The 57,671-nt window shown below is 70.9% G+C and carries 49 protein-coding genes and 1 tRNA gene (1 of these 50 running past the window's edge); 45 read left to right on the forward strand and 5 right to left on the reverse strand.

Annotated features, from left to right (window positions below; genetic code table 11):
• Both HP445_RS11150 and HP445_RS11155 read left to right on the forward strand, forming a co-directional pair.
• The coding region (locus tag HP445_RS11150) for a methionine adenosyltransferase domain-containing protein (RefSeq protein ID WP_175330812.1) at positions 1–205 on the forward strand (205 nt) is incomplete at its 5' end.
• Positions 206–213: 8 nt separating this feature from the next.
• The gene (locus HP445_RS11155) at positions 214–2,196 is read left to right on the forward strand and encodes a primosomal protein N' family DNA-binding protein (RefSeq protein WP_128779974.1); all 1,983 of its coding nucleotides are present in this window, start codon (positions 214–216) and stop codon (positions 2,194–2,196) included.
• A gap of 123 nt (positions 2,197–2,319) precedes the next feature.
• Here the strand turns inward: HP445_RS11155 and HP445_RS11160 are convergent, their stop codons facing one another.
• A complete protein-coding gene (locus HP445_RS11160; protein ID WP_110864568.1) occupies positions 2,320–2,775 on the reverse strand; it encodes a DUF4383 domain-containing protein in 456 nt (151 codons plus the stop codon).
• A gap of 134 nt (positions 2,776–2,909) precedes the next feature.
• Here HP445_RS11160 and fmt point away from each other — a divergent pair, with 134 nt between their 5' ends.
• Both fmt and HP445_RS11170 read left to right on the forward strand, forming a co-directional pair.
• Positions 2,910–3,845 (forward strand): methionyl-tRNA formyltransferase, encoded by a 936-nt coding sequence (gene fmt / locus HP445_RS11165; RefSeq protein ID WP_128779973.1) that lies wholly within the window; start codon positions 2,910–2,912, stop codon positions 3,843–3,845.
• Entirely contained in the window at positions 3,842–5,410 is a 1,569-nt protein-coding gene (locus tag HP445_RS11170) for an RsmB/NOP family class I SAM-dependent RNA methyltransferase (protein WP_232750155.1), read from the forward strand. Before fmt ends, HP445_RS11170 begins: the two co-directional genes overlap by 4 nt.
• Before the next feature lie 24 nt (positions 5,411–5,434).
• Here the strand turns inward: HP445_RS11170 and HP445_RS11175 are convergent, their stop codons facing one another.
• Positions 5,435–6,088, reverse strand: coding sequence for an NAD(P)-dependent oxidoreductase (locus HP445_RS11175; RefSeq protein WP_128779972.1), 654 nt, complete (start codon positions 6,086–6,088; stop codon positions 5,435–5,437).
• A 62-nt stretch (positions 6,089–6,150) separates the two neighbouring features.
• Between HP445_RS11175 and HP445_RS11180 the strand changes: the two genes are divergently transcribed.
• The 17 genes from HP445_RS11180 (at position 6,151) to HP445_RS11260 (ending at position 25,589) form a co-directional block, all read left to right on the forward strand.
• Positions 6,151–6,750: a TetR/AcrR family transcriptional regulator gene (locus HP445_RS11180; protein WP_128779971.1), complete on the forward strand. Its 600-nt coding sequence runs from the start codon at positions 6,151–6,153 to the stop codon at positions 6,748–6,750.
• A 72-nt stretch (positions 6,751–6,822) separates the two neighbouring features.
• Complete coding sequence (gene rpe / locus HP445_RS11185; protein ID WP_110864565.1) at positions 6,823–7,482, forward strand: ribulose-phosphate 3-epimerase; 660 nt, start codon at positions 6,823–6,825, stop codon at positions 7,480–7,482.
• A gap of 101 nt (positions 7,483–7,583) precedes the next feature.
• Positions 7,584–7,847: a phosphoribosyl-ATP diphosphatase gene (locus HP445_RS11190; protein WP_128780142.1), complete on the forward strand. Its 264-nt coding sequence runs from the start codon at positions 7,584–7,586 to the stop codon at positions 7,845–7,847.
• Between the two features lie 58 nt (positions 7,848–7,905).
• Positions 7,906–8,745 carry an ATP phosphoribosyltransferase gene (gene hisG / locus HP445_RS11195; protein WP_027465727.1) on the forward strand — a complete coding sequence of 280 codons (840 nt, stop codon included), beginning with the start codon at positions 7,906–7,908 and terminating at the stop codon, positions 8,743–8,745.
• A gap of 11 nt (positions 8,746–8,756) precedes the next feature.
• Positions 8,757–9,512 carry an imidazole glycerol phosphate synthase subunit HisF gene (gene hisF, locus HP445_RS11200; protein WP_232536485.1) on the forward strand — a complete coding sequence of 252 codons (756 nt, stop codon included), beginning with the start codon at positions 8,757–8,759 and terminating at the stop codon, positions 9,510–9,512.
• Between the two features lie 25 nt (positions 9,513–9,537).
• Positions 9,538–9,936 (forward strand): phosphoribosyl-AMP cyclohydrolase, encoded by a 399-nt coding sequence (hisI, locus tag HP445_RS11205; RefSeq protein WP_110864563.1) that lies wholly within the window; start codon positions 9,538–9,540, stop codon positions 9,934–9,936.
• Complete coding sequence (locus HP445_RS11210) at positions 9,933–11,477, forward strand: anthranilate synthase component I (protein WP_128779970.1); 1,545 nt, start codon at positions 9,933–9,935, stop codon at positions 11,475–11,477. Before hisI ends, HP445_RS11210 begins: the two co-directional genes overlap by 4 nt.
• The gene (locus tag HP445_RS11215; RefSeq protein WP_110858960.1) at positions 11,474–12,172 is read left to right on the forward strand and encodes a Trp biosynthesis-associated membrane protein; all 699 of its coding nucleotides are present in this window, start codon (positions 11,474–11,476) and stop codon (positions 12,170–12,172) included. Before HP445_RS11210 ends, HP445_RS11215 begins: the two co-directional genes overlap by 4 nt.
• Positions 12,169–12,408, forward strand: a complete 240-nt coding sequence (locus tag HP445_RS11220) for an HGxxPAAW family protein (protein WP_017887200.1) — start codon at positions 12,169–12,171, stop codon at positions 12,406–12,408. Before HP445_RS11215 ends, HP445_RS11220 begins: the two co-directional genes overlap by 4 nt.
• 19 nt (positions 12,409–12,427) lie before the next feature.
• Positions 12,428–13,213 carry an indole-3-glycerol phosphate synthase TrpC gene (gene trpC, locus HP445_RS11225; protein WP_111103099.1) on the forward strand — a complete coding sequence of 262 codons (786 nt, stop codon included), beginning with the start codon at positions 12,428–12,430 and terminating at the stop codon, positions 13,211–13,213.
• A gap of 100 nt (positions 13,214–13,313) precedes the next feature.
• Positions 13,314–14,528: a tryptophan synthase subunit beta gene (trpB, locus tag HP445_RS11230; RefSeq protein ID WP_071244754.1), complete on the forward strand. Its 1,215-nt coding sequence runs from the start codon at positions 13,314–13,316 to the stop codon at positions 14,526–14,528.
• Positions 14,525–15,319 (forward strand): tryptophan synthase subunit alpha, encoded by a 795-nt coding sequence (trpA, locus tag HP445_RS11235; protein WP_071403730.1) that lies wholly within the window; start codon positions 14,525–14,527, stop codon positions 15,317–15,319. Before trpB ends, trpA begins: the two co-directional genes overlap by 4 nt.
• Before the next feature lie 96 nt (positions 15,320–15,415).
• Positions 15,416–16,402, forward strand: a complete 987-nt coding sequence (gene lgt / locus HP445_RS11240) for a prolipoprotein diacylglyceryl transferase (protein WP_071244753.1) — start codon at positions 15,416–15,418, stop codon at positions 16,400–16,402.
• Between the two features lie 221 nt (positions 16,403–16,623).
• Positions 16,624–21,228 carry a glutamate synthase large subunit gene (gene gltB / locus HP445_RS11245; RefSeq protein ID WP_372496364.1) on the forward strand — a complete coding sequence of 1,535 codons (4,605 nt, stop codon included), beginning with the start codon at positions 16,624–16,626 and terminating at the stop codon, positions 21,226–21,228.
• A 53-nt stretch (positions 21,229–21,281) separates the two neighbouring features.
• Complete coding sequence (locus HP445_RS11250; RefSeq protein ID WP_111023053.1) at positions 21,282–22,739, forward strand: glutamate synthase subunit beta; 1,458 nt, start codon at positions 21,282–21,284, stop codon at positions 22,737–22,739.
• Positions 22,740–22,918: 179 nt separating this feature from the next.
• Entirely contained in the window at positions 22,919–24,364 is a 1,446-nt protein-coding gene (gene pyk, locus HP445_RS11255) for a pyruvate kinase (RefSeq protein WP_017887208.1), read from the forward strand.
• A 130-nt stretch (positions 24,365–24,494) separates the two neighbouring features.
• Positions 24,495–25,589 (forward strand): VIT1/CCC1 transporter family protein, encoded by a 1,095-nt coding sequence (locus HP445_RS11260; protein WP_111031612.1) that lies wholly within the window; start codon positions 24,495–24,497, stop codon positions 25,587–25,589.
• A gap of 34 nt (positions 25,590–25,623) precedes the next feature.
• On the opposite strand, the gene HP445_RS11265 is transcribed toward HP445_RS11260, so the two are convergent.
• Complete coding sequence (locus tag HP445_RS11265; RefSeq protein ID WP_164941115.1) at positions 25,624–26,163, reverse strand: HdeD family acid-resistance protein; 540 nt, start codon at positions 26,161–26,163, stop codon at positions 25,624–25,626.
• 151 nt (positions 26,164–26,314) lie between these two features.
• Here HP445_RS11265 and exaC point away from each other — a divergent pair, with 151 nt between their 5' ends.
• From exaC to HP445_RS11295, 6 genes are all read left to right on the forward strand, one after another.
• Positions 26,315–27,856, forward strand: a complete 1,542-nt coding sequence (exaC, locus tag HP445_RS11270; protein WP_071403735.1) for an acetaldehyde dehydrogenase ExaC — start codon at positions 26,315–26,317, stop codon at positions 27,854–27,856.
• The gene (locus HP445_RS11275) at positions 27,856–28,254 is read left to right on the forward strand and encodes a DUF779 domain-containing protein (protein ID WP_111029267.1); all 399 of its coding nucleotides are present in this window, start codon (positions 27,856–27,858) and stop codon (positions 28,252–28,254) included. The genes exaC and HP445_RS11275 overlap by 1 nt, the downstream gene beginning before the upstream one ends.
• 52 nt (positions 28,255–28,306) lie before the next feature.
• The gene (locus tag HP445_RS11280) at positions 28,307–29,476 is read left to right on the forward strand and encodes a helix-turn-helix domain-containing protein (protein WP_128779968.1); all 1,170 of its coding nucleotides are present in this window, start codon (positions 28,307–28,309) and stop codon (positions 29,474–29,476) included.
• 55 nt (positions 29,477–29,531) lie between these two features.
• Positions 29,532–29,616 (forward strand) — tRNA-Leu (locus HP445_RS11285).
• Between the two features lie 73 nt (positions 29,617–29,689).
• On the forward strand, positions 29,690–30,295 hold the full coding sequence (locus HP445_RS11290; RefSeq protein WP_017887240.1) for an ANTAR domain-containing response regulator: 606 nt from the start codon (positions 29,690–29,692) through the stop codon (positions 30,293–30,295).
• A 120-nt stretch (positions 30,296–30,415) separates the two neighbouring features.
• Positions 30,416–30,874: a GNAT family N-acetyltransferase gene (locus HP445_RS11295; RefSeq protein ID WP_128779967.1), complete on the forward strand. Its 459-nt coding sequence runs from the start codon at positions 30,416–30,418 to the stop codon at positions 30,872–30,874.
• Positions 30,875–30,890: 16 nt separating this feature from the next.
• Here HP445_RS11295 and HP445_RS11300 read toward each other — a convergent pair whose 3' ends face one another.
• Positions 30,891–31,259: a PaaI family thioesterase gene (locus HP445_RS11300; RefSeq protein ID WP_051596794.1), complete on the reverse strand. Its 369-nt coding sequence runs from the start codon at positions 31,257–31,259 to the stop codon at positions 30,891–30,893.
• A 128-nt stretch (positions 31,260–31,387) separates the two neighbouring features.
• Between HP445_RS11300 and polA the strand changes: the two genes are divergently transcribed.
• From polA to HP445_RS11335, 7 genes are all read left to right on the forward strand, one after another.
• Positions 31,388–34,030, forward strand: coding sequence for a DNA polymerase I (polA, locus tag HP445_RS11305; RefSeq protein WP_217499898.1), 2,643 nt, complete (start codon positions 31,388–31,390; stop codon positions 34,028–34,030).
• 50 nt (positions 34,031–34,080) lie between these two features.
• Positions 34,081–35,760, forward strand: a complete 1,680-nt coding sequence (locus tag HP445_RS11310) for a DUF885 domain-containing protein (protein WP_110864554.1) — start codon at positions 34,081–34,083, stop codon at positions 35,758–35,760.
• Between the two features lie 158 nt (positions 35,761–35,918).
• Positions 35,919–37,394 carry a 30S ribosomal protein S1 gene (gene rpsA, locus HP445_RS11315; protein WP_071403741.1) on the forward strand — a complete coding sequence of 492 codons (1,476 nt, stop codon included), beginning with the start codon at positions 35,919–35,921 and terminating at the stop codon, positions 37,392–37,394.
• Positions 37,395–37,486: 92 nt separating this feature from the next.
• Complete coding sequence (gene coaE, locus HP445_RS11320; protein ID WP_128779965.1) at positions 37,487–38,089, forward strand: dephospho-CoA kinase; 603 nt, start codon at positions 37,487–37,489, stop codon at positions 38,087–38,089.
• The gene (locus HP445_RS11325) at positions 38,086–39,129 is read left to right on the forward strand and encodes a BPSS1187 family protein (protein WP_128779964.1); all 1,044 of its coding nucleotides are present in this window, start codon (positions 38,086–38,088) and stop codon (positions 39,127–39,129) included. The genes coaE and HP445_RS11325 overlap by 4 nt, the downstream gene beginning before the upstream one ends.
• Positions 39,130–39,151: 22 nt before the next feature.
• Positions 39,152–40,648: an AMP-binding protein gene (locus HP445_RS11330; protein WP_128779963.1), complete on the forward strand. Its 1,497-nt coding sequence runs from the start codon at positions 39,152–39,154 to the stop codon at positions 40,646–40,648.
• A 47-nt stretch (positions 40,649–40,695) separates the two neighbouring features.
• Complete coding sequence (locus HP445_RS11335) at positions 40,696–41,940, forward strand: acyltransferase (protein ID WP_164941113.1); 1,245 nt, start codon at positions 40,696–40,698, stop codon at positions 41,938–41,940.
• Positions 41,941–42,156: 216 nt separating this feature from the next.
• On the opposite strand, the gene HP445_RS11340 is transcribed toward HP445_RS11335, so the two are convergent.
• A complete protein-coding gene (locus tag HP445_RS11340; protein WP_164941112.1) occupies positions 42,157–43,485 on the reverse strand; it encodes an MFS transporter in 1,329 nt (442 codons plus the stop codon).
• A 170-nt stretch (positions 43,486–43,655) separates the two neighbouring features.
• Here HP445_RS11340 and uvrB point away from each other — a divergent pair, with 170 nt between their 5' ends.
• The 11 genes from uvrB to HP445_RS11395 all read left to right on the forward strand — a co-directional run.
• Positions 43,656–45,728, forward strand: coding sequence for an excinuclease ABC subunit UvrB (uvrB, locus tag HP445_RS11345; RefSeq protein WP_042540944.1), 2,073 nt, complete (start codon positions 43,656–43,658; stop codon positions 45,726–45,728).
• The gene (locus HP445_RS11350) at positions 45,718–46,635 is read left to right on the forward strand and encodes an SDR family NAD(P)-dependent oxidoreductase (protein WP_128779960.1); all 918 of its coding nucleotides are present in this window, start codon (positions 45,718–45,720) and stop codon (positions 46,633–46,635) included. The genes uvrB and HP445_RS11350 overlap by 11 nt, the downstream gene beginning before the upstream one ends.
• Before the next feature lie 48 nt (positions 46,636–46,683).
• The gene (gene uvrA, locus HP445_RS11355) at positions 46,684–49,740 is read left to right on the forward strand and encodes an excinuclease ABC subunit UvrA (RefSeq protein ID WP_217499899.1); all 3,057 of its coding nucleotides are present in this window, start codon (positions 46,684–46,686) and stop codon (positions 49,738–49,740) included.
• Complete coding sequence (uvrC, locus tag HP445_RS11360) at positions 49,741–51,810, forward strand: excinuclease ABC subunit UvrC (RefSeq protein WP_128779959.1); 2,070 nt, start codon at positions 49,741–49,743, stop codon at positions 51,808–51,810.
• 103 nt (positions 51,811–51,913) lie between these two features.
• Entirely contained in the window at positions 51,914–52,813 is a 900-nt protein-coding gene (gene rapZ / locus HP445_RS11365) for an RNase adapter RapZ (RefSeq protein ID WP_027465691.1), read from the forward strand.
• Positions 52,814–52,888: 75 nt separating this feature from the next.
• Complete coding sequence (gene whiA, locus HP445_RS11370) at positions 52,889–53,869, forward strand: DNA-binding protein WhiA (protein ID WP_027465690.1); 981 nt, start codon at positions 52,889–52,891, stop codon at positions 53,867–53,869.
• Positions 53,870–54,138: 269 nt separating this feature from the next.
• Positions 54,139–55,143, forward strand: coding sequence for a type I glyceraldehyde-3-phosphate dehydrogenase (gap, locus tag HP445_RS11375; protein ID WP_111103024.1), 1,005 nt, complete (start codon positions 54,139–54,141; stop codon positions 55,141–55,143).
• Between the two features lie 3 nt (positions 55,144–55,146).
• Entirely contained in the window at positions 55,147–56,364 is a 1,218-nt protein-coding gene (locus HP445_RS11380; RefSeq protein WP_111039100.1) for a phosphoglycerate kinase, read from the forward strand.
• Positions 56,361–57,140 (forward strand): triose-phosphate isomerase, encoded by a 780-nt coding sequence (gene tpiA / locus HP445_RS11385; RefSeq protein WP_111031855.1) that lies wholly within the window; start codon positions 56,361–56,363, stop codon positions 57,138–57,140. The genes HP445_RS11380 and tpiA overlap by 4 nt, the downstream gene beginning before the upstream one ends.
• Positions 57,141–57,248: 108 nt before the next feature.
• Positions 57,249–57,500, forward strand: a complete 252-nt coding sequence (gene secG, locus HP445_RS11390) for a preprotein translocase subunit SecG (protein WP_017887256.1) — start codon at positions 57,249–57,251, stop codon at positions 57,498–57,500.
• Between the two features lie 3 nt (positions 57,501–57,503).
• On the forward strand, positions 57,504–57,671 hold the start of the coding sequence (locus HP445_RS11395; protein ID WP_110862753.1) for an RNA polymerase-binding protein RbpA. It continues 201 nt past the right edge of the window; 168 of the gene's 369 nt are visible here — the first part of the coding sequence; it begins with the start codon at positions 57,504–57,506; the stop codon falls past the right edge of the window.

Consider the following 57,671-nt stretch of genomic DNA (forward strand, 5'->3'; position numbering starts at 1 on the left):
CGCCACGATCGAGGCCGCCATCCGCCAGGTCTTCGACCTGCGTCCGGCCGCGATCATCCGCGACCTCGACCTGCTCCGACCGATCTACGCGCAGACCGCGACCTACGGCCACTTCGGCCGCGAGCTCCCCGGGTTCACGTGGGAGCAGCTCGACCGTGTCGAGGAACTCCGCGCCGCCGCAGGACTCGTCGCCGCGACCGTCTGAAGCACCGCGTGACCACCGTCGCGCGCGTCGTCCTCGACTCGCCGCTCCCGCAGTTGGACCGTTTGTTCGACTACCGGGTGCCGGCCGAGCTCGAGGACGACTGCGTCGCGGGGGTCCGCGTCAAGGTGCCGCTGCGCACCGGGGCACGGATGTCCGACGGGTACGTGATCGAGATCGTCACCGAGGGTGAGTACCCCGGTGAGCTCAGCCAGATCGAGGCCGTCCTGTCCCCGGTGCCCGTCCTGGCGCCGGAGATCTGGACCCTCGCGCGCGCCGTCGCCGACCGTGCCGCGGGTGTCGCCTCGGACGTCCTGCGCCTGGCCGTGCCGCCGCGGCAGGTGCGCGCCGAGAAGGCCTGGCTCGCCCGGGACACCGCGTGGTCGCCGCCGCCGGTGACCGCCCCGCCCGTCACCGGCTACGCCGACGGCGTCCTGGAGGCCGTGGTGACGGAGCACGGGCGCGCCGCGGTCGCCGCCGTGCCCCAGCCCGTGGCGGTGGGTGACGCGGACGCACCGGTCTGGGTGCCGGGGTGGGCCGCGACGCTCGCCCAGGCCGCCGCACACACGGTGGCGGCCGAGCAGTCCGCGGTGATCGCCGTGCCGGACTTCCGCGACGTCATCGACCTCGAGCGCGCCCTGCTCGCCGTGCTGCCGCCGGAACGGGTGGTGCGGTTCGACGCCAAGCAGACGAACGGGCAGCGCGCGAAGGCCCTGCTGCAGGCGCGCACGCACCCGGTGGTCGCGATCGGCAACCGTACGGCGATGTACGCGCCGGCGACCGACCTCGGGCTGATCGCGATGTGGGACGACGGCGACGCCTCGTTCATCGAGCAGCGGGCCCCCTACGTGCACACGCGTGACGTGGCCCTGGTGCGGGCCGCCCAGTCCGGGGCCGCGCTGCTGTTCGTTTCGCACGCGCGTAGCACCGACGTGCAACGGCTGGTGGAGCTGCACTGGCTGCAGGACGTCGTGCCCTACCGCGTGAAGACCCCGAAGGTCATCCCCACCGTGCAGCAGACCGGGGCCGAGGGGTTCGCCGCACAGGCGCGCATCCCGAGCTCCGCCTGGCGTGCCGCGCGCGGGGCCAGCCAGCACGGTGCCGTCCTGGTGCAGGTTGCGAGCCCGGGCTTCGGCACGGGGCTCGTCTGCGCCGAGTGCGGCGAACGCGCGCACTGCCGCGTCTGCGGCGGGCCGCTCGGCAGCCCGCACCGCGGCGCCACGCCCCAGTGCCGGTTCTGCGGCGCCCTGGCCGTCGGCTTCCGCTGCCCGACGTGCGGCAACGGCACCGTGAAGCCGGTCGGCCAGGGCGCACAGCGCACCGCGGAGGAGCTCGGGCGGGCGTTCCCCGGCACCCGGATCATCGTCGCGGACGGCTCGCGTCCGCTCGACGAGGTTCCCGCCAAGCCATCGGTCGTCGTCGCCACCCGTGGGGCCGAGCCGTCGGTGCCGGGGGGCTACGCCTGCGTGCTGCTGCTCGACGGCGAGAAGATGCTCGCCCGCGAAGGGCTGCGCGTGCAGGAGGACGTGCTGCGCTTCTGGACGAACGCCGCCGCGAAGTCGGCCCCCGGTGCCGAGGTGTACCTGGTCGGGATCGGCGGGCGGCTGGCGTCGGCGATGGCCCTGTGGCGGCTCGACGGTCCCGCACACGACGAGCTCACCGACCGCCGCGAACTGCACTTCCCCCCGGCGGTGCGGGTGGCGACGATGACCGGTACCGACGAGGCCGTCACCGCTGCGGTCGAGGCCCTCGGCGACGCTGTCGTCGGTCCGGTGCTCGGCCCGGTCCCGGTCGAGGACGACACGTTGCCGGGCACGGTCCGGGCCATCGTGCGGTTCCCGTACGCGCACGGGGCCGAGGTCGCCGCGACGCTCAAGGCCGAGGTGATCCGGCGCTCGTCGACCCGGCGGGTGCTCAAGGGTGGCAACCGACGACGGGCCGCTCCGACGCTGCGGGTGCGATTGGACGACGCGGAGCCGTTCTCCGAGGTCTGACCGCGCCCGGGTCCGTGTGGGCCCGGGCGCTGCACGACGCAGAACGACACCGCCGACGTCGTGCGACGTCGGCGGTGTCGTTCGGGGTCTGCCGCCGGGTGGCGACCGGCTGGTGCGGGTCGGTCAGGCGTTGGCGGGCCGACGACGCTCGCGCGGCAGCACGACGCCGAGGGCGACCATGCCGATGGCGAGCACGAGGTGCAGCCAGTTGTCGGCGTTGTTCAGCGGGACGAAGTTCGCACCCGAGCTGTGGCCGGCGGTGAACAGGCCGTAGATCCACAGCACGAAGTAGACGATCCCGCCGATCACCAGGTACATCCGCGAGCCGGAAGCGCGGTTGGCGGCGAGCAGTCCGACGACGCCGAACAGCAGGTGCACGATGTTGTGCAGCACGGACACCTGGAAGATGCCGAGCAGCATGCCCATCGACTCGTGTCCGGCCCCGGCCAGGTCGCCGGTCGTGATGCCGGGGACGAACCCGGCGATCCCGACGAGCAGGAACACGATGCCGACCACGAGGGTGGCCTTCTGGACGGACGATCCGGCGTAGCGGTTGGTGGCGGTGGTGACGTCGCTCATGGTGGTTCCTCTCCTGATGTGGTTCAGACCGTACGCAGCCGATGCTCTGCTGTCCCCAAGGTGAGCCGGAACGCGCACCGTGGCGCTGTCGACCGGGCACGGCGCAGTGGCTCGCCCGTGGGAGGATCGAACCCATGCGTCTCGTCGTCGCCGGCAGCCCCGCTGCGGCCGTCCCCACCCTCCGCCGTCTGGCGGCGTCCGACCACGAGATCGTCGCGGTGCTCACGCGGCCGGCCACCCCGCAGGGCCGCAAGCGCGTCCTCACGCCGACCCCGGTGGCCGTCGTCGCCGCGGAGCTCGGCCTGCCAGTCATCGAGGCCTCGCGTGTCGACGACGCCGTCACCGCCCGGATCGCGGACCTCGACGTCGACCTCGGCGTGATCGTCGCCTACGGCGCACTGCTCCGCCGCCCGGCGCTCGACGCCCCGCGGCACGGGTGGATCAACCTGCACTTCTCCGACCTGCCGGCGTACCGCGGTGCGGCTCCCGTGCAGCGTGCGGTGATGGCCGGCGACACCCGGACCGCCGCCACGGTCTTCCAGCTGGTCGAGGCGCTCGACGCCGGCCCGGTCTACGCCGCCCTGCCCTTCGAGATCGACCCCGAGGCGACTTCGGGTGAGGTCCTCGCCGCGATGGCCGAGGTCGGCGCCGACGTGGTGGCGGACGTCGTGGACGCCATCGCCGCCGGCACCGCCGTCGCGACCGAGCAGTCCGGCGAGCCCACGCTCGCCCCGAAGCTCACGATCGACGACGGCCGCATCGACTTCGCCGCGCCCGCCGCCGCCGTGCACGCGCGGCTGCGCGGGGTCACGCCCGAGCCCGGCGCGTACGCCCACCTGGGCGAGACCCGCGTGAAGCTGCTCCGCAGCACGCTCCGGCCAGGAGGCACGCAGGACCCCGCCCCGTCGCTCGCGCCGGGTGCGCTCGCACTCCACGGCGGTCGGCTGCTGGTCGGGACCGCCGACACCCCGCTGGTGCTGCTCGAGGTGCAGCCGGCGGGCAAGAAGGTGATGGACGCCGCCGCCTGGGCCCGTGGCCTCGGCGAACTGGACGGGAAGGTCCTCGCATGAGCCCCCAGACGAAGCCCCAGGGTGCCCGCCGCGGCCCGCGTCCGGCCAGTGCCCGCCGCGTGGCGTTCGACGTGCTCCGCGCCGTGCAGGTCGACGACGCCTACGCGAACCTGCTGCTGCCGACGCGCATCCGCCGCGCCGGGCTCACCGCCCGCGACGCCGGGTTCGCGACCGAGCTCACCTACGGGTCGATCCGGATGCTCGGCCGCTACGACGTGATCATCGCGCTGGCATCCGGTCGCCGGGCCGAGAACATCGAGGCGGACGTCCTCGACGTGATGCGTCTCGGTGCGCACCAGCTGCTCGCCATGCGCACGCCGACGCACGCCGCCGTCGACGCCACGGTCGAGCTCGCCCGCGAGGTCGGTGCCCGCCGCGCCACCGGGTTCGTGAACGCCGTGATGCGCAAGATCGCCGCCCGCACCGACCAGGAGTGGGACGCCCTGATCACCGAGGGCCGTGCCGGGGACGCCCTGCTCGCCACCCGCTGGTCGCACCCGGTCTGGGTCGTCTCGGCGCTCCGCGACGCCCTGGCCGCCGAACGCTCCCGCGACGAGCTCGCCGCCCTGCTCGCCGCCGACAACGCCGCACCCCGGGTGCAGCTCGCGGCCCTGCCCGGCCTCGCCACCGACGAGGACATCGCCACCGCGACCGCCCGCACCGCCCCGGACGACGACACCGACGCCGCGTTCGCCGACGCGACCGGTGCGGACGACGTGCCCGCGGCCCTGGTGCCCGCCGACGACGAACCGGAGGCCGACGGTGCGACCGGCACCGTGCCTCCCGTCCGGGCCGACGAGCCCGTCGTGCAGGCGGACGCCGCGCCGGTGTCGCCCGTCGGCATCCGCGGCATCAGCGGCGACCCGGCGCGCGTGCCGGGCGTCGCCGCCGGACGCCTGCGCGTGCAGGACGAGGGGTCGCAGCTCGCCGCGCTGGCGCTGAGCCGCTCGTCGGACGTGCGTGCGGGGGAGCGGTGGCTCGACATGTGCGCCGGGCCCGGCGGCAAGGCCGCGCTGCTCGCCGCCGAGGCGCAGCAGGGCGGGGCGACCCTCGTCGCCAACGAACTCGTGCCCGCCCGCGCCGGACTCGTGCGGAACGCCCTCGGCGTGTTCGGCGACCACGTGCGGGTCGTCGAGGGCGACGCCCGTCGGTACGGCCGCGACGGCACCGGGATGACCTTCGACCGCATCCTGCTCGACGCCCCGTGCACCGGGCTCGGCGCGCTGCGTCGCCGACCGGAGGCACGTTGGCGGAAGCTCCCCGAGGACGTCGAGGAGCTCGCTGCCCTGCAGACCGAACTGCTCGACGCCGCCGTCCGGGTGCTCGCACCGGGCGGGACCCTGGCGTACGTGACGTGCTCGCCGCACCTGGCGGAGACCCGCGGGCAGGTCGACGCGCTGATGGGGCGGCACGGCGACCGGCTCGAGCAGCTCGACACTGCCACGATCGTCCGGGGTGTCGCCGCACGTGACCCCGAGATCGCCGACGGTGCCACGGCGCAGCTGTGGCCGCACCGCATCGGGACGGACGCGATGTTCATCGCGCTGTTCCGTCGAGTCGACTGACCACCCCGCCGACCGGGATCGGGCTCAGCGCGACCGTCGGTAGGCACTGCCGTCGCACGTGTGCACGGCCGTGTCGTCGAACAAGGTGCGCAGGTTGTACGCGGCGCAGTCCCGGAAGGTACCGATGCTGATCCACCGCGCCGAGCGGCGCAGCTCGCCCTTGGATGGGCCGTCCGAACCGATGCCGGCGCGGTGGACCGTCCAGGCGATGTCCTGCGCCTCGGCGTCGAGGTAGCGCATCACCGACTCGTTGTCCGCGTGCTGTCCGATGTACTCCCGCGCGAGCGTCGACCGGACGAGGCGGAGCACGGGCGCGAGCCGCTTGCCGGGAGGCGCACTCAGCCCACCGGCCTGGTAGAGCAGCCGCCGGGTGCCGCTCCGGCGCATGGCCAGCACGAGCGTGCGGACGAACGCGGTGTTGACCGGTCGCTCGCGCTGCGCGGCGACGTCCCCGAGCATCACGACCACGCCCGTCACGCCCTCGAGCAGCGCGTCGAGGTCGAGGCCGTCGGTGACCGAGCCCTGCACGACCTGCAGGTCGTCGTGCTGGACCGCCAGCTTCGACGGTGTCCGGACGACGGCGCGGACACGGTGTCCGGCATCGAGTGCGAGCCGGGTGAAGTGCTGGCCGGTCTGTCCGGTCGCGCCGAACACGAGCAGGTGCTGTCGAGGTGTCATCCACCCAATCTAGGCAGTGACTAGAAAATAGGCAATGCCTAGTACCGCGATAGGCTCTCCCCATGCCGGAGCGTCCCTTCCACCACGGGAACCTGCGGGCCGTGCTGCTCGACGAGGCCGTCCAGGTCCTGCGCGAGGACGGCGTCGACGGGTTGTCCCTCCGTGACCTGGCGCGCCGCGCCGGGGTCAGCCACGGTGCGCCGCGGAGCCACTTCGTCGACCGCCAGGCACTCCTCGACGCCCTCGCCGTGCTCGGTTTCGAGCGACTGACCACCGCGGTGCGCCGGGCCCTCTCCGGCTCGGGCGACCTCGACGACCGGTTCCGTCGGGTCGCCATGGCGTACGTCGACTTCGCCATCGACGACGCGGCGCTCATGGACCTCATGTTCCAGGCGTCGACGGCCGGCCGGTCCGGCCCCGTGCAGACCGCCGCCGAATCGCTGTTCGCCGTGCTCGACGGCGCGCTCGGAGCGTCCGCGCCGGAGCCCGGCGAGGACGCCCGGGCCACCTTCAAGCTCCTGTTCGCCGCGACCATGCAGGGGATCGCGGGCCTCGTCGTGTCGCGCCGGATCGACCGCCCGCAGGGCGAGCGGCTGGTCGAAGCAGCACTCGGGACGATGCTCCGGTCCGACCTCGGCACGCGCGCCCTCGGCGACGGCTGACCCCGCCCCCGGACGGCGCCGCGCGCACCCGGGCAGCGCAGCCAGGCAGGCGCACGCCGGTAGGCTTGCCCGGTGACGATCCGCATCTCGCCGAGCATCCTGTCCGCCGACTTCGCGAACCTCGAACGCGAACTCCAGCGCATCGAGACCGCCGACCTGGTGCACGTCGACGTGATGGACAACCACTTCGTGCCGAACCTGACCCTCGGGCTGCCGATCGTGCAGCGCCTGCAGCAGGTGTCGCCGGTGCCGCTCGATGTGCACCTGATGATCACCGATGCCGACCGCAACGCGCCGAAGTACGCCGAGACCGGTGCGTCGAGCGTCACGTTCCACTTCGAGGCCGCCGACGACCCGGTGGCGACCGCCGCGGCGATCCGGTCGAACGGTGCCCGCGCGGCCGTCGCCGTGAAGCCCGGCACCCCGATCACGCAGGTGCTGCACCACCTCGACGCCTACGACATGATCCTGCTGATGACGGTCGAGCCCGGGTTCGGCGGGCAGTCGTTCATGCCGTCCGTGATGCCGAAGCTCGCCGACGCGCGCGCGGCGGTCGACGCCTCGGGGCTCGACGTCTGGCTCGAGGTGGACGGCGGGATCGCCGTGGACACCGTGCCCGAGGCCGTGCGGAGCGGTGCCGACACGCTGGTCGCGGGCTCCGCGGTCTACGGCGGCGAACCCGCCGCGCGCATCGCCGACCTGCGCGAGGCCGCCGCTCGGGCACGCTCGTGACCGGGGGAGCGCCGGACGGTACCGGCGTGAGCGAGGCGACCGCCGCCTCCCGTCCGGACGGTGCGTCGGCAGCGTCAGCGGAGACCGGTAGCCTGGACCCCGTGAAGACGTTCGACGACCTGTTCCAGGAGCTCACCGAGAAGGCGCGCACGCGCCCCGATGGCTCCGGCACCGTCGCCGAACTGGACGCCGGCGTGCACCAGATCGGCAAGAAGATCGTGGAAGAAGCCGCCGAGGTCTGGATGGCGGCCGAGTACGAGGGCGACGAGCGCACCTCGGAGGAGATCTCGCAGCTGATCTACCACCTCCAGGTCCTCATGGTCGCCAAGGGGCTCACCCCGGCGGACGTCTGGCGACATCTGTAGGAAGCGCCGCCCGGCGCACCGACGACCGCCGACGACCCCACAGAAAGCAGACCTACTGATGCTCCGCATCGCCGTGCCCAACAAGGGCTCCCTGTCCGAGACCGCGTCCGACATGCTGCGGGAGGCCGGGTACGCCGGCCGCCGCGACCCGAAGGCGCTGCACCTGCTCGACGAGCGCAACGGCGTCGAGTTCTTCTTCCTCCGCCCGCGGGACATCGCCACGTACGTGGGGTCCGGCGCGCTCGACGTCGGCATCACCGGCCGCGACCTCCTGCTCGACTCCGGGTCCGAGGCGCACGAGGTCGACGCGCTCGGCTTCGCCGACTCCACCTTCCGGTTCGCCGGCACCCCGGGTCGGTTCGCCTCGCTGCAGGACCTCGACGGCGTGCGTGTGGCCACGAGCTACCCCGGACTGGTCGGTGCGTTCCTCGCCGAGCACGGGGTCAGCTCCACGCTCGTGAAGCTCGACGGCGCCGTCGAGAGCGCCGTGCGGCTCGGGGTCGCCGACGCCGTGGCCGACGTCGTGTCGACGGGCAGCACGCTCCGGCAGGCGGGCCTCGAGATCTTCGGCCCGGTGATCCTCGAGTCGACCGCGGTGCTCGTCTCCACCGACGAGACCATCCCGGGTATCGACGTGCTCCGCCGACGCCTGCAGGGCGTCCTCGTCGCCCGTGGCTACGTGATGCTCGACTACGACGTCCCCACGGCCCTGCTCGAGCAGGCGACCGCGGTGGCGTCCGGCATCGAGTCGCCCACGGTCTCACCGCTGCACGACCGCGACTGGGCCGCGGTCCGCGTGATGATCCCGCGCGACGACGCGAACCTCATCATGGACGCGCTCTACGACCTCGGCGCCCGGGCGATCCTCGTCAGCCCGATCCACGCCGCACGCCTGTGACCCCCGGTGGCGTGTCGGTCCGGGTCATCCCGTGCCTCGACGTCAAGGGCGGACGCGTCGTCAAGGGCGTCAACTTCCTGGACCTGCAGGACGCCGGTGACCCCGTGGAGCTCGCGGCTCGGTACTACGAGCAGGGTGCCGACGAGCTGACCTTCCTGGACGTCGGTGCCACGGTCGAGAACCGGGCGACGATGTACGACACCGTGACCCGGACGGCCGAGCAGGTCTTCATCCCGCTCACCGTCGGCGGCGGGGTGCGCAGCGTCGACGACGTCTCGCGGCTGCAGCAGTGCGGCGCGGACAAGATCGGCGTGAACAGCGCAGCGATCGCCCGGCACGAGCTCATCGGTGAGATCGCCGACCGGTTCGGTGCCCAGGCCGTCGTGCTGTCGCTCGACGTCAAGCGGTCCGACCGGATGCCCTCGGGCTTCGTGGTCACCACCCACGGCGGGCGGACCGAGTCCGACCTCGACGCCATCGCGTGGGCACGCGAGGCCGTCGAGCGCGGCGCGGGGGAGCTGCTCGTCAACTCCATCGACGCCGACGGCACGAAGAACGGGTTCGACCTCGAACTCGTGGCCGCGGTGCGCGCCGTCTCGTCCGTCCCGGTGATCGCCTCGGGAGGCGCGGGTCGCGTCGAGCACTTCGCCCCGGCCGTCGACGCGGGTGCGGATGCAGTCCTCGCCGCCAGCGTCTTCCACCGTGGCGAGATGACCGTGGGGGACGTCAAGGCCGCGCTCCGCGCGACCGGTCACGCCGTCCGCTGATCCGCCGCCGTAGGCTAGGAGCCTCATGACCGACAGCACCAGCACCGACACCGAGGCGGTCCTCGACCGCGCACACTTCGGTGCGGACGGCCTGCTCCCCGCCATCGTGCAGGAGGAATCGTCGAAGGACGTCCTCATGCTCGGCTACATGGACCGGGAAGCCCTCCGCCGCACCCTCACCGAAGGCCGTGTGACCTTCTGGTCGCGGTCGCGGAACGAGTACTGGCGGAAGGGCGACACGTCGGGACACGCCCAGTACGTCCGCGGTGCCGCGCTGGACTGCGACGACGACACGCTCCTCGTCACGGTGCAGCAGGTCGGGGCGGCGTGCCACACCGGTGCGCACCGGTGCTTCGACGTCGACCCGCTCGCGCCCGTGACCATGTCCGCCCCGGCGGACACGGCCGTGGAGCCGACCCGATGACCACCGCGACGATCTCCGAGACCCCGCACACGACCTCCCGACCGGAGTTCGACGGCCTGCTCGGCGACCACCGTGTCCTGCCGGTCGTCCGTGCGCTGTACGGCGACAGCGAGACGCCGGTCGGCGTCTACCGCAAGCTCGCCGACGGCCGCCCCGGGTCCTTCCTGCTCGAGTCCGCCGGCCAGGGTGGCCTGTGGTCGCGCTGGTCGTTCGTCGGCGTGCGGAGCTTCGGCGTCCTCACCCAGGACGGCGACCGCGCGGCCTGGATCGACACCGGCATCGACGCCGAGCGCGCCGTCGGGTCGCTCGACGGTGCCCCGCTCGAGGTCCTCGCACGGTTGCACGAACGCTGGGCGACGCCCCGCGTGCCCGGCTCGCCGCCGCTCGTCGGCGGCACCGTCGGCTTCATCGGGTGGGAGGCCGTGCGACAGCTCGAGCACCTGCCGAACGTTCCGCCGGCCGACTTCGACGTCCCCGGACAGGCGCTGTCCTTCGTCTCCGAACTCGCCGCGCTCGACCACCGCACCGGTCTCGTGCTGCTCGTCGCGAGCGTGCTGAACGACGGCACCGACGACGCGGACACGCTCTGGGCGGACGCGCAGCAGCGACTCGACCGCATGCAGGGCGACCTGGTGCAGCCGAGCGTCGCGACCGTGGCCGAGGCGTTCGAGATCGCCGAGCCGACCCCGACCCATCGCACGAGCCCGGCCGACTACATGGCGGCCGTCGAGCGCTCGAAGGACTTCATCCGCGACGGTGACGTGTTCCAGGTCGTCATCTCGCAGCGGTTCGACCACGAGGTCACGGCCGACCCGCTCGACGTCTACCGGGTGCTCCGGACGCTGAACCCGAGCCCGTACATGTACTTCCTCGCCCTCGCGGACACCGCCGACGAGCGGTTCTGGATCGTCGGCGCATCGCCGGAGGCGCTGGTGAAGGTGCAGGGCGACCGCGCCATCACGCACCCGATCGCCGGGTCCCGCCCGCGCGGTGCCACCCCGGAAGCGGACGTCCACCTCGGCGAGGACCTGCTCGGCGACCCGAAGGAGCGCGCCGAGCACCTGATGCTCGTCGACCTCGCGCGCAACGACCTGCAGAAGGTGTGCGAGCCCGGCACCGTCAGCGTCACCGAGTTCATGACCGTCGAGCGGTTCAGCCACATCATGCACCTGGTGTCGAGCGTCGAGGGGCGGGTGCGTCCCGACGCCTCGGCGATCGACGTGTTCCGCGCGACGTTCCCGGCAGGCACGCTCTCGGGCGCGCCGAAACCGCGTGCGCTGCAGATCATCGACGAGCTCGAACCGGCGAAGCGCGGTGCGTACGCCGGAGTCGTCGGGTACTTCGACTTCGCCGGTGACGCCGACCTGGCGATCGCGATCCGCACCGCCCTGATCAAGGACGGCGTGGCCCGCGTGCAGGCCGGGGCCGGACTCGTGGCGGACTCCGACCCGGAGACCGAGCACGTCGAGGCGGTCAACAAGGCCGCGGCTCCGCTGCGTGCCGTCGCCACGGCCAACCGGATGCGCGAGGTCCGCTCGTGAAGCGTTCTCGTCCGATCGTCGTCGTCGCCGGGCTCCTGGTCGCCGGCGTCATCATGCTCGCCTGGACCCAGACCTGGTTCACCGTCCGCCTGCACGCGGGTGCCGCCGTCACCTCGACGGTCTCGGCCGACGGGGCGGCGGTCGTGCCGCAGTACACCGCGCTGGCGATCGCGAGCCTCGCGCTCTTCCTGGCGATGACCATCGCGGGACGGGTGCTGCGCATCGTGCTCGCCGCCGTCGAGATCCTGCTCGGCCTCGGCGTGGTCGTCAGCGGCATCACCGCCCTCGGCGACCCGATCGCCGCTGCACGCGGTGCCGTCGGCGAGGTCGCCGGGGTCAGTGACCTCGGTGCCGTCCGCGGTGTCGTGTCGAGCGTCTCCGTGAGCCCGTGGCCCGCCGTCGGGATCGCGGGCGGCGTACTCGCCGTGCTGCTCGGCGTGGTCGTCATCGTGGTCCAGCGGGCCTGGCCCGGCCCGAGCCGGAAGTACGGTGCCGCCACCGCCGGAGCAGCCGCAGCAGCACGTGCAGCAGCACCCGTCCAGCGCGACGCGGTCGTCGACTGGGACGACCTGAGCGCGGGCGTGGACCCGACCACCGCCGACGGCGCGGGCGCGGGGGCGCCGAGTGACGACACGGTAGGATCGACAGGGCGTCGCTCGACCGACGACGCCGGAGCAGAACGAGGAGCACCGTGAGCAACACTGAGCCCGCAGAACTCGGCGAAGGCCACTCGCCGGCCGCCTGGACCGCCGTCGTGATCATGCTGATCGGATTCGCGGCAGGCACGCTGTTCTTCTGGTTCGACCAGCCGTGGGGCGTCTGGGCCTCCGCTGGCGTCGTCCTCATCGGCCTCATCGTCGGTGGCGTGATGAAGAAGGCCGGCTACGGCGTCGACGGTCCGAAGTTCGTCCCCAAGCACCACGGCGAGTAGGGCTCTCCCGATGCCGAACGTGCTCGAGTCCCTCGTCGCGGGCGCGCTCGAGGACGCCGCCGCCCGTCGTGTCGACCGTCCGTACTCGGACGTCGAACGCGACCTCGACCGGGTGGCGTCGCCGCTCGACGCCCTCGCGTTCCTCAGCCCGGGCGACCGGGTGAAGATCATCGCCGAGGTCAAGCGCGCCAGCCCGTCCCGCGGGTCGATGGCCGCGATCGCCGACCCGGCCGCCCTCGCCGCCGACTACGAGCGTGGCGGAGCCTCGACGATCAGCGTCCTGACCGAGGGCCGCAAGTTCCTCGGCAGCCTCGCCGACCTCGAGGCCGTGAAGGCCCGCGTCGGGGTCCCCGTGCTCCGCAAGGACTTCATCGCGGACCCGTACCAGGTGATCGAGGCCCGGGCATCCGGAGCCGACGTCGTGCTGCTCATCGTGGCGGCGCTCGAGCAGGCCCGCCTGGTCGAGCTGCACACCCTGGCCGAAGAACTCGGCATGCGCGTGCTGGTCGAGGCGCACTCCGGTGACGAGGTCACGCGTGGCCTCGACGCCGGTGCTCGCATCCTCGGCGTCAACGCCCGCGACCTCACCGACTTCTCGCTCGACCGCGACCTGTTCGGGTCGCTCGCCGACCGCATCCCCGACGGGGTCGTGCGCGTCGCCGAGTCCGCGGTCTCCGGTCCGGCCGACGTCGCCCACTACCGTGCGGCGGGCGCCGACGTCGTGCTGGTCGGCGAAGCGCTCGTGACGGGTGACGACCCCGCCGCGACCCTGGCGTCGTTCGTCGACGCCGCCGACCGGGCCTGACCGGCTCCGCCCACGTATCGAGGCCGCCGACCGCGGCCGCACGTTCCACCCGTCCGCCGCGGCCGACCAGCCGCGTCGGACTCGTCCCGGGAGACACATCGTGACCTCACTCCGCGACCTGCACGGCCCCTACTTCGGTGACTTCGGCGGACGCTTCGTCCCCGAGTCCCTCGTCCTCGCGCTCGACGAGCTCGAGGCCGCCTTCCGCCAGGCCTGGGCGGACCCGGCGTTCCGTGCGGAGCTCGACGAGCTGCAGCGCGACTACACCGGGCGCCCCTCGATCATCACCGAGGTGCCGCGCTTCGCGAAGCACGCCGGTGGCGCCCGGGTCATCCTGAAGCGCGAGGACCTGAACCACACCGGGTCCCACAAGATCAACAACGTCCTCGGCCAGGCACTCGTCGCCCGTCGGCTCGGCAAGACCCGCCTGATCGCGGAGACCGGTGCCGGCCAGCACGGCGTCGCCACGGCGACCGCCGCAGCCCTGTTCGGCATGGAGTGCGTCGTCTACATGGGCGCCGTGGACACCGAGCGACAGGCACTCAACGTGGCCCGGATGCGCCTGCTCGGTGCCGAGGTGATCCCGGTCGAGACCGGTTCGCGCACCCTGAAGGACGCCATCAACGACGCCCTGCGCGACTGGGTCGCCAACGTCGAGTCGACGCACTACCTGCTCGGCACGGTCGCCGGTCCACATCCGTTCCCCGAGATGGTGCGCGAGTTCCACAAGGTCATCGGCGAGGAAGCGCGCCAGCAGGTCCTCGACCGCGTCGGTCGCCTGCCGGACGCCGTCGCGGCGTGCGTCGGCGGCGGCTCGAACGCGATGGGCATCTTCGAGGCGTTCCTCGACGACGAGTCCGTCGCACTGCACGGGTTCGAGGCCGGCGGCGACGGCGTCGAGACCGGTCGGCACGCGGCGAGCATCACGCTCGGTCGCGAGGGCGTGCTGCAGGGCGCGAAGTCGTACCTGATGCAGGACGAGGACGGCCAGACGATCGAGAGCCACAGCATCTCCGCCGGACTCGACTACCCGAGCGTCGGACCGGAGCACGCGTACCTGGCGTCGATCGGCCGCGCGAAGTACCAGCCGATCACCGACACCGAGGCCATGGAGGCGTTCCGCCTGCTGAGCCAGACCGAGGGCATCATCCCGGCGATCGAGTCGTCCCACGCCCTCGCCGGTGCGATGAAGCTCGGCAAGGAGCTCGGCCCCGAGGGCGTCGTGCTCGTGAACCTGTCCGGCCGCGGTGACAAGGACGTCGCGTCCGCCAGTCGCTACTTCGGCATCCTCGACGAGAACGCGGTGCAGCTGTGACCACGAACAAGACCGTCGCCCAGACGATCGACGCCGCCAACGCCGAGCGCGCCGGAGCCGTCGTCGGCTACCTGCCTGCTGGGTACCCGAACCTGCAGACCAGCGTCGACGCCGCCGTCGCCCTCGCCGAGAACGGCGTGGACGTCATCGAGTTCGGTCTGCCGTACTCCGACCCCGTGATGGACGGCCCCGTGATCCAGCGGGCAGCCGAGGAGAGCCTGGCGAACGGCTTCCGGGTCGCACAGGTCTTCGACGCCGTGCAGCAGATCACCGAACGGGCCGACGTGCCGGTCCTCGTCATGACCTACTGGAACCCGGTGCTGCGCTACGGCGTGGACCGCTTCGCCGACGACCTCGTCGCCGCCGGTGCAGCCGGCCTCATCACGCCCGACCTCATCCCCGACGAGGCCTCCGCGTGGACCGAGGCCTCCGAGCGGACCGGGCTCGACCGGGTCTTCCTCGCCGCACCGTCCTCGTCGGACGAGCGCATGCGCCAGGCGGTCGAGGCCAGCCGTGGGTTCGTGTACGCCGTCTCGACGATGGGTGTGACCGGTGCCCGGGTCGGCGTCGACGTCGCCGCACGCACGGTGGTGTCGCGACTGCGTGACGCCGGGGTCGAGCGCACCTGCGTCGGTCTCGGGATCTCGACGGCCGAGCAGGTCGGCGAAGTGCTCGAGTACGCCGACGGCGCCATCGTCGGGTCCGCGTTCGTCCGTGCGCTGGCCGACCTCGGTGTGCAGGGTGTGGCCGACCGTGCCGCCGACCTCGCCACCGGCGCCCGCCGCCGCTAGTCCAGTTCCTGTCCGGCCCGCGAGCCGCGCTACAGTGAGCGAGGCCGACGCCACGTCGACCGCGCCCCGTCAGTTCCGAAAGGCGACAGCACCTCCATGCCCCTCCTGAGCATCCCGAGCCCGAGCACCGCCTGGCAGTACTTCGACCTGACCGCCTGGCTGCGCGACGCGTTCGGCTGGTCGCTGCCCCTCGACTTCCGCATCCACGCGTACGCGATCTGCATCCTGATCGGGATCGTGGCCGCGGTCGTCCTGGCGAACCGACGACTCAACGCCCGTGGCGTCGAGCGCTGGATCATCATCGACATCGCGATCTGGGCCGTGCCCGCCGGCATCATCGGCGGTCGTCTCTTCCACGTGTTCACCCACGTGTCCGACTACTTCGGCCCCGGCATCGACCCGCTGTCCTTCCTGTACATCTGGGAGGGCGGGCTCGCCATCTTCGGTGCGCTCATCCTCGGGTCGGTCGGCGCGTGGATCGGCTGCCGTCAGGTGGGCCTCCGGTTCACGTCGTTCATCGACGCCGTCGTGCCGGGCGTCCTGCTCGCACAGGCCTTCGGCCGACTGGGCAACTACTTCAACCAGGAGCTCTTCGGCATGCCGACGAGCCTGCCCTGGGGCCTCGAGATCGACTCGAGCAACGCCGCGTTCCCGAAGGGCCTGCCCGAGGGCACGCTGTTCCACCCGACGTTCCTGTACGAGATCATCTGGAACGTCCTCGGCGTCGTCGTCATCCTCTTCCTGGCGCGCAAGTTCACGCTGCAGTGGGGCAAGGTCCTCGGCCTGTACCTGATCTGGTACGGCGCCGGACGCTCGGTGCTCGAGTCCATCCGCGTCGACACGAGTGAGACCTTCTTCGGGGTCCGCACCAACGTGTGGGTGGCCCTCGCCGCGGTCGTGATCGGCATCCTGATCTTCGTGGTGCAGAGCCGTCGCCACACCGGCAAGGAGCCGAGCCCGTACCTGCCGGGTCGCGGGCCCCGTCCGACCTCCGTTGTAGACTCCGAGGACACCTTCTCGGAGCACGATGACGACGCAGCAGACGGCGTCACGAGCGACGAACCGGTCACGACCACTCGCTGATCCCGAGGTGGGAGCACCCGCTCCCGACGACCACCGGTCACGTGCAGCACCACCAGCAGCAGCACCAGACGGTCTCCGCCACAAGCGGGGCCCAGCAACCTCGCCGGCCGGCAGGGCAACTCACTGACGGCGGGCACGGGCACCAGTCCCGCCCGCTCGGGCGGAACGCACCACCGGGCCACCGCTGTCCCTGTTCCACTTCCTCGTGAGGACGGTTCCCCATGGCGCTCCAGCCAACCCAGCCCTCGGCACCGACGAGCCTCGTGCCGCCGCACCGCCGCTTCTCCGCGATCCCGGACGCGACGGGCATGTACGACCCGGCGAACGATAAGGACGCCTGCGGTCTCGCGATGGTCGCGACCCTGCGCGGCACGCCCGGGCACGACATCGTCGACGCGGCCCTCGGTGCGCTCCGGAACCTCGAGCACCGCGGTGCCGTGGGGTCCGACGCGGGCACCGGTGACGGCGCGGGCATCCTGTGCCAGGTGCCCGACGAGTTCCTCCGGGCCGTCGTGCCCTTCGAGCTGCCGGCAGCGGGGGAGTACGCCGTCGGTACCGCCTACCTGCCCCTGGACGACGACGCGCGCCACGCGGTGAAGGGCGCCGTCGAGCGGCTCGCCCGCGAAGAGGGCCTGAAGGTCCTCGGGTGGCGCGAGGTCCCGGTGCGTCCGGAGGTCCTCGGAACGCTCGCCCGTGCCGCGATGCCGGCGTTCGAGCAGCTGTTCGTCGCCTCCATCCGGCACGACGTGCACGGAGCCTCGTGGAGCGGCATCGCGCTCGACCGCCAGGCCTTCCGGCTCCGCAAGCGCGCCGAGCACGACAACGACCTGTACTTCATGTCGCTGTCGAGCCGCACCATGGTCTACAAGGGCATGGTCACGACGCTCCAGCTGGAGCCGTTCTACCCGGACCTCAGCGACGAGCGCTTCGCGTCGAAGCTCGCGATCGTGCACTCGCGCTACTCCACCAACACGTTCCCGTCGTGGCCCCTCGCGCAGCCGTTCCGGACGATCGCCCACAACGGTGAGATCAACACCGTGCGCGGCAACCGCAACTGGATGCGCGCCCGCCAGTCGCAGCTCGAGAGCGAACTGCTCGGCGACATGGCCCCGCTGCTGCCCATCGTGAGCCCGGGGGCGAGCGACTCCGCCTCGTTCGACGAGGTCCTCGAGCTGCTGACCCTGACCGGCCGGACCCTGCCGCACGCCGTGTCGATGATGGTTCCAGAGGCGTGGGAGAACCAGGTCGGGATGGACCCGGACCTCCGCGCGTTCTACGAGTACCACTCGATGCTCATGGAGCCGTGGGACGGCCCCGCCGCGATCACCTTCACCGACGGCTCGCTCGTCGGCGCCACCCTCGACCGCAACGGCCTGCGCCCCGGACGCTTCCTGGTCACCGACGACGGCCTCATCGTGATGGGCTCCGAGACCGGGGTCATCGACGTGCCGGCCGCCAAGGTCGTGCGCAAGGGCCGTCTGCGTCCGGGCCGGATGTTCCTGGTGGACACCGAGGCCGGCCGCATCATCGAGGACGACGAGGTCAAGCGCGGGCTCGCCGCCTCGGGGCCCTGGGGCGACTGGCTCGAAGCCGGCCGCATCAACCTCAACGACCTGCCGGAGCGCGAGCACATCGTGCACACCCCGGCCTCGGTCACCCGCCGGCAGCGCGCGTTCGGGTACACCGAGGAAGAAGTCCGGATCCTGCTGCGCCCGATGGCGGCAGCGGGTGCCGAGCCCCTCGGCGCGATGGGCTCGGACACCCCGATCGCCGTGCTGTCGGAGCGTCCGCGCCTGCTCTTCGACTACTTCACCCAGCAGTTCGCGCAGGTGACCAACCCTCCGCTCGACTCGATCCGCGAGCAGGTCATCACCTCGATGGGGATGGGACTCGGTCCGGAGCGCAACCTGCTCTCCGCCGGTCCCGAGCACGCGAAGCAGATCACGCTCGACTTCCCGGTGATCGACAACGACCAGCTCGCCAAGGTCCAGCACTTCGAGACCGAGTCGGGTCGCCACCTGACCGTCACGATCAAGGGCCTGTACCGCGTCGACGCGGGCAAGAAGGCGATGCAGAAGCGCATCGCCGCCGTGTGCGACGAGGTCGACGCCGCGATCGAGTCCGGCAAGCAGTTCATCGTGCTGTCCGACCGCGACGGCAACTCCGAGCAGGCACCGGTGCCGAGCCTCCTGCTCCTCGCCGCGGTCCACCACCACCTGATCCGCACCGAGCAGCGCATGAAGGTCGGGCTGATCGTCGAGGCCGGCGACGTGCGCGAGGTCCACCACGTGGCCACCCTCATCGGGTACGGCGCCTCGGCGATCAACCCGTACCTGGCGATGGAGACCTGCGAGAACCTGGTCCGCGCCGGCATGATCCCCGGGATAACCCCGGAGCAGGCGGTCAAGAACGTCATCAAGGCGCTCGGCAAGGGCGTGCTGAAGATCATGTCGAAGATGGGCATCTCCACGGTGTCCAGCTACGCCGGTGCGCAGGCGTTCGAGGCCGTCGGGCTCAGCCAGGAGTTCGTCGACAAGTACTTCACGGGCACCTCGTCGATCCTGGGCGGCGTCGACATCGACGTCATCGCCAAGGAGAACGCCGAGCGGCACGCCCAGGCGTACCCGCAGGACGGCGCGGTGCTCTCGCACGAGCGACTGCAGATCGGTGGCGAGTACCAGTGGCGCCGTCAGGGCCCGCCGCACCTGTTCAACCCGGACACGGTGTTCCGCCTCCAGCACGCCACCCGTGCCCGCCGCTACGACATCTTCCGCGAGTACTCGAGCGCCGTGGACGACCAGTCCGAACAGCTCATGACGCTCCGCGGGCTGTTCCGGTTCAAGCAGGGCGCTCGGAAGCCCATCGCGCTCGACGAGGTCGAGTCGATCGAGTCGATCGTCAAGCGGTTCAACACCGGTGCGATGTCCTACGGGTCCATCTCGAAGGAGGCCCACGAGACGCTCGCCATCGCGATGAACCGACTCGGTGGCCGTTCGAACACGGGTGAGGGCGGCGAGGACGTCGACCGGCTGCTCGACCCCGAGCGCCGCAGCGCGATCAAGCAGGTCGCCTCCGGCCGGTTCGGCGTGACGAGCATGTACCTGACGCACGCCACCGACATCCAGCTCAAGATGGCGCAGGGCGCGAAGCCCGGCGAGGGCGGGCAGCTGCCCCCGGCGAAGGTCTACCCCTGGGTGGCCCGGACGCGGCACGCCACCGCGGGCGTCGGCCTCATCTCGCCGCCGCCGCACCACGACATCTACTCCATCGAGGACCTCAAGCAGCTGATCTTCGACGTCAAGCGCGCCAACCCGGCCGCCCGCGTCCACGTGAAGCTCGTGAGCCAGTCCGGCATCGGTGCGGTCGCGGCCGGCGTGACGAAGGCCCTGGCCGACGTCGTGCTCGTGTCCGGCCACGACGGCGGCACCGGCGCGAGTCCGCTCAACTCGCTCAAGCACGCCGGCACCCCGTGGGAGATCGGCCTGGCCGAGACCCAGCAGACGCTCATGCTGAACGGCATGCGCGACCGGGTCGTCGTGCAGGTGGACGGACAGATGAAGACCGGACGGGACGTGGTCGTGGCTGCGTTGCTCGGGGCAGAGGAGTACGGCTTCGCGACCGCGCCGCTCGTGGTCGAGGGCTGCATCCTGATGCGCGTCTGCCACCTGGACACCTGCCCGGTCGGCGTCGCCACGCAGAACCCGGAGCTCCGCAAGCGCTTCTCCGGCAAGCCCGAGTTCGTCGTGAACTTCTTCGAGTTCATCGCGCAAGAGGTCCGCGAGCTCCTCGCCGAGCTCGGCTTCCGCAGCCTCGACGAGGCGATCGGGCAGACCGACGCGCTCGACGTCGACCGTGCCGTCGAGCACTGGAAGGCCTCCGGGCTCGACCTCGCGCCCGTGCTCAAGGGACCGCACTTCGACGACGCCGAACCGCGCCGCCACCACCGCGAGCAGGACCACGAGCTGGACCAGCACTTCGACGTGCAGCTCATCCAGCAGACCGCGGACGTGCTCGACCACGGCGGTTCGATCGCGCTCGACCTGCCCATCCGCAACACCGAGCGCGCCGTCGGCACCATGCTCGGCCACCAGGTGACCCTGCGGTACGGCGAGCACGGCCTGCCGAACGGTTCGATCGACGTGACGCTGCGCGGTTCCGCCGGCCAGTCGCTCGGTGCGTTCCTGCCGGCGGGCATCACGCTGCGGCTCATCGGCGACAGCAACGACTACGTCGGCAAGGGGCTCTCCGGCGGCCAGATCGTCGTCCGGCCCGACGCCGGCTCGGGCTTCGACCCGGCCGAGAACGTCATCGCCGGCAACGTCATCGGGTACGGCGCCACCCAGGGCAGCATGTTCATCCGCGGCATCGTGGGCGAGCGGTTCCTGGTGCGGAACTCCGGTGCCACGGCCGTCGTCGAGGGCGTGGGCGACCACGCGCTCGAGTACATGACGGGCGGGCTCGCGCTCATCCTCGGCGAGACCGGCCGGAACCTCGGTGCCGGCATGTCCGGTGGGACGGCGTACGTCCGTGGGCTCCGCGAGGAGCACGTGAACACCGACGCCCTGGCATCCGGCGAACTCCGGCTCGAGGCGCTCGACAGCGCCGACGTCGAGATCGTCACCGACCTGCTCACCCGGCACGCCGACGAGACGGGGTCGACGCTCGCGTCCGACCTGCTGGCGTCCGGAGACCTGAGCGACTTCGTCAAGGTGCTGCCGCGCGACTACGCGGCGGTGCTCGAGACGCGCAGACAGGCCGTCGACGAGGGGCTCGACCCCGACGGTGACATCGTTTGGAACAGGATCATGGAGGTGACCGGTGGCTGAGCGTCACGCACGTCCGGAACAGGCAGTGCCCGACACGACCTCGGAGGTGACCGGTGGCTGACCCCAAGGGATTCCTGAAGGTCCAGGAACGCGAACTCCCGCCCCGGCGACCCGTGCCCGTGCGGCTCATGGACTGGAAAGAGGTCTACGAGCAGCAGGAGTCGGGTGTCCTGAAGCGCCAGGCCGGCCGCTGCATGGACTGCGGCGTGCCGTTCTGCCACCAGGGCTGCCCGCTCGGCAACCTGATCCCGGAGTGGAACGACCTGACGTGGCGCGGTGAGGGCCGCCAGGCGATCGAGCGGCTGCACGAGACGAACAACTTCCCGGAGTTCACGGGTCGGCTCTGCCCGGCCCCGTGCGAGTCGTCGTGCGTGCTCGGCATCAACCAGCCCCCGGTGACGATCAAGCAGGTCGAGGTCTCGATCATCGACCAGGCGTTCCAGAACGGCTGGGTCACCCCGCACCCGCCGGAGCGCCTGACGGGCAAGACCGTCGCCGTCGTGGGCTCCGGTCCCGCCGGGCTCGCCGCCGCGCAGCAGCTCACGCGTGCCGGCCACACGGTCGCCGTCTACGAGCGGGACGACCGCATCGGCGGCCTGCTCCGCTACGGCATCCCGGACTTCAAGATGGAGAAGCGCCAGATCGACGCGCGCCTCGCCCAGATGCAGGCCGAGGGTACCCGGTTCCGTGCCGGGGTCGAGATCGGCAAGGACATCACCTGGGACGACCTGAAGTCGCGCTACGACGCGGTCGTCGTCGCCACCGGTGCCACGGTGCCGCGCGACCTGCCGATCCCGGGGCGCGACCTCGAGGGCGTGCACTTCGCCATGGACTACCTGGTCCAGCAGAACAAGGCGAACGCGGGCACGACGGTCGACAACCAGATCACGGCAGAGGGCAAGCACGTCGTCGTCATCGGCGGCGGCGACACCGGCGCGGACTGCATCGGTACCGCCCACCGCCAGGGCGCGTTGAGCGTGACGAACCTGGCGATCGGCAAGCAGCCGCCGCTCGAGCGTCCGTCCGACCAGCCGTGGCCGATGTTCCCGACCGTGTTCGAGATCACGAGCGCCCATGAAGAGGGCGGCGAGCGGCACTTCCTCGCCTCCACCGTCGAGTTCCTGTCGAACGACGCCGGCGAGGTCCGCGCACTGCGGGTCGCCGAGACCGAGTACCTCGACGGCCGGCGGGTCCCGAAGGCGGGCAGCGAGCGGGAGATCCCGGCCGACCTCGTCCTCATCGCGATGGGCTTCACCGGCCCCGAGTCGGACACCATCGAGCCGCAGCTCGGTCTGCCGACCACGGTCTCCGGGGCGCTCGACCGCCGTGCCGACTACGCGACCAACGAGGCCGGCGTGTTCGTCGCCGGCGACGCGGGTCGCGGGCAGTCGCTCATCGTGTGGGCGATCGCCGAGGGCCGTGCCGCGGCCGCGCAGGTCGACGAGTACCTCGAGGGCTCCACGATCCTGCCGGCACCGGTCAAGGCGACCGACCGGGCGATCTCCGTCTGATGTCGGACGCGCACCAGATGTCGGACCGCCGCCAGACGGCGGACCGTCTCCACCAGATGCTCACGCTCCCGTGAGCGTGAGGCCACCAGCACTCGGTAGGGTGCTGGTGGCCTCGCTTCGTTCCGCGCGGCCCCACAGCGCGGAAACCCAAGCTCCATCCACCACCACGAAGGAATCCATTGAGACGCGCAAAGATCGTTTCGACGCTCGGACCGGCAACGTCGGACTACGAGACCGTCAAGGAGATCATCGAAGCGGGCGTCGACGTCGCCCGCCTCAACCTCAGCCACGGTGACTACAGCGTCCACGAGGCCAACTACGTCAACGTCCGTCGTGCCGCCGAAGAACTCGGCAAGCCCGTCGCGATCCTCGTCGACCTGCAGGGTCCGAAGATCCGTCTGGCACGGTTCGCCGACGGCCCGCACGACCTGGCGGTCGGTGACATCTTCACCATCACGACCGAGGACGTCCCCGGCTCGAAGGAGATCTGCGGCACGACGTTCAAGGGCCTGCCGCAGGACGTCAAGCCCGGCGACCCGCTGCTCATCGACGACGGCCGTGTCCGCCTCCGTGTCCTCGACACCGACGGCGTGCGGGTCCGCACCGAGGTGGTCGTCCCCGGCACGGTGTCCAACAACAAGGGCATCAACCTGCCCGGTGTCGCCGTCAACGTCCCCGCGCTGAGCGAGAAGGACGAAGCCGACCTGCGCTGGGCGATCCGTCAGGGCGCCGACCTCATCGCGCTGTCGTTCGTGCGCAACGCGAGCGACGTCGTGCGTGCCCACGAGATCATGGACGAAGAAGGCAAGCGCCTGCCGGTCATCGCCAAGGTCGAGAAGCCCCAGGCCGTCGACGCGCTCGAGGAGATCATCGACGCCTTCGACAGCATCATGGTCGCCCGCGGTGACCTCGGCGTCGAGCTCCCGCTCGAGGCCGTCCCGATCGTGCAGAAGCGCGCCGTCGAGCTGTCCCGCCGCATGGCGAAGCCGGTCATCGTCGCGACGCAGATGCTCGAGTCGATGATCTCGTCGCCGATCCCCACCCGCGCCGAGACCTCCGACGTCGCGAACGCCGTCCTCGACGGTGCCGACGCGGTCATGCTGTCCGGTGAGACGAGCGTCGGTGAGTATCCGGTGCAGACCGTCCGCACCATGGCCCGCATCGTCGAGTCCACCGAGGACCACGGTCTCGAGCGCATCGCCCCGCTCGGCACCAAGCCGCGCACCCTCGGTGGTGCGATCACCCTCGCCGCCGTCGAGATCGCCGAGTTCACCGAGGCGTCGTACCTCTGCGTCTTCACCGAGTCCGGCGACTCGGCCCGCCGCATGTCGCGCCTGCGCCACGGTCTGCCGATCATCGCCTTCACCCCGAACGAGGCCACGCGCCGCCGGATGGCCCTCACCTGGGGTGTCCGTTCGTTCCTGGTGGAGCGGAAGACCCACACCGACGAGCTCTTCTCGCAGGTGGACGACGTCCTCCTCGAGAACGGCCTGGCCGCCCCCGGCGACCGCGTCATCGTGACGGCCGGGTCCCCTCCCGGCATCGAGGGCTCGACGAACGACCTGCGCGTGCACCGGGTGGGCGACGCCCACGCCGAGGCCGCCCCGGCCTACGTCCGCGACTGATCCGCGGGATCCGTCGCCACCAGGGCGCGGACAGGAGGCACGGTGCGCGCAGCACCGACCGCTTCCGGTCCGCGCCCTGCCGCGTCTCCACGGCCCTGGTGGTGACCGGACGTCGGCCGCAGGCGGCAGGATGGTCGCTGTGAGCCTCCGATCCGACACCCCGGCGCCGCGCGCCGACGTCCGCCGCTGGCGTCGCTACCTGGCCGACGAACGTGCCGAGGCGGCCGTGTACCGCAACCTCGCTGCCCGCCGTTCCGGCGAGGAGCGCGAGATCCTCGCCGCGCTGGCCGAGGCCGAGGGACGGCACGCCGACCACTGGCTCGACCTGCTCGGCGACGACGTCGGACGGCCGCAGCGGGGGAGCCTGCGCACCCGGGTGCTCGCCGTGCTCGCCAAGCGGTTCGGGTCAGTCTTCGTCCTCGCGCTCATGCAGCGCGCCGAGGACCGCTCCCCGTACGCCGACGACTCGGACGCGACCGCGCGGATGGCCGCCGACGAGCGGATCCACGGCGAGGTCGTACGCGGGCTCGCGAACCGGGGCCGGATGCGGCTGTCCGGCACGTTCCGGGCGGCGGTGTTCGGCGCGAACGACGGCCTGGTGTCCAACCTGGCGCTCATCATCGGCATCAGTGCTTCCGGGGCCGACCGGCACTTCGTGCTGCTGAGCGGCATCGCCGGCCTGCTCGCCGGCGCGTTGTCGATGGGGGCGGGGGAGTACGTCTCCGTCCGGTCGCAGCGCGAACTGCTCGAGGCGTCCGCGCCGCACCCCGAGGCAGGCAAGGCGGTGTCGGACCTCGACGTCGACGCGAACGAGCTCGCGCTGGTCTACCGGGCGCGCGGGATGTCCGAGGCCGAGGCGACCGAGCACGCCGCGCAGGTGCTGTCCGGCATCGGTGAGCGGCGGCCGGCGACCGGTTCGACCGCGGTCGCGGACGACCACGAGGCGGTCGGTACCGGGCTGAGCGCCGCGGTGTCGAGCTTCTGCTTCTTCGCCTCGGGCGCGATCATCCCGGTGCTGCCGTTCCTGTTCGGCATGCAGGGCTGGCCGGCGATCGCGGTGGCCGGCGGCCTGGTGGGCATCGCGCTGCTCGGCACCGGAGCCGTCGTCGGCGTGCTCAGCGGAGCCTCGCCGGGCAAGCGGGCCTTCCGGCAGCTCGCCATCGGGTTCGGCGCGGCGATCGTCACCTACGCCCTCGGGCTGCTCTTCGGCACCGGGTCGGCCTAGCGGAGGACGGCGGCGCGCGGCCGGCGAGCGGCGGCTAGCGGCGGACGGCGGCGCGCGGCGGCAGGAGCAGCAGGGCAGCGGCCCCGACGACGATGAGCGCGATGCCGGCGAAGACCATGAAGACGGTCAGCGCGAGTCCGGGAGCGACGAGCACGACGATGCCCCCGATGATCGACAGCACGCCGCTGACGACCGTCGGGACGCGTGACGACCCCGGGTGGCCGACGAACCCGCCGACGATCGCGGCGACCCCCTCGGTCAGGAACCCGACCCCGGCGAGCACGGCGTAGACGACGAGCGGGATCGCCGGGTCGAGCAGGGTCACGAGCCCCGCGACCGCGACCAGGCCGCCGACGATGCCGGACGTCCACCGCCACACCGGACGGGTGCCGTGCCCACGCACCGCGGCGAAGACCCGGAGCGCTCCGGCCACGACGAGGTACACGCCGAACAGCAGCGCCACGAGCACGAGCGACGGGCGGGGCCAGACGATGGCCACGATGCCCAGTGCGATGGCGACGACGGCGGTGACGACGACGAACACCCGGAACGTCCTGACGGCACGAGAATCCACGAGCGCTCCTCCCTGATCGCCAGCGCTGGTGTCCAGCACGCTACCCGTCGGAGCTCCGGACCGTGCAACGACCTGCAACCCCCGCGGTCGTACCGTGCGGAGCAGGCGCGCGACCCGTGCGCCCCGACAGCGTCGTCGAAAGGGCACCACCATGACCATCGCACCCTCGCCCACCAGCTACGCCGCACCCGGCGAGCCCGGCTCCCTGGTCGAGTACCGATCCCGGTACGATCACTTCATCGGCGGCGAGTACGTGCCGTCAGCCAGCGGGCAGTACTTCGAGAACCCGACGCCCGTCACCGGCAAGGTGTTCACCGAGGTCGCCCGCGGTGACTCCACGGACGTCGACCGGGCCGTCGCCGCCGGATGGAAGGCGTTCCCGGCCTGGGGGCGGACGAGCGCGGCCGAACGTGCCGTCATCCTCAACAAGATCGCGGACCGCATGGAGGAGCACCTCGAGATGCTCGCCGTCGCCGAGACGTGGGAGAACGGCAAGCCGATCCGCGAGACCCTCGGCGCCGACATCCCGCTCGCGATCGACCACTTCCGGTACTTCGCCGGGGCGATCCGTGCGCAGGAGGGCTCCGCCGGCGAGATCGACCACGACACCGTGGCGTACCACTTCCACGAACCGCTCGGCGTCGTCGGGCAGATCATCCCGTGGAACTTCCCGATCCTGATGGCGGTGTGGAAGCTCGCGCCGGCCCTCGCCGCCGGCAACTGCGTCGTGCTGAAGCCCGCCGAGCAGACCCCGGCGTCCATCCACGTGCTCGTCGAGCTCATCCGCGACCTGCTGCCCGCCGGGGTGCTCAACGTCGTCAACGGCTTCGGCATCGAGGTCGGCGCACCGCTCGCGCAGCACCCCGACATCCGGAAGATCGCCTTCACGGGCGAGACCACCACCGGGCGGCTCATCATGCAGTACGCGTCGCAGAGCCTCATCCCGGTGACGCTCGAGCTCGGCGGCAAGAGCCCGAACGTGTTCTTCCCCGACGTGGCGGCCGAGAAGGACTCCTTCTACGACAAGGCGCTCGAGGGCTTCACGTTCTTCAACCTGAACCAGGGCGAGGTCTGCACGTGTCCGTCCCGGGCACTCGTGGCGAAGGAGATCTACGACGGGTTCGTCGCCGACGGCCTGGAACGCGTCCGTGCCGTCAAGCAGGGACACCCGCTCGACCTGTCGACGATGATCGGCGCCCAGGCGTCCAACGACCAGCTCGAGAAGATCCTGAGCTACATCGACATCGGCAAGCAGGAGGGCGCGAAGCTCCTGACCGGTGGCGAGCGCGCCGACCTGGGCGGCGAACTCTCGGGTGGCTACTACGTCACGCCGACGGTGTTCGAGGGTGACAACTCGATGCGGATCTTCCAGGAGGAGATCTTCGGGCCCGTGCTCGCGCTGACGTCCTTCAGCGGCTACGACGACGCGATCGCCACGGCCAACGACACCCTGTACGGGCTCGGCGCCGGGGTGTGGAGCCGGGACGTCACGACCCTGTACCGCGCCGGACGGGACATCCAGGCCGGGCGCGTGTGGTCGAACACGTACCACCAGTACCCGGCGGGTGCGGCCTTCGGCGGCTACAAGCAGTCCGGCATCGGGCGCGAGAACCACAAGATGATGCTCGACCACTACCAGCAGACGAAGAACCTGCTCGTCTCGTACGCCGATGGACCGATGGGCTTCTTCTGATGCCCGACACCGCACGCGTCGCGGTGACGCCGGCGGCGGGGGAGCTCCTGCACACCCTCACCGCCCGGCACGGCCCGCTGATGTTCCACCAGTCCGGCGGCTGCTGCGACGGCTCGAGTCCGATGTGCTACCCGGTCGGCATGTTCCGGACCGGCCCGGGGGACGTCCTGCTCGGCGCGTTGCAGGTGGACGGCCTCGAGCCGGTCGAGGTCTACATGTCGGTGTCGCAGTTCGAGTACTGGAAGTACACGCACCTGACGATCGACGTCGTCGACGGTCGGGGCGGCGGGTTCTCGGTCGAGGTCCCCGAGGGCAAACGGTTCCTCACCCGGTCGAGGATGTTCGACGACGCCGAGCTCGCCGATCTCGGCCTGGTCCCGCGGGTGGCCCGGACGTAGGCTGACCGCACGCGTCGCGACGGAGCGGCGGGTGGGGTCGATCGGAGGACGCATGCGCGCACCCGGTCGGCTCCGCCCGCTCGTCGCCGCGTCGTGGCAGCGGTCCGCCCGGGTCGACCCCGACGCCGCCCCGGTCCTCGCCCTCGGCGACGACGAACTCGACGCCGTCCGGCACGACGGCCCCCTCGCCACCCTGCTGCCGGTGGTCCGCCGGCTGCTGCTCGATGACTCCCGCTCGGCCGGGTGCGTCGTCGCCGTCGCGGACGCCGCGGGTCGTCTCGTCTGGGTCGACGGCGCCCGCTCCACGCGTCGCGCCGCCGAGGACATGGGCTTCGTCCCCGGGGCCGACTGGTCGGAGGACCGCGTCGGCACCAGCGCGCCCGGCACGGCACTGCGTCTGGACCGTCCGGTGCAGATCCGCTCCGACGAGCACTACGCGAACGCCGTCAAGCCGTTCTCGTGCACGGCCGTCCCGGTGCACGACGTGAGCGGTGCCACCGTCGGGGTGCTCGACCTGACGGGCGACGACCGCGCTGTCGAGCGGCACACGCTGTCGCTGCTCGCCGCCACGGTCGCCGCCGCCGAGGCCCAGCTCGCCCTCGCCGCGGTCCGCCCCCGCGCGCGGACACCGCGTGTGCCGTCGGCCGAGCTGACCGTGCTCGGGACCGACACCGCCGTGCTCAGGATCGCCGACCGTCGGGTCGAGCTGTCCGCGCGGCACTCCGAACTGCTCGTCGTGCTCGCCGCGCACCCCGCCGGCCTCGCGGCGACCGACCTCGCCGCCGCCGTCTACGGTGACCCGGGCGCGGTCGTCACCCTGCGCGCCGAGGTCGTCCGGCTGCGCCGGGTCCTCGCGCAGCACGCGCCGGACGTGACCGTGACGTCGCGGCCGTACCGGGTGACCGGGGTCCGGACCGACGTCGACGGCGTGCTGTCCGCCCTCGAACGCGGCGCGCGCCTCCAGGCCGTCGACCGGTACGCCGGACCGGTCCTGCCGGGCTCCGCCGCACCCGGCGTCGACGCGGTCCGTGACCTGGTGCGGCTGCGGTTCCGCGAGTCGGTCGTCGCCGACGGCGGCGTCGACGCCCTGCTCGCGTGGGCGCGCACCCCGGACGGTGCGACCGACGCGCTCGTGCTGCGCGCGCTGCTCACGGTGCTGCCGCGGCGGTCGCCGCGACGGGCCGGTCTCGTGGCGGCGATCGAGGCGCTCGAGGGCTCCTGAGACGGTCGACGACGGGCCGGGAGGCGCGGGTCGGGCTGGTAGTGTTGGCCTCCTCGCGAGTGTGGTGGAATCGGCAGACACGGGGCACTCAAAATGCTCTGCCTCACGGCGTGCGGGTTCAAGTCCCGCCACTCGTACCAAGCATCGATCTGCGACTGATCGATCTGCGTGGTCTGGGATCCGGCACTTCCGTCGTCTAGTAGGCTTTCGTCCGTGAGTGACACAGAAGCAACAGCACCAGCACCCCGTCGCGTCGTCGTCGCCGAGGACGAGTCGCTCATCCGCCTCGACATCGTGGAGATCCTCCGCGACAACGGGTTCGACGTGGTCGGTGAAGCCGGTGACGGTGAGACCGCCGTCCAGCTCGCGACCGACCTCCGCCCCGACCTCGTCGTGATGGACGTCAAGATGCCCCAGCTCGACGGCATCTCCGCAGCCGAGAAGCTGTCCAAGAACCACATCGCACCCGTCGTCCTGCTGACCGCGTTCAGCCAGAAGGACCTCGTCGAGCGTGCCACCGAGGCCGGTGCGCTGGCCTACGTGGTCAAGCCCTTCACCCCGAACGACCTGCTCCCCGCGATCGAGATCGCCCTCTCGCGGTACCAGCAGATCATCACGCTCGAGGCCGAGGTCGCCGACCTCGTCGAGCGCTTCGAGACCCGCAAGCTCGTCGACCGTGCCAAGGGCCTGCTGAACGAGAAGATGGGCCTCACCGAGCCCGAGGCGTTCCGCTGGATCCAGAAGGCCTCGATGGACCGCCGCCTGACCATGCACGACGTCGCGAAGGCGATCATCGAGCAGCTCAGCGCCAAGAAGTAGTCAGCGCACCACCGTCGCTCACGGAACGCCGCCGGACCCCCTGGGGTCGGCGGCGTTCCTGCGTCCGGGGGCGGGGCGTGTGCCGCGACCACCTGGCAGGCTGGAGCCCTGGACGACGTGGTGATCCGGGCCTCCCGGCCTGACGACATGCCGGCGGTGGCGGACCTGCGGTGGCGGTGGAGCGTCGACGAGGACGGCCGCTCGCCGGTGCAGACGCCGGGGGAGTACCGCAGGGCGATGACGGACTTCGCCGCCCGTCACCGTGAGTCGCACCGGTGCGTGGTCGCCGAGCGGGACGGCGTGGTGCTCGGCATGGCGTGGCTTGCGGTCCACCCGCGACCGCCGGCGCCGCACGTCGACGGTGACCGGTTCGCCGCTGAGCTGCAGACGGTCTACGTGCACCCGGAGCTGCGCGGTTCCGGCGTCGCCGGACGCCTCGTGACGGCGCTGCTCGCGGTCGCCGACGAACTCGGCGTGGAGCGGACGTCGGTGCACTCGAGCGTGGACGGCGAGCGGCTCTACCGGAGGCTCGGGTTCGGCGACGCCCGCCTGCTGCTGCAGCGGCCGCCGGAGGACTGAGCCGTCGGTCCGTCGGTCAGCGACGCTCGCGGATCATGTTCGTGATCCGCACGGTGGAGCAGCGACGACCCTGGTCGTCGGTCAGGACGATCTCGTGGGTGGTGAGCGTGCCGCCCAGGTGGATGGCGGTGCACGTGCCCGTGACGATGCCGCTCGTGGCGCTGCGGGAGTGCGAGGCGCTGAGCTCGATGCCGACGGCGTAGCGGCCGGGCCCGGCGTGCACGTTCGCGGCCATCGAACCGAGGCTCTCCGCGAGGACGACGTAGGCGCCGCCGTGCAGCAGGCCGACCGGCTGGCGGTTGCCCTCGACGGGGATCGAACCGACCGCCCGCTCGGCCGAGAGCTCGGTGATGACCATGCCCATCTTCTCGGCCAGCTCACCCATGCCGCGTTCATCGAGGCGGGGATCGATCGTGGTCGATGCGGTGTCGTCGGTCACGGTCTGCGTCGACCTTCCGTGTCAGCGGGCGTCGGTAGGCTGTCCGGGTGTCGGACTCCGCAAAGCCTACCCTCATGGTCATCGACGGCCACTCGCTCGCCTTCCGGGCCTTCTACGCGCTGCCGGTCGACAGCTTCGTGAACCGCGAGGGGCAGCACACCAACGCGATCCACGGCTTCATCTCGATGCTGCTGATGCTGCTGCAGCGCGAGAAGCCCACCCACCTGGCGGTGGCGTTCGACATCTCCCGGTTCTCGTTCCGCACCCGCGAGTACGCCGAGTACAAGGGCACCCGCTCTGAGACCCCGGCCGAGTTCAAGGGGCAGATCCCGCTCCTGCAGCAGGCGCTCGAGGCGATGGGCATCACCACCGTCACGAAAGAGGACTACGAGGCCGACGACATCCTCGCGACCCTCTCCAAGCAGGGTGCCGACCAGGGCTTCACGGTCTACGTGGTCTCCGGTGACCGCGACTCGATCCAGCTCGTCAACGACGACGTCACGCTGCTCTACCCGTCCGTCCGCGGTGTCTCCGAACTCACCCGCTACGACCGCGACAAGGTCTACGAGCGCTACGGCATCGAGCCCCACCAGTACCCGGACATCGCCGCACTCGTCGGCGAGACCAGCGACAACCTGATCGGCATCGACAAGGTCGGCGAGAAGACCGCGGTCAAGTGGGTGACCCAGTACGGGTCGCTCGACGGCGTCCTCGAGCACGCCGACGAGATCAAGGGCGTCGTCGGCAACAACCTGCGCGAGCAGCAGGACCGGGCGATCCGGAACCGCCGGCTCAACCGCCTGGTCACCGACGTCGAGCTGCCCGTCGGTCCCGCCGACGTCGCGCTCCGCCCGGTCGACGAGACCGCGGTGCGCGAGCTCTTCGCCAAGCTGCAGTTCCGCACGCTGCTCGACCGCGTCTTCAAGGTGGCCGGGTCGGGCGACCCCGCGGAGCCCGCGGCCGAGGGAACCGTCGACGACGGCGCGCCGACGCCGCCGCCCGTCAAGACCCTGATCGACGAAGAGCTCGGCTACTGGCTCGAGCGCCGAAACGCGACCGAGGCGGCGAACGGCTACGGCGTCGCGGTCGAGGTCATCGACGGACGCCTCAGCGCCATCGGCATCGCGACCCACGACGACGCCGTGCTGGTACCGGGCGGCAGCGGCGCGCAGGACTACGAGCAGCTCTCGGCCTGGTTCGCCTCCGACGCCCCGAAGCACTTCCACGACGCCAAGGCCGCGATCAAGGCGCTCGGCACCGCCGGCTTCGTCGTGAACGGCATCGCCGGCGACGCCCGGATCATGGGGTGGCTCGCGCAGCCCGGCAAGCAGGGACAGCCACTGTCCGACCTCGTCTACCAGGAGCTCGGCGAAGAACTGCCGACGGCCGACCCGAACCAGCTGGTCCCCGAGACCGACCCGGTCAACGTCGGGGTGCACGCGTGGTTCGTGCTCCGCGTCACCACGGCCCTGCGCGCCCGGATCGACGCGTCCTCGCTGCAGGTCCTCGACGACATCGAGCTGCCGCTCGTCTCGGTGCTCGCGGGCATGGAGACCATCGGCGTCGGCATCGACCGCCCGGTGCTCACCGGCCTGTCGAAGGAACTCGGGGAGCGCGCCGCCGACCTCGCGCAGCAGGCCTTCGCCGAGATCGGGCACGAGGTCAACCTCGGATCGCCGAAGCAGCTGCAGGAAGTCCTGTTCACCGAGCTCGCGATGCCGAAGACCCGCAAGACCAAGACCGGGTTCTCGACCGACGCCGCGAGCCTGGCCGACCTGCAGGAACAGCACCCGCACCCGTTCCTCGGGCTCCTGCTGCAGCACCGCGACGCCACGAAGCTCCGGCAGATCGTCGACACGCTCGACGCCGCCGTGGTCGACGGGCGCATCCACACCCGCTACGAGCAGACCGGTACGAGCACCGGCCGGGTCTCGTCGACCGACCCGAACCTGCAGAACATCCCGGTGAAGACGGCCGTCGGTCGCCGGATCCGGTCGGCGTTCGCGGTGGCCGAGCCGTACACGACGCTCGTCACCGCCGACTACTCACAGATCGAGATGCGGATCATGGCGCACCTCTCCGGCGACCCGGGGCTCATCCAGGCCTTCAACGAGGGCGAGGACCTGCACCGCTTCGTCGGCGCCCGGGTGTTCGGCGTCGACCCGTCCGAGGTCTCCAACGAGATGCGCACCAAGGTCAAGGCGATGTCCTACGGCCTGGCCTACGGGCTGAGCGCCTTCGGTCTGTCGAAGCAGCTGCGCATCGAGCAGTCCGAGGCCCGCACCCTGATGACCGAGTACTTCGCTCGCTTCGGCGCTGTGCGCGACTACCTGCGCAACGTCGTCAAGCAGGCGCGCGAGGACGGCTACACCGAGACGATCTTCGGTCGCCGTCGCCCGTTCCCCGACCTGAAGAGCCCGAACCGGGTCCTGCGCGAGAACGCCGAACGCGCCGCGCTGAACGCCCCGATCCAGGGTTCGGCCGCCGACATCATCAAGATCGCGATGCTCGGGGTCGCCGACGACCTGCGCGAAGGCGAGCTGCAGTCGCACCTGCTGCTCCAGGTGCACGACGAGCTCATCCTCGAGGTCGCGCCCGGTGAGCAGGAGCGTGTCGAGGAGATCCTCCGCACCCGGATGGGCAGCGCTGCCGAGCTGAGTGTCCCGCTCGACGTCTCGGTCGGCGTGGGGCCGAACTGGGAGAGCGCCGCCCACTGACCCGGGCGGCCCGGGGGTCCTGTCGACCCGAGGGTCGGTAGGGTCGGGGCATGAGCGAAGAGCGTCCTGTCCGCCAGCCGTCCGCCGTCGACCGCGTCGCCGAGGACTGGGTCACCACCCTCGTCGACCTCGACCCGACGACCGCCACGTACATCGGCGTCCCGGGGCGCACGGGGGAGTACGGCGACACCTCGCCCGCCGGCGCAGCCGCGATGGCCGAGGCCGCGCGCGGTGCGAAGCGTGCGCTCGACGCCGCTCCCGCCGTCGACTCCGTGGACCAGGTGACGAAGGCCGACCTCGGAGCCGAGCTGGACCTGGTGCAGGAGTCGTACGAGCGCAAGCTGCACCTCCGCGACCTGAACGTCATCGCGAGCCCGGCGCAGTCGGTCCGCGAGATCATCGACCTGATGCCGACCGCGACCGAGGGCGACTGGCAGGACATCGCGAGCCGACTGCACGCGCTGCCCGACGCGCTCGAGGGCATCCGCGAGACCCTGCTCGAGGGCACCCGCGAGGACGTCACCCCGGCGAAGCGCCAGGTCGCGCTCATCGCCGAGCAGGCGGCGCGAACCGGCGCCGAGGGCGGGATGTTCCGTCAGCTGGCCGACTCCGCGGCGTTCGAGGGCGACGGCCCCGTGCCGGAGACGCTCCGAGCAGACCTGCACCGTGGTGCCGAGGTCGCCGCGGCGGCCTACCGCTCGTTCGGCCAGTTCCTGGAGCACGAGCTGCTGCCGCTCGCCACCCCCGTCGATGCCGTCGGTCGCGAGGCCTACGAGCTGCACTCGCGCCGGTTCCTCGGCGCGGTCGTCGACCTCGACGAGACGTACGAGTGGGGCCTCGAGGAACTCGCGCGCATGCGGGACGAGCAGGAGCGCATCGCCGACCGCATCGAGTCCGGCGCGAGCGTCGCCCGGGCGATCGAGGTGCTCGACACCGACCCGTCCCGGATCCTGCACGGCACCGACGCGCTGCAGCGGTGGATGCAGGAGACGAGCGACGCGTCGATCGCCGCGATGGCCGGGACGTACTTCGACATCCCGGACCCGATCCGTCGCCTCGAGTGCCGGATCGCCCCCACGCAGGAGGGCGGCATCTACTACAGCGGCCCCTCCGATGACTTCTCCCGTGCCGGCCGCATGTGGTGGTCCGTCCCCGAGGGCGTCACCGAGTTCGGCACCTGGCGCGAGAAGACGACGGTCTACCACGAGGGCGTCCCCGGACACCACCTGCAGATCAGCCAGGGCGTCTACAACCGCGGCGAACTGAACACGTGGCGCCGGCAGCTGTCCGGGTCCTCCGGCCACGTCGAGGGCTGGGCGCTGTACGCCGAACGGCTGATGGAGCAGCTCGGGTTCCTCGACGACGACGGGGACCGCCTCGGCATGCTCGACGGGCAGCGGATGCGTGCGGCCCGCGTCGTGCTGGACATCGGCGTGCACCTGCAGAAGACGAACCCTGACGGCGGCGGCTGGACGTGGGAGTACGCGCTCGACTTCATGGGGCAGAACGTGAACATGGACCCCGCGTTCGTCCGGTTCGAGGTCGCCCGGTACTTCGGGTGGCCGGGGCAGGCCCCCTCGTACAAGGTGGGTCAGCGCGTCTGGGAGTCCATCCGCGACGAGGTCGCTGCCCGCGAGGGAGCCGACTTCGACCTGAAGGCGTTCCACCACCGTGCGCTCTCCCTCGGCAGCATCGGCCTCGACACCCTGCGGACCGCCCTGGTCGGGTGACGCGCCGTCGACACGCCCGGTTGTGGGGCCTCCGCCGGTGCGGTTAGACTTGTTCGGCGCAATCCGCGCCACTCAATCAATCGCCACGGCGGTGCACCACGGGGGCCGAGTCCCCGCACGCCATGGCCCGACTCATGTCCGTTCGGAGCAATCTCTACATGACAACCACTACGACCAAGGCTCCTAAGCAGGTCGCCATCAACGACATCGGTTCGGCTGATGACTTCCTGGCCGAGGTCGAGAAGACCCTGAAGTTCTTCAACGACGGTGATCTCATCTCCGGCACCGTCGTGAAGATCGACCGCGACGAGGTCCTCCTCGACGTCGGTTACAAGACCGAGGGCGTCATCCCCTCGCGCGAGCTCTCGATCAAGCACGACGTCGACCCCAACGAGGTCGTCGAGGTCGGCGACGAGGTCGAGGCCCTGGTTCTCCAGAAGGAGGACAAGGAAGGCCGTCTCATCCTGTCGAAGAAGCGCGCGCAGTACGAGCGTGCGTGGGGCGACGTCGAGAAGATCAAGGAGTCCGACGGCGTCGTGACCGGGACGGTCATCGAGGTCGTCAAGGGCGGTCTCATCGTCGACATCGGCCTCCGTGGCTTCCTCCCCGCCTCGCTCATCGAGCTCCGTCGTGTCCGCGACCTGACGCCGTACCTCGGCCAGGAGATCGAGGCGAAGATCCTCGAGCTCGACAAGAACCGCAACAACGTGGTCCTGTCGCGCCGTGCACTCCTCGAGCAGACGCAGTCCGAGTCCCGGACGACGTTCCTCAACAACCTCCACAAGGGCCAGGTCCGCAAGGGCATCGTGTCCTCGATCGTCAACTTCGGTGCGTTCGTGGACCTCGGTGGCGTCGACGGTCTCGTCCACGTCTCCGAGCTCAGCTGGAAGCACATCGAGCACGCCAGCGAGGTCGTCGAGGTCGGTCAGGAAGTCACCGTCGAGATCCTCGAGGTCGACCTGGACCGCGAGCGCGTGTCGCTCTCGCTCAAGGCGACGCAGGAGGACCCGTGGCAGGTCTTCGCCCGCACCCACGCGATCGGTCAGATCGCACCGGGCAAGGTCACGAAGCTCGTCCCGTTCGGTGCCTTCGTCCGCGTTGCCGACGGCATCGAGGGCCTCGTGCACATCTCGGAGCTCTCGAACAAGCACGTCGAGCTCGCCGAGCAGGTCGTCTCGGTCAACGACGAGGTCTTCGTCAAGATCATCGACATCGACCTCGACCGTCGCCGCATCTCGCTCAGCCTCAAGCAGGCGAACGAGGGCGTCGACCCGGAGAGCGACGAGTTCGACCCGGCGCTCTACGGCATGCCGACCGAGTACGACGACAAGGGTGACTACAAGTACCCCGAGGGCTTCGACCCGGAGACCAACGAGTGGCTCGAGGGCTACGACACGCAGCGCACCGAGTGGGAGGGCCAGTACGCGGCCGCCCAGGGGCGTTGGGAAGCCCACAAGGCGCAGGTCGCGAAGACCATCGCCGACGAGGCGCAGGGTGGCTTCGACCTCCCGGCCACGGCTTCCTCGTCGTCGTCGACCTCGTCGTTCGCCGGCGAGACGGGTGGCGCGAGCCCCCTGGCCGACGACGCGTCGCTCGCTGCACTCCGCGAGAAGCTCAGCTCGACCAACAACTGATCGAGCGGTTCGTCCCGACCGGAAGCCCGGCACCCCTGACAGGGTGCCGGGCTTCCGGCGTTTCCGGGCATCGGGGTCGTTACCCTGTTGCCGTGCACATCATCGGACTCACGGGCGGCATCGCCGCGGGCAAGTCGACGGTCTCCCGGCGCTGGGCCGAGCACGGGGCCGTCGTCGTCGACGCCGACCGACTGGCTCGGGACGCCGTGGCACCGGGCAGCCCGGGCCTGGCGCAGGTCGCCGAGCGGTTCGGTCCGTCGGTGATCGCTGCCGACGGTTCCCTCGACCGGCCGGCGCTCGGGTCGATCGTGTTCGCGGACCCCGCGGCGCGGAAGGACCTCGAAGCCATCACGCACCCCGAGGTCTGGCGGCTCGCGCAGCAGGCCTTCGACGCCGCCGAGGCCGCCGACCCCGACGGCGTGGTGGTCTACGACGTGCCGTTGCTCGCCGAGGCCCGCGGCTCGCGTCCGCTCCGGTTCGACGCCGTGGTGGTGGTCGACGCCCCCGCGGCGCAGCGCATCGAACGGCTCGTCGAGCACCGCGGGATGCCCCGTGACGAGGCCGAGCGCCGCGTCGCCGCCCAGGCGAGCGATGCCGATCGTCTCGCCCTCGCCGACCACGTCGTCGACGCCACCGGGACGCTCGAGCAGACGATCCACTCCGCTGACGAGGTGTGGGCGCGGATCACTCCATGAACCACCGCCTCGTGCTGATCCTCGCCGCGATCGTCCTCGTGGCGATCGGGGCCGCCTCGCTCGTCGCCGCGAACGTCCTCGGTGCCCAGCGTGTGACGGACAACGGCCGCGTCGCGGTGCACGAACGGCCGTCGGGTGACGAACACGGGCCCGAGGGGGAGTTCCACCGGTTCCGGCTCGGAACGGTGAACGGTGAGCGGCTCACCCCGAACCGCGACGACTTCGCCGCACGCACCTCGGCTGACGGTCCGCTCCTGCTGTTCCTGCCGGCGACCCGCTCCCGTCCCGCGGAGTACCAGCGGTTCCTCGGAGCAGCTCTGGCCGACGGCTACCACGTGCTCGGCCTCGACTACTGGAACCTGGGCCGCACCCTGTCCGGCACGTGTGAGGCGAACGCACGCTGCTACGGCATGGTGCAGCGGAACCGCTTCGACGGCACGCGGCCCTCGGCGTTCAGTGCGGTGAGTCCGGCCGGGTCGATCGTCTCGCGCTTCCGGGACGCCGTCGCGTACCTCGACGACCACGACCCCGACGGCGGCTGGGGGCGGTTCGTCCAGGGCGACGACCGCATCGTCTGGAACGACATCGTCGTGGCCGGGCACTCGCAGGGCGGCGGAGAGGCGGCGTACATCGCCCACATCCGCAGTGTCCACGGCGCGCTGATGTTCTCGTCGCCCGTGGAGTCCCGCGGGCCGGCGCACGCAGCGTGGATGGACCGCCCGGGCCGGACACCGGTCGACCGGATGTACGCCATCGACGACGTCCGAGACACGTTCGGCCCCCGCATCACCGGTTCGTGGGACGTCCTCGGGTTGAGCGGTGTATCCGGGCCGTTCGAGACGGACACCGCACCGCCACTCGCTGGAGCAGACCCGCACGCGATCCTCACCGACCTCGGCGGCGACGGCAAGGCGCACTCCCTGATCATCAAGGACTCGACGCCGCTCACCCGTGACGGCGTCCCCCGGATGCTCCCGCTGTGGCAGTGGATGCTGCACCGGTTCTCCACAGATCCCGCTGTTCCCTCTGACCGCTCATAGCGTCGCGCAATAGCCTTCCTGCGTGCAGCCCGTTCGTGATGAACCCGACCTGCGCTCGCTCATCCGGGCCCGTGCGGCCGACGGGGGCGTGCGCCACTTCCTCGAGGACGCCCGCTCCGAGCGCGTCCTCACCTACCGCGCGCTCGACGACGCGGTGACCGCCTGGTCGCGGACCTTCGACGCGATCGGCATCGCCCCGTCGGGTGCCGTCCTGGTCGACGTGGGTGACCCGCTCGCGTTCACGGTCGTGCACCTGAGCGCCGTCGCCTCCGGTCGCCGGGCGATCCCCGTCGACACCGGCCAGCCGGCCACCGAGCCCGGCCGTCTCGCCGACCTGATCGGCGGCGCGTCCATCGTCGTGTCGGACCGCGCGGTGGACGCGACCGTCCCCGGGGCACCGGCGAGCGGGATCGACCCGGCCACGTTCCTCCCGACCGCCGTCCGTGACGGCGACCTGCCCGCCGACAGCCCGCACGCGCCGGGCCAGGGGTCCGTCGTGCTCTTCACCTCCGGGTCGACCGGCACGCCGAAGGGCGTCGAGCTGCCCGAGACGCAGCTGCTGTTCGTCGCCCGGGCCGTCGCACGGCACAACCGGCTCGTGCCGGACGACCGCGGGTTCAACTCCTTGCCGCTGTTCCACGTGAACGCCGAGGTGGTCGGACTGCTCGCGACGCTCGTCGCCGGCGCGACCCTCGTGCTCGACCGGCGCTTCCGTCGTACCGGGTTCTGGGACCTGCTCGCCGAACGACGGATCACGTGGCTGAACGCCGTCCCGGCCGTCCTGGCCGTATTGGCGAAGACCGGGCCGCTCGATTTCCCGCCGGGCCTGCGGTTCGTGCGCAGCGCGTCGGCGCCGCTGCCCGATCCGGTGCGCGCCGCCCTCGGAGACGTGCCGCTCGTCGTGAGCTGGGGCATGACCGAAGGCGCCTCGCAGATCACGGCGACGCCGCTCGACGAACCCGCCCGGCCCGGCACCGTCGGGGTGCCGGTCGGGTCCGAGGTGCAGGTCCGCGGCGAGGACGGCTCGGTGCTGCCCGCCGGCGAGATCGGTGCGCTGTGGGTGCGGGGCGAGGGGATCGTCCAGGGCTACCTGGGTGGCCGCGCGTCCGAGCGGTTCGACGCCGACGGGTGGCTGCACACCGGTGACGTCGGGTCCGTCAGCACCGACGGCTGGGTGTCCCTGGCCGGACGCTCCGACGACGTCATCAACCGCGGTGGCGAGAAGGTCTACCCGTCCGAGGTCGAGGACGTCCTGCTCGGCGACCCCCGCGTGCTCGAGGCGGTCGTCGTCGGCCGCCCCGACGACGTGCTCGGTGCCGTCCCGATCGCCTACGTGATCCCGCAGCCCGACGAACCCGTCGACCACGCAGCCCTCGTGGCCGATCTCGTTGCCCGGGCCGAGGCACACCTGACCCGGTTCCGCCGACCGATCGAGGTCATCGTCGTGCCCGACCTGCCGCGTGCGCCCACCGGCAAGGTGCAGCGCGCGAAGGTCCGGACCATGGCCCGACCCTCGTGAACGGGGCGTCACGCGTGTCCCCGGCATCGACCGGCGACGAGCCGGGGGTGCAGACGCCGACACGCACGGCCGAGGGCAAGCCCCGGCACCTGTACGAGGTCGACGTGCTCCGCATCCTCACGTTCGCGTGCGTGATCGGGGTGCACACCACGAGCCACACCGCCGCCACCGACGACGTCGGGCTGAACGCGCTGCTCGCCCTGCTGCACTTCACCCGGCTGGTCTTCTTCTCGCTGACCGCGTTCGTGCTCGTGTACAGCTACACCTTGCGCCCGAGGCCGATGGCGCAGTTCTGGCCGAAGCGGTTCCTGCTCGTGGGCGTGCCGTACCTGGCGTGGTCGTTCGTCTACGTCGCGGCGGCCTGGCTGCTGAGCCCCACTCGCCGTGGTGACCTCCCCGACCTGGTGCGCACCGCGGCCGAGGGCATCGTCACCGGCACCTCGTGGTACCACCTGTACTTCCTGCTCGTGACGATGCAGGTGTACCTGCTCCTGCCGGTGATCGTCTGGCTGGTGCGCCGGACCCGCGGGCACCACGTGACCGTGCTGGTCGTGGCGCTCCTGGTCCAGCTGGTGGTGTTCGCCGGGTACAAGTACTTCCCGGCGAGCGACGCGTGGATGCAGGGGTACCAGAAGCAGTTCTTCTTCTCGTACGTCTTCTTCATCGTCTCGGGGGCGATCGCCGCTGACCACGCCGACGCCTTCCTGCGGTTCATCCGGGTCCACCGCCGCTCGGTCCTGTGGGCGTTCGCCGGCGTCGGAGGGGTGATACTCGGCGTGTGGGCGCTCCAGGTGGGCCTCGGCCAGTCCCTCTACGCCGCGGGGACGCCGCTGCAGCCGATCCAGGTGGTCTGGAGCACCGCGGTGTTCGTCGGGTTCCTGGCGATCGGTGCCGCCTGGGCGGACCGCCGGCGACCCCGAAGCCGGACCGCCCGGTTCGTCGACTACGCGTCCGACCGCTCGTTCGGCATCTTCCTGAGCCACCCGTTCGTCATCTGGATCCTGCTCTACGGCGACAGCTGGCTCGAGGCCGTCGTGCCACGACCGTGGCTCACGCTCGTCACCTACGTGCTCGTGCTGGTGCTGTCCGTCGCGGTGACCGAGCTGTTCCGGTGGACGCCCCTCAGCGTGCCGCTGACCGGGCGGCCGTCGTTGTCCTCTCGGGCGTCGCGAGCGGCGCGGGTGCGTCGGTCCGCCGGCGCGAGCGTGCCGCAGCGGTCGCCGGAACCGGTGGAGCCGGACGACGCCCTCGTCGGCGAGACCGACGACGTCGGGCGGCGCGCCGCGCGCTGAGCGCTCGCCCGCACGGCGCAGCTCTCGTGCGAGGTTCCGTCCGTGGTGCGATGGTGACGCCGTCCCACGGGGTCCGGAACCTCGCACCAGCCGTTCGGGGCGGTGGGCGCGGGGCACGCCGGCCGGGAGGCACGTGGCGGGCCCGACCCGCGCCTCCCGGCCGTCGCGTGCGGACCACCAGGGCCGGCGCACGTCCCGCGCACCGGCTGCCGGCCGTCAAGCCGAGCGCTGCTCGGCCTTCGGGGTGCCGATCTCGAGCACGCCGTCGGTGGAGGTCAGCCGCTGGGGCTTCATGAACCACGCGACGACGGCCGCGGCTCCGAGCAGGACGCAGGAGAGCGCGAAGGGCACCTGCCAGCCGGAGGCGTCGATGAGCAGACCGAACACGATGGGCGAGACGACACCGGCGATGCCGAACCCGGTGTTCATGAAGCCCGAGGCCGTGCCGGACCACTGCGGCGCCACGTCCATCGGGATCGCCCAGAGGTTGGCGTTGCAGAGCTCGAGGAAGAAGAACGACAGGGCCAGCGAGATCGTCGCGACGAGCAGCCCCTGCCCGACCACGAGCGGGATGAGGCAGAGGAGCGAGCCGCCGAGGCCGATCACCAGGATGATCCGGCGGGCGTTCCGGGTGTCCCCGCCGCGGTGGATGATGCGGTCGCTGAGCATCCCGCCGACGGTGTCCCCGACGACACCGGCCAGCAGGATGAGGGTGGTGAACAGGGCGAAGTCGCCGATCTCCAGGCCGTAGGTCGAGCTGAGGAACGTCGGGAGCCACGTGAGGAACACCCAGAGGGTCCAGCCGTACCCGAAGTCGACGAAGGTGACCGGCAGGATCTGCTTCGCCATCTGCCGCCACGGCACCGGGGGACGGGTCGCGCGGGTCTCGACCGGCGGGAGCTCGGCGAGCTCGACCTGCGTGATGCCCTTCGCGGACTCCGGCTTGTCGCGGAACCAGACGAACCAGACGACGGCCCACGCCAGGGACAGCACCGCGGTGGCGAAGAACGCCCAGCGCCAGCTGCCCGTCGCGCCGATCACCCACGCGACGATGAGCGGGGCCAGGGCGTTCCCGAGCCGTGCCGCGGAGTGCACCACCCCCTGGGCGAAGCCGTTCCGGTCGCGGGGGATCCAGCGGCTCATCGCCTGCGTGGCGGTCGGGAACGCGGCGGCCTCGCTCAGCCCGAGCAGGGCCCGTGCGGCGAAGAGGGTCCAGAAGCCGACCGCGAACCCGGTCCAGAGCGTCGCGACGCCCCAGATCACCGTGATGACGAAGAGCGCCCGGCGCGGGCCGAACTTCTCGCTGATCGTGCCGCCGAACACCTGCAGCAGGGCGTACGGCAACGAGAACGCGGAGACGATGAGGCCGGCGGTCGCCTCGTTGAACCCGAACTCCTCGGTGATGTGCGGCAGCGCCGTCGAGATGTTCGTCCGGTCGATGTACGAGATCGCGTACATGCAGCAGAGCAGGACGAGCACGCGTCCGCGGATGCGTCCGCGGAACGGAGTGCCCTTGATCGGTGCGGCCGGGTTCGCCGTGGTCATGAGGCCTCTTCGGGGGAGTGGGAAGGAGTCGGGTGACTGGACGGATCGGACGGTATGCCCGTTGACCATCAGTCGACTTGGAGCCTGCTTGCAGCGGACAGTACGCCGAGGGCGAGCAGGAGCCCTCGGTGTCAGGGGTGCCGACTACCGTTGTCCCCATGGGTGTTGCGATCGAACCGACCCGAGCGGTGCGTCCGTTCGAGGTCATCAGCGAGTACTCGCCGAGTGGCGACCAGCCCGCGGCCATCGCGGAACTCGCCGGGCGGATCAACGCCGGTGAAACCGACGTCGTGCTGCTGGGTGCGACCGGTACCGGCAAGTCGGCGACGACCGCGTGGCTCATCGAGCAGGTGCAGCGACCGACGCTCGTGCTCGCGCACAACAAGACCCTCGCGGCCCAGCTCGCCAACGAGTTCCGCAGCCTGATGCCGAACAACGCGGTCGAGTACTTCGTCTCCTACTACGACTACTACCAGCCAGAGGCCTACGTCCCGCAGACGGACACCTTCATCGAGAAGGACTCCTCGGTCAACGCCGAGGTCGAACGACTCCGGCACTCCACGACGAACTCGCTGCTCAGCCGTCGCGACACCGTGGTGGTGTCCACCGTCTCCTGCATCTACGGTCTCGGCACCCCCGAGCAGTACATGAACGCTTCGGTCGCGCTCCACGTGGGCCAGACGATCTCGCGCGACCAGCTCGTCCGCAAGTTCGTCGCCATGCAGTACCAGCGCAACGACGTCGACTTCGCCCGGGGCACGTTCCGGGTGCGCGGCGACACGATCGAGATCATCCCGATGTACGAAGAGCACGCGATCCGCATCGAGATGTTCGGTGACGAGATCGAAGCGCTCTCCTCGCTGCACCCGCTCACCGGCAACGTCATCGACGACCTGCCCGCCGTGTCGATCTTCCCGGCCTCGCACTACGTCGCGGACACCGACGTGATGCACCGTGCGATCGCCTCCATCAAGGAAGAACTCGCGGAACGGCTCGCCGAGCTCGAGGGCCAGGGCAAGCTGCTCGAGGCCCAGCGCCTCCGGATGCGCACCACGTTCGACATCGAGATGATGGAGCAGATCGGGTTCTGCTCGGGCATCGAGAACTACTCGCGGCACATGGACGGCCGTGGTCCGGGCGAAGCGCCGCACTGCCTCATCGACTACTTCCCCGACGACTTCCTGATCGTCATCGACGAGTCGCACGTCACCGTGCCGCAGATCGGCGCGATGTACGAGGGTGACGCCTCGCGCAAGCGCACCCTCGTCGAGCACGGGTTCCGCCTGCCGAGCGCGATGGACAACCGCCCGCTGAAGTGGGAGGAGTTCCTCGAGCGCGTCGGGCAGAAGGTCTACCTGTCGGCCACCCCGGGGCGCTACGAGCTCGGGGTCACCGACAGCGTGGTCGAGCAGATCATCCGCCCGACCGGCCTGATCGACCCCGAGATCGTGGTCAAGCCGAGCGACGGCCAGATCGACGACCTGCTCGAGGAGATCAAGCAGCGGGTGGAGAAGGACGAACGCGTCCTCGTCACCACGCTGACCAAGCGCATGGCGGAGGAACTCACCGACTTCCTCGGCAACGCCGGTGTGCGCGTCCGGTACCTGCACTCCGACGTCGACACCCTGAAGCGCGTCGAGCTGCTGACCGAGCTGCGGCAGGGTGTCTACGACGTGCTCGTCGGCATCAACCTGCTGCGCGAGGGCCTCGACCTGCCCGAGGTGTCGCTCGTCGCGATCCTCGACGCCGACAAGGAAGGCTTCCTCCGCTCGTCGACGTCGCTCATCCAGACGATCGGTCGTGCTGCCCGCAACGTGTCGGGCCAGGTGCTCATGTACGCCGACAAGATGACCGACTCGATGAAGATCGCGATCGAGGAGACCGATCGCCGTCGTGAGAAGCAGGTCGCCTACAACCTGGAGCGCGGCATCGACCCCCAGCCGCTGCGCAAGAAGATCGCGGACATCACCGAGGTCCTGCAGCGCGAGAACGACGACACGAAGGCGCTCCTGCAGGGTCGGCCCGGCACCGACGGCCGTCGGTCGCCCACGCCGAACCTCAAGCGCGGCGGCATCGCGGGCGAGGGCGCGACGCAGCTCGGTGCCACCATCGCCGACCTGAACGACCAGATGCTGCAGGCTGCGGCGGAGCTGAAGTTCGAGCTCGCGGCGCGACTGCGCGACGAGGTGCAGGACCTGAAGAAGGCCCTGCGCCAGATGGAGTCGGCCGGACATGTCAGCTGACGGCGCCCGCACGGTCGTCGTCACCGGTGCGAGCGCCGGGCTCGGGTACCACGCCGCCGAGCAGCTCGCCGCAGCGGGGCACCGTGTGGTGCTGGCGACGCGCGACCGCGGCCGGGCGGACGCCGCCGAGCGCAGCATCCGTCGGCACGTCGACGGCGCCTCGCTCGCCCACGTCCACCTCGACCTCGCCGACCTCGACTCGGTCAGTGCCGCTGCCGTCGAACTCGCCGCGCTGGAACCCGACGGCGTCGACGCGGTCGTGAACAACGCCGGGGTCGTCGGGGCGTCGACGCGGGGGAGCACGGCACAGGGCACCGAACTGCAGATCGGTACGAACCACCTCGGGCACTTCGCGTGGACCGCCCGGGTCCTGCCCCTGCTCGAACGACGAGCCGGCCGGGTCGTGCACCTCGGGTCGATCGCCCATCGATTCGCCCAGCTCGACGCGACCGATCCGCTCGGCGTCGGTCGGTACTCGAGCCACCGCCAGTACGCCAGGAGCAAGCTCGCCGTGATGCTGTTCGGCTTCGAGCTCGCCGAGCGACTGGCCGACTCGGGGTCGTCCGTGTCGAGCGTCGTCGCGCACCCCGGCCTGTCGCTCGACCGCCTGTCGCCGGCACGCCCGGACATCAGCCCGGCACGACCCGAACCCGAGTGGATCCGCCCGGCGCAGCGCATCGTCGCCCAGGGCAAGGACGTCGGCGCCCAGCCGCTCGTGCACGCGGCCGTCGGTGCTGACGTGCACTCGGGGGAGTACTGGGGCCCGGCCGGCTGGATGCAGCTCCGTGGCCCGGCCACGGTGGTCGCGGCCGAACCACGGGCGCACGACCGCACGGTCGCAGCACAGCTCTGGGCCGCGAGTGAGCGTGCATCCGGCGTCGCGTTCGCTCTCGACGCACTCGTCTGACCCTCCATCCCGGCCGAATGTCGGTGCCGCTTCGTAGAATCGACGACGATGACCATCACCTCTGACCCCGGTACCTCGACGTCGGGCCGGAACGCCTTCGGCGAGCCCGCTGACCTCCACCTCCCCGGCGGGACCGCTCCGCACAGCACCTCCACGCTCAGCGTGCGGGGCGCGCGCGTGCACAACCTCCGTGACGTCGACCTCGAGATCCCGCGCGACTCGCTCGTCGTGTTCACCGGCCTGTCCGGCTCGGGCAAGTCCTCGCTGGCGTTCGACACGATCTTCGCCGAGGGGCAGCGCCGGTACGTCGAGTCGCTGTCCGCCTACGCGCGCCAGTTCCTCGGGCAGGTCGACCGCCCCGACGTCGACTTCATCGAGGGGCTCTCGCCGGCGGTGTCGATCGACCAGAAGTCGACCAACCGCAACCCGCGGTCGACGGTCGGCACGATCACCGAGGTCTACGACTACATGCGTCTGCTCTGGGCGCGCATCGGGGTCCCGCACTGCCCGACGTGTGGCGAGGTGATCAGCAAGCAGACCGTGCAGCAGATCGCCGACCAGCTCATGCAGTTCGAGACCGGCACCCGCTTCCAGGTCCTCGCACCCGTGATCTCGAAGAAGAAGGGCGAGTTCGTCGACCTCTTCCAGGAGCTCGCGGCGTCCGGCTACGCCCGCGCGATCGTGGACGGGGAGCGCATCCAGCTCAGCGACCCGCCCAAGCTCAAGAAGCAGGTCAAGCACGACATCTCGGTCATCGTCGACCGCCTGGTGGCGAGCGACGACATCCTCGGTCGTCTCACCGACTCGCTCGAGACCGCCCTGCGCCTGACCGACGGCACCGTCGGCATCGACCTGGTGGACCACGAGGGGCCCGGAGCGGTCCGGAACTACTCCGAGAACCTCTCGTGCCCGAACAACCACCCGCTCGCACTCACCGAGATCGAGCCGCGGACGTTCTCGTTCAACGCGCCGTTCGGTGCCTGCCCCGAGTGCTCCGGCCTCGGCACCCGCATGTCGGTCGACCCCGACCTGGTGCTCGGCGACCCCGAGGCCTCGTTGCGTGACGGCGTCCTGCTGCCCTGGACCGGGACGAGTGGGCTGTACTCCTACTTCGAGAAGCTGCTCGGCGGTCTCGGCAAGGAGCTCGGCTTCTCGCTCGACACCCCGTGGAACCAGCTCGACCCCGCGGTGCAGGCGTCGATCCTGACCGGCAAGGACTTCCAGGTGTCGGTTTCCTGGCGCAACCGCTTCGGCCGCGAGATGCGGTACACGAGCGGGTTCGAAGGCGTCATGCCCTACATCGAGCGCAAGTTCGCCGAGGCCGAGTCGGACTCGCAGCGGCAGCGCTTCCAGGGGTACCTGCGCGAGGTCCCGTGCCCGGTGTGCGAGGGAACCCGCCTCAAGCCCGAGGTGCTCGCGGTGACGGTCAACGACCGCAGCATCGCGGACGTCACCGACATGTCGCTCGACAACGCGTACTCGTTCATGGACGAGCTGACGCTGACCGACCGCGAAGCGCACATCGCCGCAGCGGTCCTCCGTGAGATCCGCGCACGCCTCGAGTTCCTGCTCGAGGTCGGCCTGAACTACCTCACGCTGGCACGTGGTGCCGGCGGTCTCTCCGGCGGTGAGGCGCAGCGCATCCGCCTGGCGACGCAGATCGGCTCCGGGCTGACCGGCGTGCTCTACGTGCTCGACGAGCCGAGCATCGGCCTGCACCAGCGCGACAACCGTCGACTCATCGACACCCTGGTCAAGCTCAAGGACCTCGGCAACACGCTCATCGTCGTCGAGCACGACGAGGACACGATCCGCACGGCCGACTGGGTCGTCGACATCGGCCCCGGTGCCGGTGTGAACGGCGGCAACGTCGTGCACTCCGGTTCGTACGAGGGCATCATCGAGAACCGCGAGTCGATCACCGGTGACTACCTCGCCGGTCGACGCGCGATCGAGGTGCCGGCCGAGCGTCGCAAGGTCAACCTCAAGCGCGCCATCACCGTGCAGGGCGCCCGGGCGAACAACCTCAAGTCGATCGACGCGGACTTCCCCCTCGGTGTGTTCACCGCGGTGACGGGCGTCAGCGGGTCCGGCAAGTCGACGCTGGTGAACGACATCCTGTACAAGGTGCTCGCCAACCAGCTCAACGGCGCCCGGCACATCGCGGGCAAGCACACCCGGGTGAAGGGCCTCGACCAGCTCGACAAGGTCGTGCACGTCGACCAGGCACCGATCGGCCGCACGCCGCGCTCGAACCCGGCGACCTACACGGGCGTGTTCGACCGCATCCGCCAGCTGTTCGCCGAGACGCAAGAGGCCAAGACCCGCGGCTACCAGCCCGGTCGCTTCAGCTTCAACGTCAAGGGCGGCCGCTGCGAGAACTGCGCGGGCGACGGCACGATCAAGATCGAGATGAACTTCCTGCCGGACGTCTACGTCGCGTGCGAGGTCTGCGGTGGTGCGCGCTACAACCGCGAGACGCTCCAGGTGCACTACAAGGGCAAGAACATCTCCGAGGTCCTCGACATGCCGATCAGCGAGGCGGCCGAGTTCTTCGAGCCGATCTCGGCGATCCACCGCTACATGGCGACCCTGGTCGACGTGGGCCTCGGCTACGTGCGCCTCGGCCAGAGCGCGACCACGCTCTCCGGCGGCGAGGCGCAGCGCGTCAAGCTCGCCACCGAGCTGCAGCGTCGCTCGAACGGCCGCACGGTCTACGTGCTCGACGAGCCGACGACCGGTCTGCACTTCGAGGACGTCCGCAAGCTGCTCCTCGTGCTGCAGAGCCTGGTCGACAAGGGCAACACCGTCATCACGATCGAGCACAACCTCGACGTCATCAAGTCCGCCGACTGGCTGATCGACATGGGACCCGAGGGCGGTTCCGGTGGTGGCACGGTCCTGGCGACGGGCACCCCGGAGCACGTGGCGACCGTGCCGGAGAGCCACACCGGTGTCTTCCTGCGCGAGATCTTCGACGCGCAGGACGCCCGGGTCGGCAAGCAGCAGGCGGTCGGCGCACGCCAGGCCACCCAGAAGCAGCAGGGCGGCAAGCAGCAGGGCACGACCAAGCAGGCGAGCAAGCAGAAGGCGGGTGCTCGGTAGGTGGCGGACACCGTCCCGTGGCGTCCGAAGGCGGGGGAGATCCCGACCGACCCGGGCGTCTACCGTTGGCGTGACGAAGCCGGTCGGGTGCTCTACGTCGGCAAGGCGAAGAACCTCCGCGCCCGGCTGAGCAACTACTTCGCGCCGTTGCCGACGCTGCACGAGCGCACGCGGCGCATGGTCCTCACGGCACGCAGTGTCGAGTGGACGACGGTCGGCTCCGAGATCGAGGCGCTCCAGCTGGAGTACACCTGGATCAAGGAGTTCGACCCGCCGTTCAACGTCAAGTTCCGCGACGACAAGTCGTACCCGTACATGGCGGTCACCCTGGGTGACGAAGCGCCGCGGGTGATGGTGACACGCAACCGCAAGATCAAGGGCGCGAAGTACTTCGGTCCGTACCCGAAGATCTGGGCGGTGCACGACACCATCGACCTGATGATCAAGGTGTTCCCGATCCGCACCTGTTCGGACTCGTCGTACAAGAAGGCGATGCAGACGGGCCGTCCGTGCTTCCCGGGGCAGATCGGCAAGTGCGGTGGCCCGTGCTCGCAGAAGGTCACGATCGAGGAGCACCGCGCGCTCGTCGAGGAGTTCGTGCGCTTCATGAACTCCTACGACCGCCGGGTCATCACCGAGCTCCGGCAGCGCATGGGGGCCTCGGCCGACGCGATGCAGTACGAGCAGGCCGCGAAGTACCGCGACCAGGTCGAAGCGCTCGAGGCCGTGCTCGAGAAGTCCGCTGTGGTGCTCCGCGACTCGGTCGACCTCGACCTGTTCGGCATCGCGGAGGACGAGCTCGCCGCTGCCGTGCAGCTGTTCTCGGTCCGTGGCGGCCGCATCCGCGGTGTCCGCGGCTGGGTGGTCGACAAGGAGCTCGACATCGCCACGGGCGACCTCGTCGAGCAGATCGTGCAGGGCGTCTACGTCACCGACGAGCCCCCGCGCGAGGTCGTCGTCCCCGAGCTGCCGGAGGACGCCGACGCGCTCCAGGAGTGGCTCAGCAAGCGCCGGAACGGGCGCGGCACGAAGCTCAGTACGGCACAGCGCGGCGATCGTGCCGGTCTCGCGCGGACGGCCGCGCAGAACGCCGGGCAGGCGCTCATGCTGTACAAGACCAAGCGTTCGGCCGACTACACCACCCGGGCCGCAGCACTGGCCGACATCCAGGATGCCCTCGGCATGACCGAGGCGCCGCTCCGCATGGAGTGCTACGACATCTCGCACCTGCAGGGCACGAACGTCGTCGCGTCGATGGTGGTGTTCGAGGACGGCCTGCCGCGCAAGGACCAGTACCGCCGGTACTCGATCGCCGAGACCACCGACGACACCGACAGCATGTACCAGGTGCTCTCGCGGCGCCTGGCGCGGCTGGACGAGGACGCCGAGCTGCCGGACGTCCCCGACGTCACGACCGACGAGGTCGTCGAGGGGTCGAAGCCGACGAAGCGGTTCGCCTACCGCCCGCAGCTGCTCATCGTCGACGGCGGCCAGCCCCAGGTGCAGGCCGCGAAGCGCGCGATGGACGAAGCCGGCGTGCACGACATCGCCCTGGTCGGCATCGCCAAGCGACTCGAGGAGCTCTGGCTCCCCGACGACGACTTCCCGGTCATCCTGCCCCGCAACTCCGAGGCGCTCTTCCTCATCCAGCGCATCCGCGACGAGGCGCACCGGTTCGCGATCACCCACCAGCGCAGCAAGCGGAAGCGCGACGTCCGGTCGCGGTTGTCCGAGATCCCCGGTCTCGGCCCGAGCCGCGTCAACGCCCTGCTGAAGCACTTCGGCTCGGTCGCCCGGCTGCGTGAAGCCACGGCCGAGGACATCGGTGAGGTGAACGGCATCGGTCCGGCGACCGCTGCTGCGGTGGTCTCGAAGCTGGCCCAGACGCCGACGAGCGCGCCGGCGACGAGCGCGTCCAGCGCCCCCGAACCGGACGCCGACGCGATCGCGGACACCGTGACCGAGAACGCAGCCACCCAGCAGACCGCCACCCAGCAGACCGCCACCCCCTCCGGAGGCCCGGTGCGGGTCCCCGAGGTGACCGACGACGGTCCGCAGCGACCGTCGTGACGAACCCCGCGCCTCCCGGCCGCCACCGGGCGGTAGCCTGGTCCGGCAGCCGAGACCTCCCCGGGCGACGCGCCCGGGCCGCCACGACGGAGCCCACTCCCAGATGACCGACAGCGCCACCGCGACCACCCACGCGTCGCAGCACGACATCCTCATCGTCACCGGCATGTCCGGGGCCGGGCGGTCCACCGTCGGCAAGGCCCTCGAAGACCTGGGCTGGTACGTCGTCGACAACCTGCCCACGCAGATGCTGGCCCCGCTGACCGAACTGGCCGACCGCGCGGGGGAGAAGATCCCGAAGATCGCCACGGTGGTCGACGTTCGCGGCGGACGGTTCTTCACCGACCCCGAGCACGCGGTCGAGCAGGTCCGCTCGAGCACCTCCGCGCGGGTCCGGGTGCTGTTCCTCGAAGCCACCGACGCCGTGCTGGTCCGGCGCTTCGAGCAGGTCCGTCGACCCCACCCGCTCCAGGGCGAGGACACCCTGCTCGACGGCATCGCCCGCGAACGGGCGCGTCTCGCAGGCCTCCGCGAGGCGTCCGACGTGGTGATCGACACCTCCGACCTCAACATCCACCAGCTCGCGAACACCGTGATCGAGCACTTCGCCGACGAGCACTTCGTGGGCGTACAGGTCACGCTGATGAGCTTCGGCTTCAAGTACGGACTGCCCGCCGACGCCGACATGGTGGCCGACGTGCGGTTCCTCCCGAACCCCTACTGGGTGCCGGAACTGCGGCCCCACACCGGGCTGGACCAGCCGGTCTCGGACTACGTGCTGGCCCAGGCCGGAGCCCGTCCGTTCGTCGATCGCTACGCCTCCGTCCTCGAGCCGGTGTTCGAGGGGTACCAGCGCGAGAACAAAAGACACGCTACGATCGCCATCGGCTGTACCGGCGGGAAGCACCGCTCGGTCGCCATCGTCGCCGAGTTGGCGAACCTCCTCCGCGGGATGCCTGGCGTCGCCGTGCGTGTGAAGAACCGAGATCTCGGCCGGGAGTGACCGTCCCTCCGGCCGCTCCCACGCCCGTGCCGCCGGATCTGCGGGAACCACTGAACGAACGTTAGGAATGATGCTGTGCCGTTGACTGCCGAGGTCAAGGACGAACTGGCCAGGGTCGCCGTGAACCGCAACACGGTCCGCGCCGCCGAACTGGCCACGATCCTCCGGTTCGCTGGTGGTCTGCACGTCATCTCGGGCCGCATCGCGGTCGAGGTCGAGCTCGACACCCGGATCATCGTGCACCGGGTCCGCAAGGACCTCGCCGAGCTCTACGGCGTGCGCAGCGAGGCGTCGGTGGGCTCGTCCGCGTCCGCCCGCCGCGGGACCCGCTACCTGGTCCGCGTGCTCGAGGCGGGGGAGACCCTCGCCCGCCAGACCGGCCTGATGGACGCCCGTCGCCGCCCGGTCCGCGGCCTGCCGAACCGCCTCACCACGGGCAACCGTGAGGACCTCGCGGCCATCTGGCGCGGCGCCTTCCTCGCCTCCGGCACCCTGACCGACCCGGGTCGGGCCGCAGCGCTCGAGGTCACCTGCCCCGGCAACGAGGCCGCGATGGCCCTCGTCGGTGCCGCGTCGCGTCTCGGGGTCGCCGCGAAGGGCCGCGAGGTCCGCGGGGTGCACCGCGTCGTCATCCGCGACGGTGAGGCCATCGGCCAGATGCTGACCGTCATGGGTGCAGCGCGCACCACCGCCGACTGGGAGGAGATGCGCCAGCGTCGCGAGGTCCGTGCGACCGCGAACCGCCTGGTCAACTTCGACGACGCGAATCTCCGCCGTTCCGCGCAGGCCGCCGTGGCCGCCTGCGCCCGGGTCGAGCGTGCGCTCGAGATCCTCGGCGACGAGGTCCCCGACCACCTGCAGTACGCCGGCACGCTGCGCCTGCAGCACCGCGACGCCTCGCTCGACGAGCTCGGCCAGCACGCGGACCCGCCCATGACCAAGGACGCCATCGCCGGCCGCATCCGGCGCCTGCTGGCGATGGCCGACAAGCGGGCCTCCGACCTCGGCATCCCGGGCACCGAAGCGAGCGTTCCCGAGGAGCTCGAAGGGGCCTGAGAGCGGTCTGTCGACCCCACGGACGGGAGGCGCGGTGCCAGCTGGCACCGCGCCTCCCGTCCGTTTCCCGGCCCGTTCTCGGACCCGTTCCCGGCCTGGTCGGCGACCGTCCGGACGGACCGTCATCCCGCTCGGGCACGCAGTGTCCGACTGCTAGGGTCGTTACGGCGACGTTACGGGGCGTATCGTCCACCACACGCGGGCCCGCCAGGGTGCGCGACTCCCGAAAGCAGCGCCCCCTGGGCGCTCCACACTCACCAGGAGATCCATTGACCGTCAAGATCGGTATCAACGGCTTCGGCCGCATCGGCCGTAACTTCTTCCGGGCCGCCCTCGCGAAGGGCTCCGACCTCGAGATCGTGGCGGTGAACGACCTCACCGACAACGCGTCGCTCGCCAACCTGCTGAAGTTCGACTCCATCACGGGCCGTCTCGGTGTCTCCGTCGAGCTCGACGGCGACAACATCGTCGTCGACGGCAAGGCCATCAAGGTCCTCGCCGAGCGCGACCCCGCCAACCTCCCCTGGGGCGAGCTGGGTGTCGACATCGTCATCGAGTCGACCGGGTTCTTCACCAAGGCCGCCGATGCGCAGAAGCACATCGACGCCGGCGCCAAGAAGGTCATCATCTCCGCCCCGGCCACGGGTGACGACGTCACCATCGTGCTCGGCGTGAACGAGGACCAGTACGACGCGGCGAACCACCACATCATCTCGAACGCGTCCTGCACCACGAACAGCCTCGCGCCGCTCGCCAAGGTGTTCCACGACAAGTTCGGCATCGAGCGTGGCCTCATGACGACGGTGCACGCCTACACCGCCGACCAGAACCTGCAGGACGGCCCGCACAAGGACCCCCGTCGTGCCCGTGCTGCCGCACTGAACATCGTCCCGACCTCGACCGGTGCCGCCAAGGCCATCGGTCAGGTCATGCCGGAGCTCGCCGGCAAGCTCGACGGCTTCGCGCTGCGCGTCCCGGTCCCCACCGGCTCGATCACCGACCTCACCCTCGAGACCAAGTCCGAGGTCACCGTCGACGAGATCAACGCCGCCTACAAGGAGGCCGCGGAAGGCCCCCTCAAGGGCATCCTGCTCTACAGCGAGGACCCGCTGGTGTCGACCGACATCACCACGGACCCGCACTCCTCGATCTACGACTCCGGCCTGACCAAGGTCATCGGCGGCCTCGTGAAGATCACCTCGTGGTACGACAACGAGTGGGGCTACTCGAACCGCCTCGTCGACCTCACCGAGTACGTCGGCGAGCGTCTGTAACACATGGCCCTCCGCACCCTCGAGGACCTCGGCGACCTCGCCGGCAAGCGCGTCGTCGTCCGCTGTGACCTGAACGTCCCGCTCAAGGACGGCACCATCACGGACGACGGCCGCGTCCGCGCGTCGCTGACCACGCTGAACACCCTCGTCAACGCCGGCGCACGCGTCATCGTGATCTCGCACCTGGGCCGCCCCGACGGGGAGCCCAAGCCCGAGTTCTCGCTCGCACCGGTGGCCCAGCGGCTCTCCGAGCTGCTCGGCAAAGAGGTCACGTTCGTCGGCGAGACCGTCGGTGACGAAGCGACCGCCGCGGCCGAGGCCCTCGAGGACGGCGACGTCCTGCTGCTCGAGAACCTCCGCTTCAACCCGGAGGAGACCTCGAAGGACGCCGCCGAGCGCGGTGCCTTCGCGGACCGCATCGCCGCCCTCGGTGACGCCTTCGTCTCCGACGGCTTCGGTGTCGTGCACCGCAAGCAGGCCTCGGTCTACGAGCTCGCGTCCGCACTGCCCAGTGCGGCCGGTTCGTTGATCGAGACCGAGCTGCGCGTGCTCGAGCGTCTGACCACCTCGCCGGAGCGGCCGTACACGGTCGTGCTCGGCGGGTCGAAGGTCAGCGACAAGCTCGGTGTCATCGACCACATCCTGCCGAAGGTCGACACCCTCTGCATCGGTGGCGGCATGCTCTTCACGTTCCTCGCGGCCCAGGGCCACGGGGTCGCGAAGTCGCTGCTCGAGGCGGACCAGCTCGACGTCGTCCGCGAGTACCTCTCGCGGGCGAAGGAGCTCGGTGTCACCATCGACCTGCCGACCGACGTCGTGGTGGCCTCCGCCTTCGCGGCCGACGCCGACCACGAGACCGTGGCGGCCGACGCCATCGAGTCCTCGTCGTTCGGTACGGACGGCATCGGCCTCGACATCGGCCCGGAGACCGCTGCGCGGTTCGCCTCGGCCGTCTCGGGTTCGAAGACCGTGTTCTGGAACGGCCCGATGGGCGTGTTCGAGTTCCCGGCCTTCGCCGCCGGCACGAAGACCGTCGCGCAGGCGCTCACCGAGGTCGACGGCCTCGGCGTCGTCGGTGGTGGCGACTCCGCTGCCGCCGTGCGGTCGCTCGGATTCTCGGACGACCAGTTCGGCCACATCTCGACCGGTGGCGGTGCGAGCCTCGAGTTCCTCGAGGGCAAGTCGCTGCCCGGTCTCGAAGCACTGGGGTGGACCGCATGAGCCGCACGCCGTTGATCGCGGGCAACTGGAAGATGAACCTGGACCACCTCCAGGCCATCGCCACCGTGCAGAAGCTCGCGTGGACGCTCAAGGACGCCCGGCACGACTTCGACGACGTCGAGGTCGCGGTGTTCCCGCCGTTCACCGACCTGCGGAGCGTGCAGACGCTCATCTCGGCCGACAAGCTGCCGATCCACTTCGGTGCGCAGGACCTGTCGCAGTTCGACTCCGGTGCCTACACCGGTGACGTCTCCGGCGCGTTCCTCGCCGCGCTCGACGCCCAGTACGTCATCGTCGGCCACTCCGAGCGGCGCACGCTGCACGGTGAGACCGACGAGGTCGTCGCGGCGAAGACCGCGGCGGCCGTCAAGCACGGCCTCGTCCCCGTGGTGTGCGTCGGCGAGACCGGCGAGCAGCGCGAGGAGCGCGGCGCCGGTGTCGTGCCGGTCGAGCAGCTGCGCGTCGTGCTCGACGCGGTCAAGCCCGCCGACATCGTCGTGGCGTACGAGCCCGTCTGGGCCATCGGCTCCGGACAGGCCGCCACGGCCGAGCAGGCGCAGGACGAGTGCGCGGCGATCCGTCGTGGCATCGCCGCAGCCTGGGGCGACCAGGCTGCTGCCGACACCCGGGTGCTCTACGGCGGCTCGGTCAAGTCGGGCAACATCGCGGGGTTCCTCCGTGAGCCCGACATCGACGGCGCGCTCGTCGGTGGCGCTTCGCTCGACGTGCAGGAGTTCGCGGCCATCGCCCGGTTCCGTCAGCACGTCGGGCTGTAGTCCACAGGCGTCGTCGCGGGCAGTCGTCCGCACCACTCCCGTCCAGGTACCGGCCGTGCTCCGCGCGGCCGGTACACTGGTACGGCTGACTGACACGAAAGGTACGTCGTGGCGATACTCTCCGTCGTGCTGCAGGTCCTGCTCGCAATCACGAGCCTCCTGCTCACGCTCCTCATCCTGCTGCACAAGGGCCGCGGTGGTGGCCTCTCCGACATGTTCGGCGGTGGGGTCACGAGCAACCTCGGTGCGTCCGGCGTGGCCGAGCGCAACCTCAACCGCATCACGGTGATCCTCGGTCTGGTCTGGATCGTCTCCATCATCGTGCTCGGTCTCATCAACAAGTTCACGGCGGGGGTCTGATCCATGGCAAGCGGAGGCAGTGCAATCCGAGGGTCTCGCGTCGGCGCGGGGCCCATGGGCGAACAGGACCGCGGGGTCCAGGCAGAGCGCGTGGCGATCTCGTACTGGGACGCCCTCGGCAACGAGGTCGTGCGGTACTTCGCCGCGAACCTGCCCGATGAAGAGATCCCC

Origin of the sequence: Curtobacterium flaccumfaciens, from assembly GCF_013359815.1 — a bacterium.
GTDB lineage: Bacteria > Actinomycetota > Actinomycetes > Actinomycetales > Microbacteriaceae > Curtobacterium > Curtobacterium flaccumfaciens.

Excerpts from the sequence above, each read along its gene's own strand:
- HP445_RS11160 (WP_110864568.1), bottom strand. The coding sequence starts at position 2,775 with ATGAGCGACGTCACCACCGCCACCAACCGCTACGCCGGATCGTCCGTC.
- fmt (WP_128779973.1), top strand. The coding sequence starts at position 2,910 with ATGCGTCTCGTCGTCGCCGGCAGCCCCGCTGCGGCCGTCCCCACCCTC.
- HP445_RS11170 (WP_232750155.1), top strand. The coding sequence starts at position 3,842 with ATGAGCCCCCAGACGAAGCCCCAGGGTGCCCGCCGCGGCCCGCGTCCG.
- HP445_RS11175 (WP_128779972.1), bottom strand. The coding sequence starts at position 6,088 with ATGACACCTCGACAGCACCTGCTCGTGTTCGGCGCGACCGGACAGACC.
- HP445_RS11180 (WP_128779971.1), top strand. The coding sequence starts at position 6,151 with ATGCCGGAGCGTCCCTTCCACCACGGGAACCTGCGGGCCGTGCTGCTC.
- hisG (WP_027465727.1), top strand. The coding sequence starts at position 7,906 with ATGCTCCGCATCGCCGTGCCCAACAAGGGCTCCCTGTCCGAGACCGCG.
- hisI (WP_110864563.1), top strand. The coding sequence starts at position 9,538 with ATGACCGACAGCACCAGCACCGACACCGAGGCGGTCCTCGACCGCGCA.
- HP445_RS11210 (WP_128779970.1), top strand. The coding sequence starts at position 9,933 with ATGACCACCGCGACGATCTCCGAGACCCCGCACACGACCTCCCGACCG.
- lgt (WP_071244753.1), top strand. The coding sequence starts at position 15,416 with ATGCCCCTCCTGAGCATCCCGAGCCCGAGCACCGCCTGGCAGTACTTC.
- gltB (WP_372496364.1), top strand. The coding sequence starts at position 16,624 with ATGGCGCTCCAGCCAACCCAGCCCTCGGCACCGACGAGCCTCGTGCCG.
- HP445_RS11260 (WP_111031612.1), top strand. The coding sequence starts at position 24,495 with ATGGTCGCTGTGAGCCTCCGATCCGACACCCCGGCGCCGCGCGCCGAC.
- exaC (WP_071403735.1), top strand. The coding sequence starts at position 26,315 with ATGACCATCGCACCCTCGCCCACCAGCTACGCCGCACCCGGCGAGCCC.
- HP445_RS11275 (WP_111029267.1), top strand. The coding sequence starts at position 27,856 with ATGCCCGACACCGCACGCGTCGCGGTGACGCCGGCGGCGGGGGAGCTC.
- HP445_RS11280 (WP_128779968.1), top strand. The coding sequence starts at position 28,307 with ATGCGCGCACCCGGTCGGCTCCGCCCGCTCGTCGCCGCGTCGTGGCAG.
- HP445_RS11300 (WP_051596794.1), bottom strand. The coding sequence starts at position 31,259 with ATGGGTGAGCTGGCCGAGAAGATGGGCATGGTCATCACCGAGCTCTCG.
- polA (WP_217499898.1), top strand. The coding sequence starts at position 31,388 with ATGGTCATCGACGGCCACTCGCTCGCCTTCCGGGCCTTCTACGCGCTG.
- HP445_RS11310 (WP_110864554.1), top strand. The coding sequence starts at position 34,081 with ATGAGCGAAGAGCGTCCTGTCCGCCAGCCGTCCGCCGTCGACCGCGTC.
- rpsA (WP_071403741.1), top strand. The coding sequence starts at position 35,919 with ATGACAACCACTACGACCAAGGCTCCTAAGCAGGTCGCCATCAACGAC.
- HP445_RS11325 (WP_128779964.1), top strand. The coding sequence starts at position 38,086 with ATGAACCACCGCCTCGTGCTGATCCTCGCCGCGATCGTCCTCGTGGCG.
- HP445_RS11340 (WP_164941112.1), bottom strand. The coding sequence starts at position 43,485 with ATGACCACGGCGAACCCGGCCGCACCGATCAAGGGCACTCCGTTCCGC.
- HP445_RS11350 (WP_128779960.1), top strand. The coding sequence starts at position 45,718 with ATGTCAGCTGACGGCGCCCGCACGGTCGTCGTCACCGGTGCGAGCGCC.
- uvrA (WP_217499899.1), top strand. The coding sequence starts at position 46,684 with ATGACCATCACCTCTGACCCCGGTACCTCGACGTCGGGCCGGAACGCC.
- rapZ (WP_027465691.1), top strand. The coding sequence starts at position 51,914 with ATGACCGACAGCGCCACCGCGACCACCCACGCGTCGCAGCACGACATC.
- HP445_RS11380 (WP_111039100.1), top strand. The coding sequence starts at position 55,147 with ATGGCCCTCCGCACCCTCGAGGACCTCGGCGACCTCGCCGGCAAGCGC.
- tpiA (WP_111031855.1), top strand. The coding sequence starts at position 56,361 with ATGAGCCGCACGCCGTTGATCGCGGGCAACTGGAAGATGAACCTGGAC.